Genomic DNA, 49,341 nt, shown 5'->3' on the forward strand with positions numbered 1-49,341 from the left:
ACAATGACTGGACGCTGGTGCGGGTGGAAACCAATCCGGGTCGGTACGGCAGTTCATATCCGGTGAACGGTTTCATATATCCGAAGTTTGCAGAGTAACCCCATCCCGTGTTGCGTCTGTTTTGCTTCAGCAGAAGTTTTGCGTCTTGGATAAGCTCAGGATGGATCGCGCGGTAACGAATATCGACGAATAGGGTATCAGGGCATGTAAAATGGCTCAATAAAGATGCAAGTTTCCAACGAGCACATTTTTGTTCATCGCTAAGATCAAGTGGCGGTTTTTGATCGCAGACCAGATGTAACCGCTTGCGTTCTGGGTGTACGCCAAACAAGGGTGACGGCGAGATATTTGACCCAGCGGGAAATCTGCAGTTTGAACGATTGAAAACGCCTCTGCCGAATTTCGTTCGCTGTCTATTGTTCTTTTTTGACACGGCGCGAAAACTAAGGCATAATTAAGGCAGTTCGAGTCTTCTCTACTTTTAGGAGAGTATTTGGTTATGAGTAAGGGGTTCACTGCGCGCCTTCGGTTGAGAATTGTTTTGGCGCTAGTTTTTTTTGGCATGATATTTGCTAATTCAGCATCAGCCGTGACCATAGCAACTTCAACAAAAAGCGTTGATATTACCTGTTCAGGATCATGTGATTTTTGGGATTTGGCGTTGGATCCCGACGGTTTCAGTGCATCCGCTGGATCTTGGTTATCAAGTGCCGATTACGGAATTCACCATAGCAACAGTAACAGCAACAGATTGTCCCTCGTGAACGCAATTTTGGGCACAGTGTTTTCCACTCAATCGGCATCAAGCGATGCTATCGGTGGCGTGGATGCAGTCAGCGGATACACCGGTGGGGATACCGCAAGCTGGACCGGTTCTGGTCAGTACTATCTGGCATGGAGCGCAAGCGATCCACGCTACATACTGATAAGGAACAACACTGAAAACAACGTCTTCTCGTGGATCGGCAAAGGGTTGAGTGGCGTCGATGCTTTTGGCGCGGTTGCACCTATACCGTTGCCACCTGCGGTGTTGATGTTGTTGGCTGGACTTGGTGGTCTGATTGTAATTGGCAGACGGAAATCACGCCCTGCCTGAAAAATCTGTGAGCATTGGATTTCATTAAACACGGCGCTTCACACCAGAAGCGCCGTGCTTTGTTTCAGTTTGAAATTGCAGCGTCCAACTCTGCCGCCTTCTTTTCGACCTGTTCCACGATGTGATCGATCATCTGATCGTTTGACATCTTGTGGCTGGCTTTTCCCGCCAAATAGACCATGCCAGACCCTGCCCCGCCGCCGGTAAAGCCGACATCGGTCATTAGGGCTTCGCCCGGCCCATTCACCACGCAGCCAATTATCGACAGGCTCATCGGAGTCTTGATGTGTTCCAGTCGATGCTCTAACGCCTCAACCGTTTTGATCACATCAAAGCCCTGACGCGCGCAGGAAGGGCATGAGATGATGTTCACGCCGCGATGGCGCAGGCCCAGAGATTTCAGGATCTCAAAGCCCACCTTCACCTCCTCCACCGGATCGGCAGACAGGCTGACCCGGATCGTGTCGCCAATGCCCATCCACAGCAGATTGCCCAGGCCGATGGCAGACTTTATCGTGCCCGATACCAGCCCGCCAGCCTCGGTGATGCCCAGGTGAATCGGCGCGTCCGTGGCTTCGGCGATGCCTTGATAGGCGGCTGCCGATAGAAAGACGTCACTGGCCTTCACGCTGATCTTGAAATTGTGAAAGTCGTTGTCCTCGAGGATACGGATGTGTTCCAGCCCGCTTTCAACCATCGCCTCGGGGCATGGTTCGGCATATTTCTCAAGCAGGTGTTTTTCCAGACTACCCGCATTCACCCCGATCCGTATCGAGCAATTGTGGTCGCGCGCGGCCTTGATGACCTCCTTCACCCGCTTTTCATCGCCGATGTTCCCGGGATTGATCCGCAGACAAGCGGCACCCGCCTCGGCGGCTTCGATACCACGTTTGTAGTGAAAGTGAATGTCAGCCACGATTGGAACCGGGCTTTCGCGCACGATTTCTTTCAGCGCTTTGGCCGAGGCCTCGTCCGGGACCGACACCCGAACAATATCCGCGCCAGCCTCTGCTGCCGCCTGAACCTGCGCGACCGTCGCTGCCACATCTGTCGTCAGCGTGTTGGTCATGGTTTGCACAGCAATCGGCGCATCTCCACCAACAGGCACATTGCCCACCATGATCTGGCGAGATTTGCGGCGATAGATGTCGCGCCAGGGACGCACGTGATTAAGGGACATGAGGGAGGGTCCAGATCAGCCTGAGTTGCCCCTTAGATAGTTCGCCAACCCAAGGGGAGCAATGGCTAGATCACTCAGCAGGCGCTTCTGCTGGCTTGGTCTGTAATTCCGCGACCAGTTGCTTGAGCGCGCTGTTCTGTTCGGCCTCAAGATCCGCAACTGCAAATTTTTCGGAAACTGCATCTTTCGAGAGCACAACGCCCTTGGTCACCGTGCCGGGTGCGCCAACCGGACCAAAATGTTCACCATTCATCGAGAAATATACGGATCCCGATGCGCCAGCTCGCAATAGCGGAGCCTCTTCGGTCAGGGGCACTTCGAACGTGCTGCCTTGTTCGACGGTACCCAGTGTACCTTCGAAAATGACACTGCCATCAGCGGCCGTTACGCGCATCCACGATGGGTTAACGGCTACGATCTTCAGCGTCGTATCCAGTTGCTCAACCACCTGCGGTAACGCCGGACGCTCGACCGTATGAACTTCAGTCACCTGAATCTGCGGTGGCTCAGGAGCGCGGAAAGTGCCGACTGTACGCGGATCAAGCGTTGAAATCGGGGCATCGCGGGCAACCAGCACCGGTACATCCAGCGCTTGCGGGCGATACAAACGATCCAGCGCTTCTGTGCTTGGTGCATCGACGCTGGCCAATTCGGCCTCCTCGTCCGCCCGCACCTGCGCAGCGTCCAGCGGATCAAGATCAGTCAGTACAACCGGCGCTTGCTCGACCGGGCTGACCTGTACCTGCTGAATTCGGTTCAGAACCGACCAGCCGCCATAGCCAATTCCGCCAATTACGGCCAACAGCACAAGTGTCGAGCCGATGGCCCGCGGTTCGATCTGGCTGACCACGGATTCGCGACCGGGAATATAGGGCGTGTTCGGCGAGACGAAGGGATCACGCCCCATCGACCCGCGAGTGGGCAAACCACCTTGGGCTTTCTTGACTACCGATGCCTCGGCCGACATGCCGTGTGCAACTTCGAATCCGCTCTCCTGACAGAAGCTTGCGAAAGTCTCATCGGGGTTCATCCCCAGATAGCGGGCATAGGAGCGCACATACCCAGCGATGAAGCCGGGTGTGTCAAAAGCATCAGGATCAGCATTTTCAATGGCGGCTATGTAGTTGGCTTTGATCCGAAGTTCGCGCTGTACATCCAGAAGAGATTTGCCCATCGTCGCGCGTTCACCGCGCATAACATCGCCAAGTCGTACCTCATAGTCGTCAAAGCCCTTTGGCCTGACGTCCATGTCTTCTTCGGAATCGCGCTGTGATCTGCGCCCAATCATTCCTGCTGCCCCATCTTTGCCTGTCGCGTGTTGCACGCTAGCGGCGAATCGCCCCTACAACGATTCGTCTAATTCTTTTGTTAGCGTAAGCGTAACACGCAGCAAACTCGTTGCACACTTTAGTGTGACATTACCCGGCAAGTTCGGCGCGATTTAGCGCACAATGTGACCAAAGTTCGTCCATCGCCTGCACCAGACGGTTCATTTCGTCGGGCCCATGCACCGGAGAGGGGGTAAAGCGCAGGCGTTCGGTGCCGCGCGGAACGGTCGGGAAATTGATTGGCTGAACGTAGATTCCATAGTCATCCAGCAATCGGTCGCTGAGGATCTTCGTATGCACGGGATTACCGACGATCACCGGCACGATATGACTGCCATGATCTATCAGCGGCAAGCCCAGCCCTTTGAGCCGCAGCTTAAGAATGCTGGCCTGGGTTTGGTGCTGCTCACGCAATTCCGGTGCGCGCTTGAGATAGGCAACTGAAGCCGCCGCCCCGGCAGCGACCGCAGGTGGCAGGGACGTGGTAAAAATAAAACCGGGCGCGTAAGAGCGGATGGCATCACACATCTTCTCGCTTGCGGCAATGTAGCCCCCCATAACGCCATAGGCCTTGGCCAGCGTTCCATTGATGATGTCGATGCGATGAGCAAGGCGATCCCGCTCAGTCACGCCACCACCACGGGCGCCGTACATACCGACTGCGTGAACTTCATCGATATAGGTCAAAGCTCCGAATTCATCAGCCAGATCACAAATCTGTTCAATCGGACCAAAATCACCATCCATCGAGTAGACTGATTCAAAGGCGATCAGCTTGGGGGCTGCCGGGTCATCGGCCTCGAGCAATTCGCGCAGATGTGCGACATCATTGTGACGGAATATACGCTTGGCCCCACCATTACGGCGCACGCCTTCGATCATCGAGGCGTGGTTCAGCTCGTCTGAATAGATGATCAGGCCAGGAAATAGCTTGGGCAACGTGCTCAGGGTCGCATCATTTGCAATGTAAGCGCTGGTGAACAATAGCGCGGCTTCCTTGCCATGCAGATCGGCCAACTCAGCTTCGAGACGTTTATGATAGACAGTCGTCCCTGATATATTGCGTGTTCCGCCTGAACCCGCACCGGTCGCATCTACCGCCTCATGCATCGCGTCCAGCACCACGGGGTTTTGCCCCATGCCCAGATAATCGTTGCCGCACCACACGGTGATGTTCTGCTGTGATCCGTCCGGGCAAGTCCGCACGGCGTGCGGGAATTGACCCTTACGGCGTTCGATATCAATAAAGGTCCGATAACGTCCTTCGTCATGCAGCCTGGCAATCGCAGTATCGAGCTTAGCAGTATAGTCCAACGGACCCTCCTTGGATGCCCGGGTTTATCATAACCCCGGGCGATATTTTTTGCCACATCACAGACGGGCCGAATATATGGCTTCGCGTTCCCCTGTCCGACCTGCCTACAGCCGAACCGTTGAACCCAACTTTGATTTGCATCAAATACCTACTAAGCGGCTATCCGACAAGTAAAGTTACGGCAACCAGACGCGAGGAAACGACGCAGGCAGATTCACCGATTCTTAAGGCAAAACGGGCTGGACGGCCCCGTTTGCGCTGCTAGGCTCTGCGCCAAATCCAGACCTTTCAGGAGAGACCCATGTCGCTTGACGCTGTACTGAGCCGGATCGATACCGATCTGACAACCTCTATCGATCGCCTGATGGAGTTCCTGCGAATCCCCTCTATTTCCACTGATCCAGCGTTCAAGGAGAACGTCGACAAAGCCGCAGACTGGTTGGTCGATGATTTAAAAAGCATCGGCATCAACGCTGAAAAGCGAGAAACCCCGGGCCATCCTATGGTTGTTGGTCATGTCGGCGAAGGCAACGAAGGCCCTCATGTTCTGTTCTATGGCCATTATGACGTACAACCGGTTGACCCGCTTGAACTGTGGAACCGCGAACCCTTCGATCCTGCATTGGAAGACACCGCACATGGTCAAGTGATCCGCGGTCGTGGGTCTTCCGATGACAAGGGTCAGTTGATGACCTTTGTAGAAGCTTGCCGCGCCTGGAAAGCGGTTCACGGCTCCCTGCCCTGCCGCATCACGTTTTTCTTTGAGGGCGAGGAAGAATCCGGATCGCCATCTCTGGTTCCGTTTCTCGAAGCAAATAAAGCCGAGCTTCAGGCTGATCTGGCGCTGGTCTGTGACACCTCGATGGTCTCGCGAGGTGTCCCGTCAATCGCGTCGCAACTGCGCGGCATGCTCAAGGATGAATTCACCATCATCGGCCCCCGCATCGACCTGCATTCAGGCCATTATGGCGGACCCGGCCTAAACCCGCTGCGAGAGCTATCGCGCATCGTTGCCTCATTCTACGACGAAGACACCGGTCGCGTGGCGGTCGACGGCTTCTACGAAGGCGTGCACGAAGTCCCAGCCGAGCAACTGCGCCAATGGCAGAATTGTGGTTTCGACGAAGCGGAATACCTGAACTCTGTTGGCTACTCCGAACCACACGGCGAAAAGGGGTATTCGACGCTCGAACAACAATGGGCGCGGCCGACGCTGGAAGTGAACGGCTTGTGGGGAGGCTACAACGGCGCTGGCTCCAAAACCGTGATCCCGTCCGAGGCGCATTGCAAGATTACCTGCCGTCTGGTTGGCGATATGGATCCGGATGCGTTGCGCAATCGAATCCGCAAACATGTCGAAGATCGCTTGTCATCGGATGCCAAAGTAGTATGGGATAACGACCTTGAGGGCTCGCCCGCCTCGGTCATGAACCTCAATCGCCCCGAATTCGAAGCCGCGCGCGGCGCGCTTTCGGATGAATGGGACCGCGAGGCCGTCTTCACTGGCATGGGCGGCTCGATCCCTGTCGTTGGTTATTTCAATTCGGTGTTGGGCTTGGATTCCATGCTGGTCGGCTATGCTAATGACGACGACGCCATTCACTCACCGAATGAAAAATACGACGTCAAGAGTTTCCACAAGGGCATCCGCTCGTGGGCGCGCATTCTGGACGCTTTGACCAGGAAATAAGCATGGTGTTTTGCGAGGCTCAGCCTCGCGCTCCGAGTTATTTCCAGCCAGATGAAGTACGGATACCCTGCTTCATCTGGCGATAATTATCTCGGAGAGTCGCGGCATACCTCGACGGGGGCTGAGCACCCATCCTTACATGTGGATCACGCGCCCATAGGCATCCAGCACGCTTTCATGCATCATTTCCGACAGCGTCGGGTGCGGGAAGACAGTGTTCATCAGATCTTCTTCGGTGGTCTCCAACTGGCGGCCCACCACATAGCCCTGGATCAACTCGGTCACTTCAGCACCAATCATGTGCGCGCCCAGCAGTTCACCGGTTTTGGCATCAAACACGGTTTTGATCAGCCCTTCAGGCTCACCCAGTGCGATGGCCTTGCCATTGCCAATGAACGGGAACCGGCCGACCTTAATGTCGTACCCCAACTCTTTGGCCTTGGCTTCGCTGTATCCGACCGAGGCGACTTGAGGCTGACAATAGGTACAGCCAGCGATGCTTTCGGGTTTGACCGGATGTGCGTGCTTACCAGCAATAAGCTCAGCGACCATAACGCCTTCGTGGCTCGCCTTGTGCGCAAGCCACGGCGCGCCAGCGATATCGCCAATCGCATAAAGTCCTTCAACCCCGGTACGGCAGAATTCATCCGTCACAACATGGGTGCGATCAATCTTTACGCCCAAAGCCTCAAGCCCGAGGTTCTCAACATTGCCGACAATACCAACCGCCGAAATCACGGTGTCAAAGTCGTGCTTCTCGACCTTACCTTTCACCTCGATATGCGCGGTTACTTTGCCCTTGGCGCGGTCCAGTTGCTTGACCATTGCTTTTTCCATGATGGTCATGCCTTGCTTGGTGAAGGCCTTTTTTGCAAACGCGCTGATCTCAGCATCTTCGACCGGCAGAACGCGATCCATGACTTCGACAACAGTCGTGTCTGCTCCCAGCGTGTTGTAGAAACTGGCGAATTCGATTCCGATCGCGCCCGAACCGATAACGAGCAATTTCTTGGGCATCCGCGGCGGCTGCAGCGCGTGTTTGTAGGTCCAGACCAGATCGCCATCAGCCTCGAGCCCCGGCAGTTCACGCGCACGGGCGCCAGTGGCCAGAACGATGTTCTTCGCTGTCAGCTCCTCGGTGCCTTTGTCAGTTTTCACGCTGACCTTGCCTTTCGCCGGAATGGTCGCTTCTCCCATCACAACGGCCACTTTGTTTTTCTTCAACAGGTGACCGATGCCGCCGGAAAGCTGCGCCGCAACCCCGCGCGAGCGTTTGACCACGGCGTCCAGATCGTAACCGACCTTGTCAGCTTTCAGGCCAAAATCCTTGGCACGCTCCATCAGATGGAACACTTCCGATGACCGCAACAGCGCCTTTGTTGGGATACAACCCCAGTTCAGGCAGATGCCGCCCAAATGCTCGCGTTCAACGACAGCGGTCTTAAGGCCCAATTGTGCCGCGCGAATAGCGGCCACATAGCCACCGGGGCCAGCCCCGATTACGATCAGATCATAGGATTGTGCAGCCATGTTTCCCTCTCGGCACAGATCGGTTCAAAAACTAGTTTACCGTTAAACTATTTTTTCCAACGCATCAACATAACTTCCCGCGACATATGTGACGCAGGGTAATTTCGCCATTATCAAGCTGAATTCAGCCTATACCCGTGCCGCCGCAAAGGCTAGAACGGAGACTTCGGAACCATTTGTTTTTGATATCCACCATATTTCGAAAGGCGAAACATGGCCAAAATCCTCAAGGACTTATTACTGGCATTTTTGAACGCGACATTGATATTGCTGGCCTTATGCCTCTTCCTAGGGTGGAAACTTTTACAATCCGCAGACCAAATTCGGACCGGATTTGCTGAGAACTTGCAAGCAGTGGCGCCATTACGCGAACAGGCGCAAGGCATTCGAGTAGAGCTGACAGAGCTGCGCAGCGATTTTGCCTCATTTGGCCAGAGAGCACAGCTTGATGAAACCATGCGCCAACAGCTGAGCGCCGCCCTGCAACGCTTGAACAGTTTGGAGGGGAAACTTGAAAATACGCAATCTCGCTTGGCGAACCTTGTCGAACGTCCGGAAGACCTGATCAACTATGCGATCACGACTTCTGCAGACAACATCACCAACCGGATATTGATCATCAAGGGTTGCGAGCCCGCGACCTAGGTCGCGGCCTGCAATTCACGCACTGTTGATCCGTAGCCACCATTGCTCACATATGCGGCTTCGTGATCAGTAGTTGCCCTTTCCAGTGCATCGTTGCGATATGGGAAACGGCCGAATTTTCGGATCACCTCGCGATGCGCGCGCGCATGCAACAGATTGCTGTCACCACTTTCGGGCATCCGCTCAAGCATCATGCGTACACAACGCTCCTGATCGCACAAATTTTCCGAGTGCATCATTGGCAGATAGAAGAACTGCCGCGCGGGTTCATCGATCTTTAGATCCCAGCCCTTGTCGACCGCGCATTTTGCTGCCGCCAGTGCCGCCCTATCGGATGCAAAGGCCTGCTTGCTGCCCCGGAACATATTGCGAGGCAACTGATCCAAAAGGATAATGTAAGCCAGCGCCCCGCTGGGATAGGTCAGCCAGAGCGAAAACTTGCCTTCACACGCGGCTTTCCAGGTTGAAAGAAATTTGTCTCGGATCCGCGCATCCAGCGCTTCATCCTGTAGGTACCACCCCTCGGGGCCGACCTCATCTAACCAAAAACTCAATACTTCTTCAGGACCTGCCATTGCCCTAGACTCCGTAATTGTCCTCCCCAGGACGTAACGTCATTAAAATCACTTTTACAGATTTGTGACAGTAACATATTGCAACACTAAAGTCACAATTCCGGCGCACGGGCGGGTTCTTGTGCATCTTGCTCATCTTGCGCTGCTTCAATAGCAACCTCTTGGGCGACTTCCAACGCAACAGGTGACGAAGTTGGATAGATCGGAGCAATCGCGCCCGTCTCATCCACCGGTGTGTAGACTCGCTGGGTCATCCGATAGGCGGCGTAGGCGGCCATGGCAAACATCAGCGTAGCAATAAACAGAAAGAAACCCTTTGGCCCGACAACGCCAGTGCCCATCAGCCAGCCAGTAATAATCGGCCCGGCGATTGCTCCGAGGCCATTGATGAATACCAGCCCGCCCGAGGCCGCCGACATATCATCATACTCCAGATAATCGTTGGTATAAGCTATCAGCAGGGAATAGAGCGGGCTTGTCATGCCGCCAATAAAGAAGGCCGCAACAAGAAGCATCGTGAATGTTACACCCAGCACCATGCCAATAACAGCACCGACCCCACCTACTGCCGAGACCAATATGATCAATACGCGACGATCCATCCGGTCGGACATCCAGCCCAGCGGAAACTGAAGCAATACCGCTCCAATATAGAACACCGCCACGAAGATCGAAATTTCAACCAGACTCAGACCTACTTGCGCACCATAAACTGCGCTCATCCCGAATTGGGCAGAAAAAATCCCGCCCAACAAGAACATGCCAACGCAGCCCAGCGGAGATGTTTCCATCAACTGGCGCAGGGTCATCGGCTTGGTGGTGTCAAACGCAGGTGTAGGAGAGATCGACAACAAAATGGGTGCAAACGAGATCGAAACCAGAATCGACGCGATGACAAAGGTTTCATACCCGGCGGGGTCACCAACCAGCAGCAAGGCCTGAGCGCTGACCACACCCGCCATCTGCACGATCATATAAAGCGAAAGGGCCTGTCCTCGGTTCTCGTTGTTTGCGGCGTTGTTCAGCCAGCTCTCAGCGGTCACATACACACCCGAGAAACAGAATCCGATCACAACCCGGCCCAGCGACCAGGCAATGGGATCGGCAAGCATCGGGTACATGATCATGACGGCCGAAATAAACGAAGCCAGTGCTGCGAATACGCGCACATGACCGACGCGACGGATCATTTCGGGCGCCAAACGCGAACCGCCGAGAAATCCAACAAAATAGGCGGACATTACAAATGACATTTCGAGGGTAGAAAACCCCTCAATCTCGCCACGCACGCCCAGCAGAGTGCCCTGCAGGCCGTTACCGACCATCAGCAATCCCATACCCAGAAGAAGCGCCCAAGCGCTGGAAAGAACCTGAAGCATTCTGCCAACCCAAATTGCTGATTTGTTTTGTTCGCTTTGCGATCAAATACTATCCGCGTCGCGCCTGTCTACGACATTGTTGCGGCGCGGATGAAACAGATGCGACTAGGGGATCAAAAGAGATGCGTCGCCGTATGAGAAAAAGCGATATTCATCCGCGATGGCGTGATCATAAATTGACTTGACTCGATCCTGTCCCATCAACGCGGAAACCAACATTAACAGTGTGGATTTCGGCAGATGAAAGTTAGTCATCAGCGCATCAGTGACGTGAAACTGAAATCCGGGGTAAATGAATATGTCGGTCTCACCTTCCCACGGCTCGATCTGCCCTGAACGTGCAGCACTTTCGATCAGACGTAAGGCCGTCGTGCCCACAGGAATGATCCGCCCACCCGCTGCTTTGGTTGCGGCGATATCGGCTGCGGCCTGCGCGCTGACACGGCCCCATTCAGCATGCATTTTGTGGGTCGCCACGTCCTCGACCTTAACTGGCAGAAAGGTGCCTGCGCCCACATGCAAAGTGACATGGGTAAACTCGACACCACGTGCTGACAGCGCTTGAAGCAACGCATCGTCGAAATGCAGCGACGCTGTCGGGGCTGCAACAGCACCAGAGTTACGCGCCCATACAGTTTGATAATCGGTCTTATCCTGTTCGTCCGCAGCACGTTTCGCCGCAATATAAGGCGGCAATGGCATCGCGCCAGCCTGCTCCAAGGCTTGGTCGAAATCCTCTCCGGTCAGGTTGAAACGCAGAAAGGCCTGGCCATCGGCAACCCGATCCAGGGTCGCACTTAGGTCATCTGAAAACACGATTTCTTCGCCAGGTTTGACCTTCTTTAGCGGTTTGATCAGTGCAGCCCAGCAGCCGTCGGATTGCGGGTCCAGCAGCGTCGCTTCGATCGCTGCAGACACAGGCCCCTGTGCGCTGCTGCGATGGCGGCGGCCGTTCAGGCGTGCCGGGATGACACGCGTGTCGTTCAAAACCAGCCGGTCCCCAGGGAGCAATATGTCCGGTAGTTCGTGGACACGCTGATCCCGAATGGTATCCTGCTGCGCAAGTAGCAAGCGTGCCGATGAGCGCGGGCTGGCAGGCCGCGTCGCAATCAGGTGTTCAGGCAGATGGAAATCAAAATCGCTGAGTTTCATGGCCGCGCCATACATCGGCCCAACAGATTCGGCCACCGCTCAGATCAACGGTCCTCGCCGCGTGATTGCACAGCCGGATGGGGTTGGTCCGATCGGTCAGGCGTTGCATTTGGGCCATCCGAGACAGTCGGCGCGGGCTCGCGCAACAAGTTTCGCAGGAACAACGGGGCCAGCCCGGACAGCGGATTGACAGAAACCTTTGGATCGCTCAGTGGGCCGGTCAGGGTATAATTGAACGCGAAAATCCCCTCGCCCTTCTTCGACAGAACACTGCCAATCGCATTAACCAGATAAATTGGCGAGATCGCGCCGCGCAGGTTCAGCATTTGAGTCACCGTATCAATGGTGCCCTCGAATGACAGTCCCATAGATGGCCCTACGGCGCTGCCACTTAGAACTTTCACTTCGGTCGGTGTGATGCGCATTTTGCTATCGATGGCTGCAAAGAATATGCCCTGCCCCGCCATCTCGTCCAACAACCCCACCAGACTGATCGCGTTCAACAAGGCCGCCATCGCCGGAGCGTCGGTGATCCGTGTATTCTTGATTTTCAGGTCAACGTCGTAGTTTCCGGGCTCGGCAATCGGGTCGAGTTGCAATTGCATGGACCCGCCACGCGCCTGCGTCAGAACACCAGCCGAACGCAGAACCGCACCCGCATCTTCGGAAGTCAGCCCAACCGCCGTTCGATTATCGCGCGGCGTCACCTGGCCTTTGATCCGCGCGCCACCGTTGACCTGAGCTGCGAATCCGCCCGTCAACCCGCCTGTGGTTTGAAACGAGCCGGTTAACCCGGTCAATGCCACCGTTTTGGTTACCTGTAACCGGTCCAATGTGACGTCGAGTTTCGGCCCGGGTCCAGCTGCCCTACCTCCGCTGCTAGCCCCTTCACCCAAGGTCGATTTACCCAGATTAAGCACACCGCCCAACACACGGATATCCGGTAAAGCCGCCCCTCGCCCGATCAGTTCCGCAGGAACAGCCAACCAGTTGCCCAATTCAAATGAGCTGAAGCGCACGCGGTCAAACCCACCATCTCTGAAAGAGATCGTGGCTGATGTTCGCAGCCCAGCCGCCTCGATACGCAGCTCATCGACGCTGAGTTGCGCGCCTAGCGTCGCTTCGGCTGTTAAGGTGCCGCTACTGTTTGCCCCTTTCCTCCACCCCAACTCGGGGATGGCCAGAGCCACCCCCACCAAGTCAGAGTTTGCGTTCAGAAGTGGCGGTTCACCCGCGCCTATACCCAGTGAAAAGTCAGCCACCCCCTGTCCGGTTAGCATCCCTTTGGGTAAACCAGCATTTATCTGTTCCATCAGGCGCGGAGAGATTTCAATTTGCCCTGTCAGCCCACTACGTTGCGCGGTGTCGCCGCCGATGGGCTGTCGCCAGGTGGCTTTAACTGGTACGACGCCAAACAGGCCCTCGCCCGAAATGGCGACCTGCGTTTGATCCCCTGTCAGATCGAGCTGGTCGGCACTGACTTCAAACCCCGGCACCAGCCTATCACTGTCCAGATCGACCAGTTCCCCCAGAAAATGGAATCGTGTGTCTTCAAGCTTCAAGCCCTTGATCATGGGCAACGACAACGTACCTGAAAGACTGACCTGACCTTCTGCCAGCTCAATGGGAAGATTGGCCTTGGTCAATAATTGCAGCGGTGGCCGATCCAACAAAGACAGGGCAGCCGTCACACTACCCTTGGCCTGCACGCGGGCGATCCCGGGCGTGGATTTCTTGATACGGGTGTCTGGAATGATAAACGAGGTGCCCGAAGCATCAACCGCCCCGCCCTCGTCCGCGATTACGATCCCCTTCTGCGCCGAGACGGTAAACCGACCGTTCAGCAGGCTGGCCTGCCCTTGTGCATCCTGAATGGGCGGAAGCGTCTTGGCGAACCGGACCTTGGTATCTTCGAACTCAAAATCGGCATAGATGTCGGGTTTTTCTCCGGGCCGCAGACGCAGAGCGAAATCCAGATCCGACATTTCGCCCTGATACAAGTTTTCAGTGACCCAGAGACGTGGTTTCGGCGCAAGACGTTCTGGCCAGTATTTCAACAATTGATCAGAACTCATCTGGTCGATCTGTGCGTCAATCTCGGCAACCCAACCTTCGGACAGACCGGCCAATGACCCGCTCAGGCGCGCGCGATGTTCACCATCTTCAATTGACATCTGGCCCAACCGCAGCCGGAACGGGGCCAGTTTCATCTGAAAGTCCACATCGGCCTGCGAAAGGTTCAGCGGTTCAGGGAACAGATCCACGGGATTAATCTCGATCCCGCTCAGGCGAAACTGACCTGACATGCTCTCCAGACCGCCAGCTTCTACGCCCTTAAGAAATGTTATCCCATCTGCCTGCACCGTACCCCAGGCGGAATTGATCGACACCTCGTTGAAGTCCAGCGCCTGCAGCTTTGGATCGTATGTAAAATAGGTCCTCGCCGATTCAAACTTGATCGGCGTTGTTTCTGGTGTCGGCTGCACCGCACCCGTACCGAGGTTCAGTGTGGCAAAGACCGGGCCCAGCGCGCCGTCGGGGTCTACGCTACCACGCAAAGCACCAGAGATGGGCGTGCGCAACACCTGCATCCATGCAAGAGCTGGGCTATGTCCGCCAATATCTTCCGAAGGCAGATCGGTGATCGAAATGCCAAACTGTGCGGCAGGGCTGCCAAGCGAACTGGTATAATTGGCTTCAATCGTGCTCACGTAGTCCCGCCCGGCAAGTACCGAAAAGCTGGTGGCCAGTCGAACCTCGCGCGCGCTGCGGGTCGCCTGAATGCGCCCACCATCCAGCACCCAGGACCGGCCCAGCCGCAGATCCTGATAGTCCAGCGTAATTGCATCCAGTTCAACTGAAGTCAGGGCTGACAAGACTGTCGCCTGGAACACCTCATCCGAAGCCTCGATCAGCTGCGCCAGATTCGGAGCTTGCCCGACCGGCGCACTGCCCGCACCCACCGTCAGAGAAAGGGCTCCGTCCACACCCCTTGTCAAAGCGATCTGCGCGCCTTGCAGGATGATCCGCTTGGGCTGCACATGACCGCGCAGCAGCGGGCGCATAGAAAGACTGGCCCGCAGGTCGGACACTTCGGCGATCTGACGACCGTCCGCGTCACTGATGCGGACATCGGTTAAACGCAATCGAGGACGCCAGCCTTCATGAATAATAAAGCTGACATCGCCGAACCGCACTTTGACGCCGCCCAGAGCCTGATCTAACCGAGTTTCAACCCGATCACGTAGCCAATCCGGCGCGTGCATGCGCTGCCCCACCACCATGAAGCCTGTGACTAGTGCCAGAAGAACAAGAATGAAGACACCGCGCAGTGTCCACAAGCCAGCAGTCCGTCGACGCGACCGACGTCGTGGCTTTTTAACCGAACCGGCGTCATCCTGCTGTTCTTGCTGGACCAATTTACGTCCCACGCCTTTCAACCTGCCGTCCGTGCACTATGATAAGCGCCAGCCTTTAGTTTCCCAGCCGGAGTTTGAATATGCCCGAAGTCTCAGACATCGCACCCGACTTTACTCTGCCCCGCGACGGCGGCGGCGAGGTGTCCCTGTCGGAACAACGTGGCCGTGCCGTCGTTCTGTTTTTCTATCCCCGTGATGATACGCCGGGCTGCACTAAGGAATCCATCGGATTCTCGGAACAGCTTGATGCGTTTCGTGACGCAGGCGCTCACGTCTTCGGCATCTCGCGCGATACCATCGCCAAACACGACAAGTTCGTTGCCAAACACGGGCTGACCACACCGCTGCTGTCCGATGAGGGTCAGACCGTATGCGAAGATTATGGCGTCTGGGTCGAAAAGAACATGTATGGGCGGAAATCGATGGGCATTGAACGTTCAACCTTTCTAATCGATGCCGAGGGCAAAATAGCCCGTATCTGGCGCAAGGTGAAAGTGCCGGGCCATGTGGACGAGGTGCTTGAGGCTGCGCGCGCACTCTGACTCTCTCGACCCGCGCGGGCATCAAGGGTATGACCCGCGCGGACTGCAGCGTTAGGGGGCAAGCGTGTCAAAAACACTGACCGAAATGGCGACTGAGGTTTTGACCACATCGGTCGGACGCGAGAAAACCGCCCTGTCCAAACAATACGCCGCTGCCTGGTTTGCATCCCGGCAGTGCGACGCGCCCAAGATCGAAGTGGGCACCGCCGAGCCACCGATTTACCCTGCGCGGCCTGAAAAGCCCGAACTGTTGTCTCCTCGGGATGTGCCCCGCCGCAGGCCCGGGTCCGAGGCGGGCCGTATCGCGCTGTTACACGCCGTCGCGCATATAGAGTTGAACGCCGTGGACCTGCATTGGGACATCATTGCCCGATTTGGCCATCTGCCGATGCCCATCGGCTTCTATGACGATTGGGTGAAATGTGCCGAAGAAGAATCGCGCCATTTCGAGATGGTCTGCGACTGCCTCGAACAGATGGGCAGCCATTATGGTGCACTGCCCGCCCATGCGGGAATGTGGCGCGCCGCCGAGGACACCGCCGAGGACCTGATGGGCCGCCTTGCCGTGGTCCCGATGGTTCTTGAAGCGCGCGGGCTAGATGTGACTCCTGGCATGATAGACATCTTCCGCAAGGCCAAGGCTGATGACGCCGTTGCCGCGCTTGAAGTAATCTATGCCGAGGAAGTTGGCCATGTTGCCTATGGCTCGAAATGGTTTCACTTTCTGTGCGGGCGCGAGAATGCGGATCCCAAGGATGTGTTTCACGCCCTTGTGCGCCGCTATTTCCACGGAGCGCTGAAACCCCCCTTCAACGAAGAGAAGCGCGCCGAGGCCGGACTGCCCCCTGATTTCTATTGGCCCCTGACCGAAGACCTGCCACCACCCGGAGTTGTATCAGACTGACAGCAAACGCCTGCTATCGGCAAATTCTCGCCGATCACATGCGGTAAAACTCCGTTCATTGCGCTCGATTGGTTAACAAACTTGCCCGAATGCCCCGACCCCTTTATGCAATCGCGTCAAGGAGCGGCTACTCACTCACGACCGGCTCCGAGATATGGGGACAATTGAGGTAGGACGCGTGCGGACACGTCTGGCAATTAAACTACACTCACTGCTTGAGCGGCACTTTCCAGAGCGCCGGGTTTTTCTGAAATCTGACAATGATACACGGTTTATCCGGCTAAGTTCGGAGACCCAGATAGCCGCCGTCGCTGGTGTCGGGGTAATGGTCGCCTGGACCGCCATTGCCACGTCGATCCTGCTGATGGACAGTATTGGGTCTGGCAATTTCCGGGAACAAGCCAAGCGCGATCAAGCAACCTATCAAGAGCGCCTGAATATCCTGTCGGATGAACGTGATACGCGCGCTGCCGAGGCTTTGGCCGCTCATGACAGGTTCAACGCGGCGCTGGAACAGATTTCGGTCATGCAGTCCGAGTTACTGGAATCCGAGAACCGCCGCCGTGAGCTGGAGACCGGAATCGAGGTTATCCAGACCACACTGCGCGCCACGATGAAACAGCGTGAAGACGCCCGAATTGAATTGGCCGAACTGCAACAAAGCGCCGGTGGAGATTCTGCGTATATGGCGGCGTCGGCCAATCCCGCGCAAATGGCATTCATGACCGACGCTCTTGCTAGGACCGCTGCACAGCGCGACCAGATTGCGGCTGACGCACAAGGTGCGCTGCATCAGCGCGATGAGCTGGAACTTGAAATTCGCCTGATGCAGGAACGCAGCGACGAGATTTTCCGCCAGTTGGAAGAGGCCATGGTGATCTCGGTCGAACCCCTCGACAAGATGTTCCGCAACGCGGGCATGCCCACAGATCGTATCCTCGACGAGGTTCGTCGTGGATATAGCGGTATGGGCGGTCCGCTGACCCCTTTATCCCTTAGTACGCGCGGTGAGGAACTGACCCCCGACCAGATCCGCGCAAATATTCTGCTGGAACAGATGGACCAGCTGAACCTCTATCGCATCGCTGCCGAAAAGGCCCCCTTCGCCAGCCCGGTGCGCGCTGCTGTCCGCTATACCAGCGGCTACGGAACCCGCCGCGACCCTAAGACCGGTGGACGCCGCATGCATAACGGCGCTGATTTCGCAGGCCCGCAAGGCACCGATATCTTCGCCACCGCCGATGGCGTGGTCACCCATGCAGGCTGGCAATCGGGTTTCGGTCGGCTGGTCAAGATCAAGCACGCGTTCGGGATTGAGACACTTTACGCTCATAACACCAAGATACGGGTAAAGGTTGGTCAAAGGGTCTCGCGCGGGGATCATATTGCTGATATGGGTAGCACCGGACGGTCGACCGGCACCCACCTGCACTATGAGGTGCGCGTGAACGGAAAACCTGTAAACCCAATGACTTACATCAAGGCTGCGAGAAATGTTTTCTAAGAGCAAAATCAACGAACCCGGATCGAAAGAGACTGAGGCAGCGAAACCGGCCGCTCCGGCCACTCCGGCGGCCCCTGCACCGACTGAAACCAAGGCAAGCACCCCGCCCAAGCCCAAGCCGCCCGCATCGGTCCTGTCCTCGGATCTGCACATCACCGGCAATCTGAAAACCTCAGGCGATATCCAGGTTGAGGGCACCGTCGAAGGCGACATCCGTGCCCACCTGCTGACCATTGGTGAGACGGCCACCATCAAGGGCGAAGTCACCGCAGATGACGTCGTGGTCAATGGCCGTATCGTGGGCCGCGTGCGTGGGCTGAAGGTGCGTCTGACCTCGACCGCACGGGTTGAAGGCGACATTATCCACAAAACCATCGCCATCGAAAGCGGCGCGCATTTCGAAGGTTCGGTCCAGCGTCAGGACGACCCGCTGAACCCGGGCCGCAGTGGCAAATCGGGCGCTAATCCGGCAGCCGAAGTCAAACAGTAAAGACAGACACTTCTGTCCTGCAGAAACGTCGCGATCCTGTTCGCGGCGTTTTTTGTTTCTTGGGGGCTGAGAAAGCTCTACACCAATTGGGAATAATGCGCACAGCAGCATGGAGGCCCGATGGAACTGGCAGATATTGTTGATCTCACCACCTACCCGATAGAGGATCCGGAGTTTCGGGCGACGCTCAGACAGAGCTATCAACGCGATGGTGTGCTGGAGATGCCGAGTTTTGTTAAAGAGAGGGCGATTTCATCCATTCGGGCAGATGGTCTTGCAAACAAAGATAAGGTGTATGCAAAGACCGAGAAGCACACCGTCTACCTTAGCCCGCAGGACCCTGCTTACGACCCTGATCACCCGCGCAACCGGCTGGTTACCTCGTCAAAGGGTTGCCTGACCGATGATCAGATCCCTCAGACCTCTGCCCTTCGTGCGCTATACGATTCCGATGCATTCCGCGCCTTTCTGTGCGACGTGCTGGAAGAAGACGCGCTGTTTGAATACGCCGATCCATTGTCGTCGATAAATCTGCATTTTGCCGAACAAGGGCAAGAGCTGGGATGGCATTTTGACAATTCCTCTTTCGCGATCACTTTGATGGTGCAACCTCCGGAACAGGGCGGGTCATTTGAGTACGTTCGTGATGTGCGCAATGCAGATGCTGGTGAGATGAGCTTTGACGCGGTTGGCGACATCCTCGATGGCCGTACTCAGGTCAATCAGCTCGACGCCGAGGCTGGAACTTTGGTATTCTTCCGTGGCCGGAACTCGATCCACCGGGTTGCTCCAAACGAGGGCGAACAAACCCGTATCCTTGCGGTGCTTGCCTATAACACCGAACCCGGCATTTCCTTGTCCGAAAGCGCACGCCAAACATTCTACGGACGCACCGGATAGTTTTCAGGCGCTGAAGAAGAGCCAGAAAAATTCCCCGCAGACGTTAGTTTCACAAAACGCACTTTTTGAATTAGACTAAAAGCCATTGTTTTCTGGAGGACTTTTCATGTCATCAAAACTCATGGCTGAATTCTTTGGCACCTTCTGGCTTGTGCTTGGCGGCTGCGGCAGCGCGGTTCTTGCTGCAGGTGTTGCTGATGTCGGCATCGGTTGGCTGGGTGTTTCTTTTGCTTTCGGCCTGACGGTGCTAACCATGGCCTATGCGGTCGGTCATATCTCGGGCGGGCATTTCAACCCGGCGGTCAGCCTTGGGCTGATGATCGGCGGGCGGTTCGATGCCAAGGATCTGATTCCCTATTGGATCGCACAGGTAATCGGAGCGATCGCTGCGGCAGCCGTGCTCTATCTGATCGTCAGCGGAGCACCGGGTTTTGAGGGCGTTGGAGGGTTCGCGTCGAACGGGTATGGCGAGGCGTCACCCGAAGGCTATTCGATGATGTCGGCCTTGGTGATCGAAATCGTCATGACTGCGTTTTTCATCGTGATCATTCTCGGCGCAACCTCCAGCGGCGCGCCTGCCGGGTTCGCCCCAATCGCGATTGGTTTGGGGCTGACGCTGATCCACCTGATTTCGATCCCGGTAACCAACACCTCGGTGAACCCTGCCCGGTCAACCGGCGTGGCGTTGTTTGCCGATGGTCCGGCACTGGCGCAGCTATGGCTGTTCTGGGTGGCACCTTTGATCGGCGGCGCGATTGGCGCGCTGATCTGGCGGGCGATGTCGGACGACGATTGACCCGGCCGCATCAAGACCCCCCGGCCCGCAGAAGCGCGCCGGGGGTTTTCTTTTATTCGGTCACAGTAACCTTTTTCATCGCATCCGGTTGGCCGATCACTGCACCATTGGGGCCATCGCCCCGCTTGATCGCATCGACCACGTCCATTCCGTCTGTCACCTGACCAACAACGGTGTACTGACCATTCAGGAACGGGCCGGGCTCGAACATAATGAAGAACTGCGAGTTCGCGCTGTCTGGATCCTGCGCCCGCGCCATGCCGACGACGCCCCGGTCATAGTTGAAGTCCGAGAACTCCGCAGGCAGATCAGGGCGATCCGATCCACCCGTGCCCGCACGACGCATGTCGCCACCGGCACGGCCAAACTCGACATCGCCGGTCTGCGCCATGAATCCGTCGATCACACGATGGAACACAACCCCATCGTACTGACCAGCAGCGGCCAGAGCGGTGATCTGCTCCACATGCTTGGGTGCAATATCCTCGAACAGATCAACGGTGACGGTGCCATTGGCCCCCTCGCCCTCGATCTCAATCTCAAGCCCGGTTGCCAGCGCAGGGCTGGCCAGCAAGGCAAAAACAGCGGCCAGCTTATGCATCGGCGGCCACCTTGACGCTGATCATCCGGTCAGGGCTCGCAGGCGGCTCACCACGCACGATGGCGTCCACATGCTCCATCCCGTCGATGACGCGGCCATAAACGGTGTACTGACCGTTCAGGAAATGGTTGTCCTTGAAGTTGATGAAGAACTGCGAGTTTGCCGAATCCGGGTTGGCCGAACGCGCCGCACCCAGGGTTCCGCGATCATGGGGCAGTTTCGAGAATTCTGCCGGAACATTCGGCAGCGACGATCCACCGGTGCCCGCCATACGAATGTTGAACCCGTCTTCCATGTCGCCATGCTGCACGTCGCCGGTTTGCGCCATGAACCCGTCGATCACCCGGTGGAAGGCGACGTTGTCATACTCGCCACCGCGGGCCAGCTCTTTCATGCGTTCCGCGTGCTGAGGGGCCACGTCGGGCAGCAGCTCGATAACGACATTGCCGTCTTTCAGTTCGATGATGATCGTGTTTTCGGGGTCTTTGATCTCGGCCATCTGGCCCTCCTGTCTTTGAAACTTGCGCAAATACCTATGACGCGGACGCGCGAATGCCAAGTGACGCATTGACCTGAAGGCAAAATGCAGGAAAAGAACCGCCTGAAACTGGACGCAATGGGCAAGGATAGACGCGATGGGCTGGAAAACTCTGGACGATATGGAACTGAACGGCAAACGGGTTCTGGTACGTGTGGATATCAACGTGCCCGTCGCGGATGGTGTGGTCACGGATGACACCCGCATTCAGCGCATCGTGCCAACCGTGCGCGATATCCTCGCCGCAAACGGCAAGCCGATCCTGCTGGCCCATTTCGGTCGGCCGAAAGGCGAACGCGTCGCCGAGATGTCTCTCAGGCAATTGGTCCCGGCGCTCGAGACCGCCTTTGGCACACCGGTTCGGTTCGCCGATGATTGCGTCGGTCCTGAGGCCGAAGCTGCCGCAGCATCGCTGGGTGCAGGCGAGGTACTGCTATTGGAAAACACCCGTTTCCATGCCGAAGAAACCAAGAACAGCTTGCCCCTTGCTGAAGGCATGGCAAAACTGGGCGATGTCTATTGCAACGACGCCTTCTCGGCCGCCCACCGCGCGCACAGCTCGACCGAAGCACTTGCCCGCCTGCTACCGGCCTGCGCCGGTCGTCTGATGCAACAGGAACTCAGCGCGCTTGAGGCTGCCTTGGGTGCACCCAATCGCCCCGTCACTGCCGTTGTCGGTGGCGCGAAAGTGTCAACCAAACTAGACCTGTTAGGCAACCTGATCGAAAAGGTCGATTACCTCGTAATCGGCGGAGGTATGGCCAATACCTTCCTGGTGGCCAAAGGGATCGACGTCGGAAAATCTCTGGCCGAACAAGCCATGACCGACACGGCCACCGAGATATTGAGCAAAGCCGAATCTACAGGCTGCACGATCGTCCTGCCGCGCGACATCGTGGTAGCCGAGGCATTCGAGGCAAACGCACCGCATCAGGTACTGCCCGCGGATCAATGCCCTGCCGACGCCATGATACTGGACGCTGGCCCCGAAAGCGTCGAAGCCGTGGCCAAGGTGCTGGAGAAAAGCCAGACCCTGATCTGGAACGGCCCGCTAGGCGCGTTCGAGCTGACCCCGTTCGACGCCGCCACCAATGCCGCCGCGCTGCAAGCCGCGGCTTTGACCCGAGATGGCAAACTAACCTCAGTCGCGGGTGGAGGTGACACGGTGGCCGCGCTGAACGCATCGGGTGCAGCGGCTGAATTTTCTTATATCTCCACCGCAGGTGGTGCGTTCCTGGAATGGATGGAAGGTAAGGCTCTGCCAGGCGTCGCCGCTCTGGTTCGGTAAGCGCCCAACCCTCAGATTTGACCTTTTTATTCACAGGGGATTCACAAGCCGAATCACCTGTGACATAGTACCGGCAGATGCCCGCTAAGGGCACGTTTTGAGGCAGTTCGTTCTACGGTGGTTTACACGGTGACCCGTTCCTATCGACCCGGTCTTGGGGCATTCGCATTCTACTCGGTCGCCTTTATGTTAGGCGTCTATTTCACCTTTGCCGCCGTGCAGGGGGATTATGGCTTGTTCCGACGTGTGGAAATTGCAGCGGAACGTGACGCGCTGTCCCGCGACCTTACCCTGCTTCAGGATGAGATCGCGCGAATGGAAAATATGACCCGTCGTCTGTCTGATACTTATCTGGACCTTGACCTGCTGGATCAGCAGGCACGATCTATCCTCGGCATGATCCGCGCCGATGAAATTGTCATTCGCTGATCACGCCCAGGCACAGGGGTTTTTTACAGAAAAATCACTCACCCTAATTCATCTTCTAAGATTTTCTGCCACCGAAACGAAGGCACCCTGCCCCCGCGTCACATTTGTACTCGCCAGAACGCGCGAAATGCTTTATGAGATAGTTTAACGCTAAACTATCTGTCCGAGAGGGGGAGATCGCCACGATGGCTGCGCGAAAAACCACAAAGAAACCAAATGTTTCTGCGGAAGAACTTAAAACCTACTACCGCGAGATGCTTCTGATCCGCCGATTCGAAGAGAAGGCAGGTCAACTCTATGGAATGGGTCTGATCGGTGGGTTCTGCCACCTTTATATCGGGCAGGAAGCCGTCGTTGTGGGCCTCGAGGCTGCCGCCAAAGAAGGCGACAAGCGGATTACCTCCTACCGCGATCACGGACACATGCTGGCATGTGGCATGGACCCAGGTGGTGTTATGGCCGAATTGACTGGTCGCGAAGGTGGCCTTTCAAAAGGTAAAGGCGGCTCGATGCACATGTTCTCGAAAGAGAAACACTTCTATGGCGGCCACGGTATCGTCGGCGCTCAGGTGCCATTGGGCGCAGGTCTGGCCTTCGCCGACAAGTACAAGGAAAACGGTGGCGTAACCTTCACCTATTTCGGTGATGGCGCGGCCAACCAGGGCCAGGTTTATGAGACGTTCAACATGGCGGCGATCTGGGATCTGCCGGTTGTCTTTGTGATCGAGAACAACCAATACGCCATGGGCACGTCGCAGACGCGTTCGACCTCAACCAAAGACATCTACCATCGGGGCGAGGCGTTCGGCATCCCCGGCGAGATCGTCAATGGCATGGACGTTCTGGCGGTCAAAGCTGCTGGTGAGAAGGCCGTCGCCCACTGCCGCGCTGGCAAGGGCCCCTACATCCTCGAGGTCAAAACCTACCGCTATCGCGGCCATTCGATGTCCGACCCAGCCAAATACCGCACGCGCGAAGAAGTTCAGAAGGTCCGCGAACAAAGCGACCCGATCGAACACGTGCGCGAGCTGCTGCTAACCGGCAAACATGCGACCGAGGATGATCTGAAGGCGATCGACAAAGAGATCAAGGAGATCGTCAACCAGGCCGCAGAATTCTCAAAAGAAAGCCCCGAGCCGTCTATGGACGAGCTCTGGACAGATATCTACGCCTGAGAGGACGACTAAGACATGGCAACCGAAATTCTCATGCCCGCCCTTTCGCCCACGATGGAAGAGGGCACACTGGCCAAATGGCTTGTTAAGGAAGGCGACACCGTATCCTCGGGCGACATCATGGCCGAGATCGAAACTGACAAAGCGACTATGGAGTTTGAAGCTGTCGATGAAGGCATCGTCGGCAAGATCCTGATCGCGGATGGCACCGAAGGGGTCAAAGTGAACACCCCCATCGCCGTGCTAGTGGAAGAAGGCGAGGACGCCTCCGCGCTGCCCGCGGCTGCTCCCGCAGCTGAAACGGTGACCGAGGCCGCCCCTGCGGCGGTTGAGGTCCCCGCTCCTGCCACTGCCCCAGCTGCGCCGGTGGTCGACCTGTCGCCCGACTGGCCCGCAGATGCAGAGATGAAGTCCGAAACCGTCCGCGAAGCACTCCGCGATGCGATGGCCGAAGAAATGCGCGGTGATGAAGATGTCTATCTGATGGGCGAGGAAGTTGCCGAATATCAGGGCGCGTATAAAATCTCCCAAGGTCTGCTCGATGAGTTCGGTGCCAAGCGTGTCATCGACACTCCGATCACCGAGCACGGTTTTGCAGGCATCGCGGTTGGATCGGCCTTTGGCGGATTGAAACCAATTGTAGAGTTCATGACTTTCAACTTTGCCATGCAGGCGATTGACCAGATCATCAACTCTGCCGCCAAGACGCTTTATATGTCTGGCGGTCAGATGGGTTGTCCCATCGTGTTCCGTGGCCCCAACGGTGCCGCCGCCCGCGTGGCTGCTCAGCACAGCCAGGACTACGCCGCGTGGTACATGCAGGTGCCTGGCCTCAAGGTGGTGATGCCCTATTCCGCAGCCGACGCCAAAGGCCTGCTGAAATCGGCCATCCGTGATCCGAACCCGGTTGTGTTCCTTGAAAACGAAATCCTCTACGGCCGCTCCTTCGACGTGCCGCAAGTGGATGACCTTACCATCCCGCTGGGCAAGGCCCGCATCTGGCGCGAAGGCTCGGACGTGACCATCGTCAGCTTCGGCATCGGCATGCAATATGCGCTGGAAGCCGCCGACAAGCTGGCCGAGGACGGCATCAGCGCCGAGGTGATCGACCTGCGCACTATCCGCCCGATGGACACCGGCGCGATCATCAACTCGGTGATGAAAACCAACCGCCTTGTGACCGTCGAAGAAGGCTGGCCGCAAGGTTCCGTTGGTAGCTACATCAGCTCGGTCGTGATGCAGGAAGCGTTCGATTATCTCGACGCACCGGTCATCACCCTCACCGGCAAAGATGTTCCGATGCCATATGCAGCGAACCTCGAAAAGCTGGCGCTGATCACCACTGATGAGGTGATCACGGCGGTGAAACAGGTGACCTACCGGTAATGGAGATCAGGGGCCGCGATCCAGCAACCGAATGCTACCGTGTCGAGATTGATCTCGATGATCGGACCGTGCGGGCGCTTGTGCCCGAACGGCTTGCGGCGGATATGCGGTTGATCGGCGCGCGCCCCTCGCACCAGACCGCCTATGTCTGGATGGCGGAGAACAAAGATAAAATCGAGGCTGCGATTGCGACGCTCGCACGCGGCACCGGGCGCCCCAAAGCGCCCTTTGACCAAATTACTCTGATTGAGGAGCGCTGAAATGCCCACCGAAATCCTGATGCCTGCCCTGTCCCCGACGATGGAGGAAGGCACACTTGCAAAATGGCTCGTCAAGGAAGGTGACACCGTCTCCTCAGGCGATCTTTTAGCCGAGATTGAAACTGACAAGGCTACGATGGAGTTCGAAGCCGTCGATGAAGGTATTGTCGGCAAGATCCTGATCCCCGAGGGCACCGAAGGCGTCAAGGTCAACACCGCGATCGCAGTCTTGCTTGAAGACGGCGAAAGCGCTGATGATATCGCGACCACGCCAACCGCTGCTCCTGCGGCTGCACCAGCAGCTGCAGCGGGCAACGAGGCTGCCGCACCAGCGGCACCCGAGGCGCCCGCCCCTGCCCCGGCAGCGCCGGCCAAAGCGGATGGCGGTCGTATCTTCGCCTCCCCCCTTGCTCGTCGGATTGCCGCACAAAAAGGCCTGGATCTGGCACAAATCTCAGGTTCTGGTCCTCATGGTCGTATCGTCAAAGCCGATGTGGAAAGCGCCACAGCCGCACCTGCAGCGGCACCAGCGCCTGCTGCTGCGGCCGCCCCAGCCGCCGCTGCGCCTGCAGGCCCATCGGCAGACGCTGTGGCCAAGATGTATGAAGGTCGCGAATACGAAGAGATCAAACTCGACGGCATGCGCAAAACCATCGCGGCGCGTTTGTCTGAGGCGAAGCAGACCATTCCGCATTTCTACCTGCGCCGCGACATCAAGCTGGACGCGCTGCTCAAGTTCCGCAGCCAGTTGAACAAACAGCTCGAAGGCCGGGGTGTGAAGCTCAGCGTCAATGACTTCATCATCAAAGCCGTCGCCAACGCGCTGCAGCGGGTACCCGAATGCAATGCCGTCTGGGCGGGCGACCGGGTTCTGCAACTGAAACCATCGGACGTGGCTGTCGCGGTTGCGATCGAGGGAGGCCTGTTCACACCGGTCCTGCAAGACGCCGACACCAAGTCGCTATCTGCCCTATCGACCGAGATGAAGGATCTTGCAGGCCGCGCCCGCGAACGCAAGCTGGCACCGCATGAATATCAAGGCGGCACCTTCGCGGTCTCGAATCTTGGCATGTTCGGCATCGACAATTTCGACGCCATCGTGAACCCGCCGCATGCTGGTATTCTCGCGGTTGGCACCGGCCTCAAGAAACCTATCGTGGGCGAGGACGGAGAACTGACAGTCGCAACCGTCATGTCAGTCACCATGTCGGTCGATCACCGGGTCATCGACGGCGCGCTTGGCGCTCAGCTGCTGCAAGCCATCGTCGACAATCTGGAAAACCCGATGGTCATGTTGGCCTAAGCCAACCGGAATACGCACAAAAAAGGCCGCCTCGAACCCCGAGGCGGCCTTTTTCGTCTATTCATTCAGATTTACTGGTCTTTCCCCAGCATATGATCCATCGAGATCGACGGCTGATCGCACCCGGCCTCGCCCACGATCTTAGCGGGAATGCCTGCAACCGTCGTGCACGGTGGAACCTCCTGCAGCACCACAGAACCCGCAGCGATACGGCTGCAATGGCCGACCTCGATATTGCCCAGAACCTTGGCACCAGCTCCGATCAGAACTCCATCACCAATTGTGGGATGGCGCTGTTCCTCTTCCTTGCCGGTCCCGCCCAGCGTCACCGAATGCAACATCGAGACATTGTCACCCACAACGGCAGTCTCACCGATCACGATGGAATGCGCATGGTCAATCATGATGCCCTTACCAATCCGCGCGGCGGGATGGATATCGATCCCGAAAATCTCGGATGACCGCATTTGGAAGAAATAGGCCAGATCATGCCGTCCCTTCTTCCAAAGCCAATGGGCCACACGGTAGGCCTGCATCGCCTGATAGCCCTTGAAATACAGAATCGGCTGCAGCAGGCGGTGGCAGGCCGGATCGCGTTCATAGACGGCCATCAGATCGGCGCGCGCGGCTTCAATCACCGAATTGTCATCGGCATAGGCCTCGTCCACGATCTCGCGCAGGACCATCATCGACATCTCGTTCGAGCAGAGTTTGGCCGAGATTCGATAGGAAAGCGCCCGTTCCAGGCTGCGGTGATGCAGTATACAGGCATGCACCAACCCGCCCATCAGCGGCTCTTTTTCAACGGCCGCGTGGGCCTCAGAGGTTATGCGATCCCAAACGGGATCCACTGGCGTCACTTGGCTGCGCGTTTCGAACATGGCTTTTCATCCTTTGCTGCGCTTAGAATAGCCATCTAGTGGCAAAAACGCCAAACGCAAACCCTTGATGCACAGTGCAACAAAAAATGAACTCAGCTAAACTGGAGCAATTCCGGCAACTCATCCACCAGCGCCTTAGCGATCTGGCCACGCAATCCGCAGCTGGCCAAGAAGCTCAATCGATTGTGGAACTGGATCAACAGGCAGTTGGTCGACTTAGCCGAATGGATGCCCTTCAAAATCAGGCGATGGCGAAAGCCCAGCAGGTTCGGCGGAACACCGAAGTTCATCGTCTTCAGGCTGCGCTTGTCCGGATTGAAGAGGACGAGTTTGGCTATTGCGAAGATTGCGGCGAGGAAATTGCCCACGGTCGGCTAAAATTGGACCTTGCCGCATCCAAATGTGTCAGCTGCGCGACTGCTTAATCTGAAACCGGATCAGTTTTAGCAGAACCATCTCGAAACACTGGCAATATTGCAGATCATCGAAACTTGGTTCATCTGCCAGCGGTCGACTGCGTGCAGCCGCCATTAGTGAGCCATTTCCGTAAACCGGATGCAGTGGACCCGTTCTGGCGACGTGCTGATCTGCCAGTTCGGCCGCAGAGATCAAAAGGGTGCTCAACTGATCACGGTCGGCTAGCGGCGCGGCCAGCAAAGCCCGCGCCGCCGCGCTGATATCTCCGTGCAGGACTGGCCGCACGGCTAGCCGACCGAAAGGCGCGCAAACGCCCCGGGTCCGTAGGTGGCCGACACCTGCGCGACCGCGATATCGTAGGGTCCGGCCAACCCATCTTCCGCTTTCATCGCGGCGGAATACTGCCAGATTGGATCGCTGGTGACTGTTTCGCGCAACAAAGCACCCTGGGCGAAGAGACGGATCAGATAGGATTCACTTTCTTCCGCCAGCGGCACATCCAGCGCGCTCCAGTCATCGCCATCAATCCGCGTGCGCCGCACCCACGAGATCTCGTCCCCCGTGCCCGACGCAGAAACCCGCAAATGCACCGGCGCGTAAGGTCTCAGCCCATTGCCATCGAACGCTTCGACCAGATGCTCATAGGCCGGGTCTTCATATCCGCGCGTTGCGGGGCCAATGCGGTAATGCTTTGCCACGCGGCGTTCGGTGCGCAACAATCCGGTCTGATAAACACGTTCATCCAACAGCACAAAGGTGGACCCCTCTGGCCAGACATCCGGCATCAGGGCATCCGTACCCAACTGCCCCCGCAACCGACCCGACAAATTGTAAACGCCAGCCTCCTGCAGGGCCGCATCCGAGAATTGGAACACTTCCCAATTGCCGGGCGTTCCGTCACCGATCGCGGCCAGATTGGCGCCGCTCAGCAATGCCGAGCGGGGGCGGGATTCCAACACGCCATCGATCAGATTGACCCGCAGTACGGCCCCTTCGTCCCAGAGCCCAGCGCCAGCGCGCCGCAGCGGTGTCTCGGTGAACCCAATCACCGCCTGCCCTGCGATCACCTGATGCAGCGTGTAATCCTCGTCCTGAGCAGCCGAATAGACGGCCACGTTGCCGGGCCACGGCTCGGCCGAGATTGCAAGATAAGGTGCATGGGGCGCTTCGGATCCGGTGATCAGCGGCAGGTCCATGAACACCGGTAAGACGGGCACCGGCGCGATAAACGGTTTGGCCGCAGCTACATCGTCCAACACGTCGGACGGCGTATAGACGCCGGGTTCAATCCGTACTGCATCGGCCAATTGCATCTCGGCCTGTTCCAGCCGGTCAATCCGATATAGCGTTCCGTCCCCAGCATCCGGCAAACGCACCACATCGCCAGCCCCGACATGCAGCAGCGAGGGCGGTAGAGCAAAGCGCGCCGTCTCGCGCGAGATGCGGGATTCGCTCAGCCAGCGTTCGACCGTCTGACGCCCCTCAGCGCGGGTCATCGACAGAGGCATTTCGTTGACGGCGACCGAATGGGTTCTGTCATCGGGCAAGACGGCCTCTTCCGCGACGACATCATGGTTGGCATCCGATTGGACGAACCGTAAACGGACACGCCCTGTCATCTCAGCCTCTGCCTCGCGGCGATGTTCCACCGGTCCATCGATATCCGAGCTGATCGCGATTTGCTCGGGATCCAGATCTACAGCCTGACGCCCATCCCGCGTTCTGAACTTCAGCACCCCGTCTCGCTCGATCGCGTCGAACCCATAGCGCAGCATCAGCGGTTGCAAAGCCTGCCGGGCGTTCATCACCTCTTCGACCGCATAGCCGCGCACCACGCCATACAGCTCAGAGACATCGATGGCCGTCATCCCCGCCTTGTGACAGATTTCTGTCACAACCGAGGCCAGTGTCCGCGACCCGGACCGCCCGTTCAGCCAATGCCCGCGCGCGTAGTTGTCTCCGTCAGTCCACTGCGACCTCAGGTTTGGAAAGGTTGGGAAGGGTCGTGCATCCCAGGCCCAGACAAAGGCGTTCGACAGGTCCACCATCGGGCCTTCATAGATGTCCGAGACCGGATTGATCTCAGGATCACCCCAATAGCCAAGTACAGCCCGGAGGTACTGAACCATGATGAAATCGTCTCGCACCCCGTTGGAATAATTCGGCAAATCCGATTCCGACGATTTCGGGTCCAGGAACTTGTTCGGCTGGTTCGTGCCCTTATCGATGGCCGCGCATCCCAGTTCTGTAAACCAGATCGGCTTAGCTCCAGGAACCCAATCCGTAGGGGTCTCCTGCCGGACGCCGTTGATCCGTTCGTGATGTCGGTTCCCCCACCAGTTGCGCACATCCTTGTACCGCCAAACCCATGGCTCGCCATTGGCGTTATCGGTGATCGGGCTTCGTATCTGCGCTTCGGCCTCTTCGGGTGAAGCGTAATACCAATCATACCCCTCACCGCCTTCGATATTGCCACGCAGATAGTCGAGGTCATAGATCGACCCGTTCGACGCCTCAGCGTCCAGATGCGAGGCGCCATCCCGCCAGTCGGACAGCGGCATATAATTGTCGATGCCGACAAAATCGATGTTCTTATCAGCCCAAAGCGGATCAAGGTGAAAATACCGGTCACCGGTGCCATCCTGCGGTTGATACCCGAAATACTCGGTCCAGTCGGCGGCATAGCCGATCTTGGTCTCCGGCCCCAATATCGTACGCACCTCCGCAGCCAATTCCCGCAACTCGGCAACTGCTGCAAAGCCCGACGCACCGCGGATTTGTGTCAGCCCGCGCATCTCGGACCCAATGCAGAAGGACTCCACACCACCCGCGGCCTTGCACAGGGCCGCATAGTGCAAAATGAACCGCCGCAATCCCCATTCACTTGGGCCACGATAGGTCACTTTGCTGCCGCTGGTCGAGAAATGTGACGCTCGCGCAGTACCAAAGAACGCCGCCACTTGGGCATCCGCATCAGCAGTTTGATCCGGTGAGCCCGGCCGTCCCGGAGCCACATTCAACGTGATCCGCCCCCGCCACGGCAAATGCGGCTGATCAAAAGCATCAGACCATGGATCAGGCAGGCCGTTGCCCTCTGATTGCTCCATCAGAATGAACGGATAGAACATGACTCGTTTGCCCGAATTCTTCAGATGCCGGATCGCCTGCACCACCGCCGCATCAGCCGGGGTGCCGCCATAGATCGGGCGCCCATCTTGCCATTTCACTTGCCCTGCCACAGTTCGGGACAGACCCGAAACACTCCAGGGCATGTTTGCGCCCTCAATATTCTTGCGTTCGACCTTGGGGCGGATCTGGCATTCTCCGCAGCGCAAATCATTGCCGAACCACGACACGATCAACGACGCTGCCTCGCACCCCGGCAGCTCTTTGCTCAGCGCGCGGTTCGAGGTCACCAGATCGGACTTGCCCGACGGCGAGTTGACATTCGCCGCCCAACTACGGCCCCGGCCCTTGGTGTAATTGACTTGGGATGAAGCCAGCGCGTACTCGCCTGTTCCCGGCATCAGCGCCACGCCTTTAATGATCCGAGACAGCGCGTCTGCGGCATCCGGCATCTCGTCTTGATCTTGCCGTACCACCTCGAATGAGAATTGCGGTACACGGTTGCCAAAAGGGCCCAGCGCTAGATCCTCGATCACCACATAAGCCGTACCGCGATAGGCGGGCACCGTGCCTGCGCCTTCAACCGCCTCAATCAGCGGGTCGGGCAGTTGCTCATGATCGCCGCGATAAATCCGCATATTCAGCGTTCGGCGCTCGACCTCTTCACCATCGGCCCCGACACGCGTGATATCCGCGACCTGGCCCGCGCCCACAGCAATCGCCAGAGAAACCGAATAGCTGTAGCTATGGGTGGTGGTTGTCGTCGTCACCTCAACGGGCTTGGGCTTACCTTTGCCCCCGCCACCACCACCCGAAGTTTGTGTTGAGGTCGATGTAGAGCGGGTTTCCAGAAAATCCGATGCCCAGATGACCTGTCCGCCGATACGCATCCGGCCATAGACTGTTGCGACGGTCGCACCCTCGCCGGTCTCGGTCAGACGGAAGCGATCCAGACGTCCGGTTTCAACGACCTCACTGCCGCCCCCCATGACTGACTGGCCATCAGCCGGTTGTCAATCACCCGCCCCAGTGTCGCCCCCACCGCACGACCAATCACAGCTGTCGACAGCCCTGCGACCGAGCCCCCGATCGAGCCCCCAATTGCCGCCCCGGCGGCAGACAGAACTATTGTAGCCATCAGAGGTCCTCCAGCGGGAATTCGAAACAGGCGACAACGCGGCGACGCCACGGTTCGCTCAGCGTGTTTTCAACAACACCATGCCCGGTATAGGCGTGGATGAACCGCAACGGGTCATGGGCGCTGACGATGCCCAGATGCTTGGCCACCGCCGCGTCCCGCATCCGAAACAGCAAAACATCCCCCGGAGCCATCTCCTCGGGCGATTTCTCGATGAGATGGCGGCGGGCCGCAGCCCACATTCGTTCCTCGCCCTGCGGTTCTGACCAGTCCATGCTGTAGACCGGCACCGCCTCGGGTTCGTTCCCCATCACCGCGCGCCAAACGCCGCGCAACAGGCCCAGACAATCGGCACCCGCACCCCGCACCGAGGCCTGATGCACGTAGGGCGTACCCAGCCATGTCCGCGCTTCTTCCACGATTTCCTGCTTAGTTCGCATCACCGCCTGCTTCCCCCTCTGTGTTGGCTGCTGCGCTTGGGTACGGCCATGACCCAATCCTCGTGCGGCAGGTCGGGGAAGCCCTGAAAATTCAGCATGTTGTTGAACTTCAGCCGGCAGGTGGTCATGCGCTTGTCACACCCGGCGATCAACTGGACCCGGTCGCCAACCGCCAACCCGCCGCCAATCGACGACCACAGCGTAACGTTGCGCCCATCTCGCGCCGGTTCATCCAGTTTGATTGAGGCCCAAAGACCCTGTGCGGCACCATCAAGCACATCCAGCCTGCCGCGCTCGAACCACCCGGCGTCAGAACTCTCCGCCCCTCGCAACCGCAAAGCCACGCCGTCCAGAGCGACAATTTCAGCCTCAGCGCGATAGCCCGGCGTCTCCAGGGCAAAACGGCACACCTTGTCCCCCAGCACAGCCGTGCAGGGCTTCTGATAAATCCGCCCTAAAGGCCGGTTCAGCAGATCGGTCAACCCGCGCAATTCCGCATGGAACGCCCCGCCTGCGCGCCGCAATTCGCCAATCGAGCCGCGAAACTGCAGCATCCTCTGCTCTGGATCAGCCCAATTGACCAACCAGGCCCGCACCTCGGCCCCGTCAAAGCGGCCCGCCTCGATATCCTCTTCCCGGACCGAGGCATCAGACAGCGCGCCCATGGCCTCGGTATTGTCGATCGACAAACCAGTGGCCTGCTCAATCGCGGCAGCGGTCAGGCCAGTGCTGGCTTTGAACACCAGCCCGTCAAAGCTCAGCTCCCTGTCATGATCAGTGAAGCCGAAGGTGTGCCCGTCGCTGCGCGTAATCGCCCAGCAGCGGCAGGTGGTGGTCAAGCCCGTTTGCAAATGCGCCTGTAGCGCCTGTTTATCGCCGCTCATCAGACCCGCACCTCGACCACCGGCACATTGGGCACGTCGCCCGCCTGAAAGCTGGCGACGCTGGTCTGGATCTTGTCGGTGTCGAACCGCACCGGCACGTCGAACTCGAACCCTGCCGTAATCTCGACCTGTTCGGGCGGTGGTGCTGCAAAGGTCACACGTCCGACCGCCAGATCGACCTCAAAATCCACGCCTTCGCGCTGCGAGTCCTGATCCAGCCCAAGCTTCACAGTCCCCAGCACCGGCTTCAGGATTGGCCGAACATAGTTGAACCCGCCTGAGCTGTAGGTCTTGATCAGCTGAAACACTGTGGTCTCGCCATCCCCGCGCGCAATGACCTGATCGCCCTTGTCGACCTCTACCGTCGCCGCGCCCGACTTGAAATCCGACCAGTCCTTCCAGCGGAATCCAAACATCTGGCCCTGCCGCGCCTCAAAAAAAGAGATCAGCGTCTCGACATCGTCCAGCGACCGCATCCCCAGACCCGCATCATAGCGTCTGCGCGAATGCGCCTAGGGCGTGTTGCGTTCCTCAAACCCATTCGCCAGCGTCACAATATCCGTGCGCCGCTCTGGCCCGCCAACTGAACCGAAACTCAGGCTGGCAGGAAATCTCACCTCATGGAAATTCATCACCTGCTCCCTTTATCTGTTGCGATTGCCACGGCCCAAGGCGCGGCTCATCTGCGCGGCGATCTGACCCTGCGAGCGGCGGAATCCCTGTACATCGGGTGTGGAGATATTCATCACCACATTCACCGCCCGGCCCCCGCCTTGTGTCCGCACGCCCAGCTTGCCATCCGCGCCGCGCGCCAGCGGCATGATCGCCTCGGGACCAGCCTCACCCATTAACCCGGTGCCACCACGCATCGGGAACATGGTCGGGCTGCTGACGATGCCACCATTGGCAAACGGCATCACCCGGCCCTGGGAAAAACTGCCGCCATCGGCAAACGGCAAAATGCCCTGCACCAGACTGCCAACCCCGTTGGCAAGCATCCCGCCAAAGTGATCCGTCACCGGCTTGATTGCCGCCGAATAGGCCGTGCGGATCATAGAATTCTTCAGCACATCCAGCGCCCCCGACAGGTTCATCCCGTCCAGCACCACACCATCAAACGCCTTGCGCAAACCGCCGGACATGCCGCGCTCCAGCGTGGCCACATCCTTTCCAGTCTCTTCAAACGCAGCCTTGATCCGCCGCATCTGACCATCAAACGCTGATGCCATGGTCGCCGCATCGCCCAACGCATCACCCAGCGCCTCTCCCCGCTCCTGCAGGTCGTCAAAACCCTCACGATCCGTCATCACGCTCTCCTTGTTCTTTGTCCGGATAGGCGGCCAGCAAGGCATCCAGGCCCGCCCGGTTCATCGAAGGCATCCCTGCGCCCTGCCCCAGCATCAGCCGCAGCTCGACCGGGGTCAGACGCCAAAACTGATCCGGCGTCAGGCGCAGGCCGAGAAACCCGGCCCGCATCAACACGGGCCAGTCGAACCCGCTCACTCGGGCACCATGAAGGCCCGCGCCAGCAACTCGGCTGCCGCCTTGGCCCCCGCCATCGGCCCGCCCGCAATCTCGGCATGCAATAGTTCATCGCGCGTGACCTGCGCTCCGCCGCCCCGCAACCCGGCGACAAGCAAGGCCAGCACATCGCTGCTGGAATACCCGCCGCCCTCAAACCGCTGCACCAACTCGACCAGAGACCCGGCCTGCAGTTCTTGTTCCAATTCCGCCAAGGCACCCAAAGTCAGCTTGAGCACCCGCTGCTCCCCATCGATGGTCAGCGCCACCTCGCCCGTCCACGGATTGGCCATCAGAGCGCCGTAAAGCTCAGCGCACCGGCACTTGCCATGCTCATCTCATAGGTCGCCTCGCCGTTGTGCGAGCCCGCATATTCGATACTGCTCACCTGAAACGGCCCTTCGACGATGCCAAAATCAGGGATGATCACCTGAAACCCAGGCGTCTCACCGTCAAAGAACAGCTGACGCGCACGCTCATCCGTGCCTTCATCCTTGAATACGCCCGAGCCCGAGATCGAGGCCGATTTGACACCCGCCCCCGACAGCAGCTCACGCCACCCGCCCTGGCTTTCCAGGCTGGTGACATCCACGCTTTCCGCGTTAAAACTGATCCGCGTGGCGCGCAGCCCCGCGATAGTCTCGAACAGGCCCGTGCCGTTCATATCCACTTTGACCAACAAGTCTTTTCCGTTCTGGGCAGCCATATGCTCTCTCCGTTGATTGCTTAGTCGTCTTCCACGCGGGCGCGGAATCTCAGGTCGATCTGGCGGATCGCGCCGCCAGTTCCCGTGCGCCGGGCGCTAGCGCGTTCGAACCACAGCCCCACCAGATGGCCCCGGTCCAATGTCAACGCCGCGCCTTCCAGCGCGTCACACACTGCGCCCGCCAATGTCTTGGCCGCGCCAAAGCCCGCCGCTTCGGACACCACTGAGACCGTGAACCGATGCACCGCGCCTGCGCCCGTCCGGTCCGACGCGTCGCGCACCTCTTCCGGGCCAAGTGTCACGTAGGTCTGCGGCAACACCCCCGAAGGCACCGCGTCATAGATTGCCCCGCCCGACAGGGAGCTGACCTGCGCATCGCCCGCCAATTGCTGAAACACCGCCGCCTGCAAAGCGGCAGAAACGCCATAGCTCATGCCGCCACCTCTTCATCTGCGAAACAGGTCAGGTATTGGCCGCGCCCATCACGCTCGGCCACCGCACGAATGACAAACCGGCGCGTCCCTTCGACAAAGCGCTGATCCGGTGTGGGCCGCATTTGGGACCCCTCGGGCGCGCCCCGCACGACGATCCGGTACCCTACCCGCGACACCGAAGCGCCACCGACCGCGCGTTCCGCCCCACTGCGCGCCGTGACTTCCGCCCAAAGCGAGCCCAGCACGGCCCACGTTTCGGTGTATCCCCCCGAACCATCAGCACTCCGTACCGGCGCCTCAAGCACCAGTTTGCGGTTCAATCGCGGCGTGCTCATTGCGTCACCCCTGCACCGAAGCGCACTGTGCGGTAACGCTGGATCAGACTTGTCACACCAAACGGCATGCACCCCGCACCCAGCGCCGTCTCATCGCGATATTCGTAGTAATGCGCCGCCAACAGCAGCACCGCTTGCCCCAAATCCGCGGGCAGCCCGCCCCAATCCGCAGCCATCCCGACAGTGAAGGCAATCTTCACCGAGCCGCCGGTTTGCACCTTTGGCAAGCAGGATCCAACCGGACGCAGCCAAGGGCGCTGCGTGTCGCGCTCTAAACGGTAAGCCGCCGAGGGCGCAACCGTCTCGGTCCCTGCTGCATCTGTCAACGTGACCGCAGCAACCGAGACCACCGGGGCCACCGGAAGCACTTCACCTGCAGTGTCACGCCAGCCGTTCAGGCTCCATGAAAATTCCCGTTGGATCAGCACCTTACCAGTGCGCGCCTCTATCGCCGCAATGGCTGCGCGCAGAAAACCCTGCAGCACTTCGTCCTGCACATTGCCCTCGGCAAACCCCGTACCCAGCCGCAGATGCGCCTTGAACTGATCCACCGGCAGCGCCACATCCGCGATGGCGGTTTCTTCGATCAACATCATCCATTCACTCCGCAATCTCGGACCCCTCCGGGGCCGTATCCTTGGAAAATGACGGGCACGCGCCGCCCCACGTTGCTCGGACGGAGGGGAGCAGCTAGACAACGCGGGGGATCTCACCCCGGCCCGCGCCCGCCGCCCGAGGGGCCATAAAGCCCCCCGGATTCAGCCCGCATTAGGCGGTGCCGAATTTCACCAGCTTGATCGCAGCAAAATCGCTCACGTCCCCGCCGACACGCTTGGTTGCGTAGAACAGGACATGCGGCTTGGCGCTGAACGGATCGCGCAGCACGCGCAGATCAGGACGCTCGGCGATGGTGTAGCCCGACTGGAAGTCACCAAAAGCAATCGAATAGCTGTCGGTCGCTGCATCCGGCATATCCTCGGCAATCAGCACAGGATACCCCATCAGACGCGCGGGCTCGCCGGCAGCCAGACCATCCGACCACAGGAAGCGGCCATCGCTGTCCTTCAGTTTGCGGATCAGACCAGCAGTTTTCGAGTTCATCACGAATGTGCCGTTCACCCGGTACTGCGCGCCCAGCGCGTAGACCACGTCCACAATGGCATCCGCATCAACGCCGCCATCAATGCCCGACGCGACATAACCCAAGCTGTCCCAGCCCCAGCTGCCGTTCTCCATCGTGCGGTGGGTCAGGATACCCTTGGGCTTGTCCACACCATCGCCATTGATGAACGCAGCCGCCTCGGCGCGTGCAAACTTGTCGGCTATACGACCGGCCAACCAGCCTTCGACATCGAACGCACTGTCATCCAACAGGCGCTGCGACGCCTTGGGCAGCGCGCTCAGTTCGTGCAGCGGGATCGAAATCCGATCAATCGATGGGGTCGAGGTCTCAGCCGTGGCCGAGTTCTCATCAGCCCAACCCGCGCCCACATCGGTGTGGTCGATCAGCACGTCGAAAGAGTTCGCCTCGACATTCACCACCGACGCTATCGAGCGGATCGAAGCCGTCGAATTCAGCACCGATTTGATCATCTCAGCCGTCTGCGGATCGACCAGATAGCCACCATCGCTGTTGACCGCCGTCGAAAGCGACTTGGCCTCAATCTCCAGCCCGCGCAGCCCGTCATCCTCGCCCGAACGCACATAGGCGTCGAATGCCTTTTGATGCGGGGCACCGTCCTCGATCGAGGCAGCAAGATGCGGACGCGCCGCGATGGTTGATTTACGATCCAGCATAGTCAGTCGCTCTTCTGTCTGTTGCAGTTTGGTTTTAACTTCAACCTTCAGGCCCTTGAATTCATTCACGAAGCCAGCCATCGCCTGCTTCACCTCCTGAACCAGGGGCGCACCCTCTCCGGTCAAGGCCGGGGTCTTGGTCTTGCTCATCAGCATGTCCTGTTTTTGGGTGGGTTTGAGGCGCGTTAGGTCCGCGCCAGCTCCTGCCGGGCATCATCGAACACCTCGGCAATACTGCGCCAGGTGCTTTCAACGTCAGGCTCAAAACCCTTCGCCGCCACCCGCGCACTGGGCAGCATCGGGAATGTCACCAAGGACACCTCCCACAGCTCCAGTTCGGTCAGGACCCGCTGGCCCTTGTCATTTTTCACGGCCCGCTTGGTGCGATAGCCAATCGACAGGCCGTCCATCGCACCCGCCCGGATCAATTCGGCCGCCTCTCGGCCCTTTTGCGTGCTCTCCAGCAGACGTCCCTTGACCCAAAGGCCCCGGTCGTCCTCGCGCACCTCGTCCCAGACACCGATGGGCTGCGCCGGATCGTGTTGCCACAGCATCTTGACCCGCTGACCCGCCTTGGCGAGACCGTCAAGCGAACCGCGATACGCCCCGCGCTGCACCACATCGCTGCCCTGATCGACCTGACCAAACAGGCTTGCATAGCCCTCGATCACCGCGTCGTCAGTCACCGACAGGCCATCTCCGAACCGTGCGAATTTACGCTCTAATACCATGAACTTCTCCATGTAACATACTGGACTTATGGCGTTACCACCAAGATCGATTGAAAGGCCTGCGCTAGGATTACGGCGACTACGCCGTAGACTGTCAGCCACAGGCGTTTCTCCAGCCGCTCCATCATCTCTTCAATCTGATCCAGCCGCCTGCACAAATGCGCGTGCTGAATCTCGGCCACCCGCTCGTGCGCGGCCAGACGCAGGCCCGGTGCACACTCAAACGGAGGATACCCGTCAGACATCCGCACGCTCCGGCAGGCCCAGCAAGGCACGCTTCTCGGCATCGCTCAGAAAGTCCGCCCTGTTGACCCGTGCCCATTGCGCATCCCGTTCCGCCGACAGCGCAGGCACCTGATCCAGATCCGGCTTCAGCATCAATTCCTCACCCGAGAACCCCGCTAGCCACTCCGAAACCGCCGCCACCCGCGTCACCAGGGGCAGAACGGTCAGGCGGTAAAACGCCCGATTGGCCTCCTGATAGTTCGAATAGGTCGCGTCGCCCTGTATCCCCAGCAACATCGGCGGGACACCGAAGGCCAACGCGATCTCGCGGGCGGCGGCTTCCTTGGTCTTTTGAAACTCCATGTCGGACGGCGAAAATCCCATCGGCTTCCAATCCAGCCCGCCTTCCAGAACCATCGGACGCCCCGCATTCCGCGCCCCGCGATAGTTCTGCTCGATCTCATCCGACAAACGCCGAAACTGATCCTCGGCCATCGCCCCATGGGCATCACCCTTCCAAATCAGCGCCCCCGAAGGCCGCGCCGCATTGTCCAGCAGCGATTTCGACCAGCGAGACGCACTGTTATGCACATCAATCGCCATCGCCGCCGCCTGCATGGGCGAGAATCCATAATGATCATCCTGCGGGTGGAACGATTTGATATGACAGATATTTTCCGCCGCAAACCGGTGCTTCTTGCCGCCCACTGCGTAATCATACGCCTTGGGCCAGCCATCCGCCCCCGGCACCACGCTCATCCGGTCGGATCGCAAGACATGCAGTTCAACCGGCAGCCCCTCATCAGCCTGAACCGCCTCGATATAGGCATTGCCCGACAGCAACAACTGCCCAAACAGAGCTTCCATCAACTCCGCCCGCCCCTGCGCCGCATTGGGACGACGCATCAGCGAAAGGATCGGATGCACATCATAGCGCTGCGCCTGATCCTGCAGCACCAGAGGCAAGGCCGCCGCCGCCTCGGCGATCAGCTTGACCGATCGAAACCCCACCGGGTTCCCCGAAAACCCCGTCCGCGTCAGCGACACCGCATCCCGAGGGCTCCACGCCACGCGCCCGCCTGTCTGCCACGCCACCACAGGCCCCGCCGCGCTCGCCTTCGCCTCGGGCGCTGCCTCAGCCGATCCACGACGCAAGAAATCGAATACCATCTGTGCTCCTTTCTGCCGCCGCTCTGTCCGGCTTGTTGAAAGGAGTTATGACGGAGAGAAGTTTAGGGCTTGGGAATGGGGCGTACTGGGGTTGGGCAACACCTGCACCACTTAGATTATCCCATCAGAACCGATGGTTTTGCCCGTGAAAAAATCGTGTGGGCATCTATCAGCTAGCTTTGTCCAAGGACTTGACCACTGACAGCCACAATGCAAGCGTGTGTCGGTCTTCCATCTGTATCATGCGTTGATGAAGCTCTCGCTCCCTTTTGCCCATGCGCTGATGAAGCGTTCGTTCCAACCAATCGTCATGATCGGAACGCGCATCGTGGATAGCCCTCCCAAAAGCCTTAATCGCGTCTTCCTCGCGATCCAGTTGAGATAACACGATACCTCTTTCGAGTCGGATTACAGACCTCCTTGCCCGTTCCCGCGAAAAAGTATCCATCCATGCTCCGACTGTAATCGAAATAGTGCAGAACCGAAGCTTCTTCTCGCCTACATAGCGGTCATTGAGACATGCTCCGGCAGTCAGACTGGCAGTCACTCCGCTCAGCCAAATGCAAAGAAAAGCCCCGATGACGATGATCCGGACCCGAACTTTTCTGCTCGCAGGCTTCGACTTGTTCTGTTGCCCCATAACGCGTACTATCAATTTGATTAGAAATAGAAAACATAGACAGGAATATTCGCTAAAATTCGACTACTTTCAACGTCGCCTCCCGTAACGACGATCCGTTTTTCGTCAGCTCCAAGAACCCAGCGCAACAAATCCTCGGCAAAACTTCAATTGAGCGCAAGGTACTTTGGTACTATCATGAGCACTAGCACATTGTCCGGATCAAGATATCAGTCAGATAGGGCTCAGAGCGATTGAACGATTTCTAACGCTGAAGCATAGACCCGTTTACAAACTTCTCACCCTAGGCTGCCGATCCCCCCCCGCAGCCCCCACAATCAACTCATGCAGCGCCCAGACCAGCGCATCGCCCTGGTCGGGCGAACCCTGCCTCTAGATCCAGCATTGCAAATTTAAGGTTTAGCGGCTTGCTGGACATTTAACCCAATTCCTTTGCAATCGTCGCCAAGTTCTTGTGATTTCGTGCCATGGCAATTGTCTGCGTTTCACATGCCCCCACGTGTGCTTCAAATTGAAGAGGCCACCCGATGAATGAAAACGAACCTGCACCTTCCGGACACTCCGATACGAACTATAGTTGGACCAAGGAACCTACTGCCGCTGACAAGCACGTCTATGAGGTGTTTGCCTCCAACGTAGTCGTTCTTGTGCAGCTGCTTGATGACTACAAAACAATGATGTCGCCGGATTTCCACGCAAGGCTGTTTTCTTCGCTGCTGACGCTGTCCCGGCTGCTCGGCGAATACGAGGATAATTGGAGTCAAAAGTACCCAATGTCGAGAACCTGATTGCGCCAGTAATCTATCAACCCTCAAAGCGCTCACAAACTCCGCACCCTCGGCCGCCGATACGCCCCTGCAGACCACACCACCGGCTCACGCAGCGCCCAGATCAGCTCGCCGAGGCAGTAGGGTGAGTCCTGCCACTTAAACCCGCGCGCGCTAATCTAACATATCTTAGCTTCCAGCGCGTCCAGCCAGATCATGGGTCAACTGATCACCTCTCTGTCCAATTTTTTGAATGGATTTATCGCGGAAAGCGTTAAAGCCTTGGGATAGGGGTCTAGAGAGCACCAAAAATACCCAAAGTTGATCTCTACTGGGCGCTTCGCAAGCAAATCGCAATCGATCGGGAAGAAACCAAACCCGGTACGCAAGTTTATCAACACAAAGATTCAAGAACTTTTGCTGGTGAGACACTCTGGCCTTACCAAACTAGAACCTTTGCTTCGTTGTTGGATAACATCGGCTTCGCCGCTTTAACCTTCTTGAGATCCGCGATAAGTTCCGGAAAAAGAGCCTTAATTTCCGCTAAGTCCTTGTGACCAAGCTGATCGCCAATAAATAAGCTCTCTGCGACAATCCCATTTGCAAGAACCATTTGATGTTCTTGCAGCAAAATGTGGTGGTAAGTGATTTCGTTGTCGGAACAATCCACAGTGATTCCGGGCAATCCGATCAACGCCTTGGCCGGAACCAAGACTTCTTGTTCACCAAAAAACAGTTCTGCCTGATGACCTTTTATCAACAACCGATGTTGCTGAGATACCTGCAAAGCCCTCTCGTTTTCTAAAGCACCATTCTCTATGATTACTGGCCTAAGCGATGGATTTCGATGGAACATATATCGCGTGACTACTCGACTTCCTTTCCAAAGAATTGGCATTTTGTTGCCGGAAGCGGTTACAACACTGTTCCCCGGTACCAAAGACTCAACCGGCACTTCGCCCTTAGGTGTTTGGATTAGGGTGCCACTTACGAAACAAGGCGGATTACTGGGATCAAGGTCGTTTTCCGTTATTTTCCAGTTACCTGTTCGCATCGGGCCTGTCGGGTTTGCCGTATCGTAAGCATACACCTGCCCCCCAACCTGAATAAACTCGCCAGATTCACCTGTGCCACGATAGTTCCCCTGGCCAAGATAGGTGTATGGTTGGAATGTTTGACCACCGTCGAAAGAAATGGTCGACCCATCAATAATGGCAGGTACCGTGGTGTCCTGTACGATCAGGTCTCCCTGACCGGTTTCATTAACAGTGTGCGCTAATATATCGAACGGCACCAAATTCTCCTTTCGACGTCGATCGCAGAACGGGCGGTGCCATTGTATTCAATAATCTGTATTTCTAAAGATGTAACTCCTGATTCACTTTCAACTTTAAGTCATTGAGCGCGGATTGCCGGAAGCAAGAATACTGATGCGATTACAATGCCCTCACCCTAGGCCGTCGATACACCCCCGCGGGCCCCACAACCAGCTCGTGCAACGCCCAGACCAGCGCGTCGACCCGGTCAGGCGAGCCCTGCCCCTCGAACCCCCGCGCGGTCATCTGGCACATCTGCTCCTCCAGCGCGTCCAGCCCGGCCACATGGCGCACCCGCCCCTGCTCGTACAGCGCCGCCACAGGCTCGGCCCGTGCGAACTTGCCGCGAGACGCCCGCACCGCACGATATGGCACTAGAGGGTCCACCTGCCGCACGACCTCTTCCACCAGTTGCCCGCCCTGATTGACCTCGGCCACCAGCCGTTCGGCCCCAAACTCATCCATCGCGTCAATCGCCGCCTGCGCCCAACCCGCCGGACCAACGCCCTGAACCGTCCGGTCGGCCAGCACAAGGGCGCGCCACTCCTCGGGCGGCCCCTGAACCTGCGCGCCGACGACCACGATCCCGCAGGCATCCGCATCCGACCCCGCCGTCACCGCCGGGTCCAGTGCCACCACGATGCGATCCAACGCGGGCACCTGCGCACAACGCGCCGCCTCCAGCATCGAACCCGTCCACAACGCCCCCTCGGCATCCGACAGCAACACCCCGTCCAACTCCTGCCGCCCCAGCCGCGTGCCTGCATAGCGCGCGCGTACCTCTTCCAAAAAGGAACCCGCCAGATTGGCTCGGTTCGCCTCGGTCGGTGCGTGGGTTTGCACCGTAGAAGGCGATGCCAGAAGCTCCTTCAAAACCGTCACATTGCGCGGCGTGGTGGTCACACAGACCCGCGGCCGCTCGCCTAACCGCAAAGCAAATTGCAGCATATCCCAAGTCTCCCCCGCCTTTTTCCATTTGGCCAGCTCGTCCACCCAGGCCGCATCGAACTGAGGACCCCTCAGCCGCTCAGGATCATGCGCCGAATACGCCTGCGCCTCGGCCCCGTTTGGCCAGACCAGCTTGCGTTCCGACGCCTTCCAGACAGGCCGCCGATCCGGAGGCGAGCATTGCAAAATCCCGCTATCGCCAAAGATCATCACATCACGCACCTGATCAAAGGTCTCCCCGACCAAGGCAACACGACAGGCTTCACCCTTGTCCAATGGCAATGACCCCTCGACCATCGACCGAACCCACTCGGCCCCGGCCCGCGTCTTGCCCGCCCCGCGCCCGCCCATGATCACCCATGACCGCCAGTCGCCCTCGGGCGGCAACTGATGCGGCAGAGCCCAGAACTCGAACAGAAAAGGGAGGGCACACAGCCCCCCCTCCCCGATCTCACTCAGAAATCTGTCCTGCACCGCAGCAGGCGCGGAGGCGAGCCAGCCTGCACCCGATCTCAGATCGTGCCCGATCAAGGTCGAGCGCATAGCCCCCTTGGGCAATTCCGGCTTGTCTGTGATGTTGTTCGACAAAGCTTGTCTCCACTTTCTGGCAACTGCGGATCAGCCCCTCTAGCTGACCCAGTTGCTTGCCTGTTCCGGCAAGGTCTGCATCCTCCCCGGCACCGATCTGTTTTCGCAGTTCTTCCGCTGCCTGGCGCAGATCGCGAATGGACCTCTCAAGCGACACCAACAAGTCAGCCGTCTGAGAAATCCGCTTCTCCGGGGTAATCAAAGTCATGTTTGCGTCTTGACCTCATGCGTAAGTTTTTCCGCACGAGAGAAACGAAAAACGGCCACCGGGTCACCCCGGGGCCGTTGCCCACTTCTTCTAGCATGACACAACCTATACGAGAAACCGCACGCAAAGTCAAGGCTTCATGCAACAGCCGCAACACCCAACGTACTATAAATATTACTTTTTCTTAAACTCTAGCCAAGAACTGGTCCGCCATTCCAGCGTCATCTCAGGCCGATCACTCTATGACACTTGGTAATAACGGCATCAATTCGTAACCTATATGCATCGCGTATCATCTATGGGGCATCGAAACGATGACAGTCGCATTAGATCAAAAGCGTTTCGCTGCCATTTTGGTCATGGATGTCGTTGGGTATTCGCAACTAATTGAGGCGGATGAACTGGGAACCGTGCGAGCGGTGCGGAGTCTACGAAATCGGATCATCCTCCCTGCATTAGAGGCATCGGGAGGGAGATTGGTCAAGACAATGGGCGACGGGTTCCTGGCTGAATTTGGTACAGCAGATGCAGCTATGACTTCGGCGCTCGAGATTCAAAATGCCTGCGTTGAACAAGCACGCGCGGTGCCAGTAGATCGGCGACTATTCCTGCGCATAGGCGCCCATATCGGCAACGTCATTATCGAAGGTGAAGACATCCTCGGCGATGGTGTCAATATCGCTGCCCGCCTCGAAGGACTAGCACACCCAAGTGGCATCGCGGCTTCTTCCGAATTCGCGCATGCCCTACAGAAAGGTCTTGTTGCTCATCTGGATCAGGATGGGCAACACACCGTTAAGAATATCTCGCGCTCACTGACGGTATGGCGTTGGGCAGCGGATCGTGAATTGCAGCATACCGAGCCCAATCAATCTTTTTCCCCGCCAACGGTTGCTGTCCTTGCGTTTCTGGATCACGCTCCTGATCCCGACCAGTCATTCTTTGCCGAAGGTCTCGCCGAAGACATCATCTCTGCTCTGCAACATATGGGCCGCCTCCCTGTTATCGCCAGCGCGTCGAGCCTTATTATCGATCCCGCTCTTTCGCCTCAGGATGCGGCGCGCGTTCTAGGCGCCCGATATTTGGTCAAAGGAACGGTTCGGCGCGCTGGCAAGCGCATTCGGGTTACAGTTGAGCTGATCGAGGGTGACACTGGACATTCACTTTGGTCCGAAAAGTATGACCGTGATTTCAAGGATCTTTTCGGAATCCAAGACGATATCACTTTGCGCGTTGTCACCGCGCTCGATGTGGAACTGGTCGAGGGTGAGATTGACCGCCTGCGCCAGCAGAGACCACGCCACTTGGGCGCTTGGGAACTCTATCTGCGTGGCATGGCAAATCTGCGCAACGCGGCGCTGCAGGACCTCAAAGAAGCGCAAAGGGACTTTTGTGCCGCCATCGATATTGAGCCGGACTATGGCGAGGCCTGGGCGGCTCTAGGTTGGGCCTACCTAAAAGAGTATGGCTTTGGCTTGTCAAAGAACCGTGACACCGCACTCGAAAATGGGTTCGACGCTGCGCGAAAGGCTCTGTCTCTTTCTAAAAAATCACCATTTGCCCATTACGTTATGTCCACAGCCTATGTCTGGCGCGGAGAAAAAGAACTCAGCCTTAATGAGCTTGAGCATGCAATTCGGCTGAATCCCTATTTCACCCGCGCAAGAGTCGCATATCACAACCGAAAGGAATTGGCCGATCCTTCACAGGGATTGGAAGCCGCCGAAGAGATTCGAAAGGCGCTAGCTCTTTCACCGCGTGAACCTGACCGCGCATTTTATTTCTGGTCCATCGCACGCATCAACCTAGTGGCAGGTGAAGCGTTTGATGCACTTGACTGGGCCGATCGCGCTGTCAGCACACGCCCGACCGACGCCAATATGGTGTTTCGTCGTGCGATCTGCCTTGCAGCGCTTGACCGGGTGGACGACGCATCAAAAGCTTTGGTCACGTGCGAGCAGCTTTCACCTGGAAGTGTCGCGCGCCTTAGTAAATGGTGTCCGTATGAGGACGAACGGGACGACATCCTTTTTTCTGGCCTGGTGCGCCACGGGTTAATCGATCGCAGTTAAACCAGTGTTTTACTGTCTCATCTCCGTAATGTTTGCTTGACAATCGTTCTTCCAACCCGCATGTGCCCCTCAAACAGCGCTACCGCGTGAGCATGTGGGCGACACCGCCCCCCAACAGCGCCCGATTCACCCATAGTTCCCCATCACGCAGGGTTCTTGACGCGACAACCAGATGCTGCAGGAAACGCCTGCGCGTCCTGAGGTTTCGCACAACCCCTGCCGGTCGCGGATGCGGCCCATCACGACTTGCCCGATGGCCATTGCCTCGGGCTGTAAAGGATAGTTATTTGTTTGACTTCGACATGCTGGGCCTCGCGCCCGCTCTGAATGATGCGCTCAAACGCGCCAACTTCACTCAACCGACCCCAATCCAGAACCAGGCGATCCCGCTGGCGCTGAACGGTCACGATATCCTCGGCCTTGCGCAGACCGGTACAGGTAAAACACTGGCCTTCGGTCTGCCGCTGATTGACCACCTGCTGGCTCAGCCCGGTAAACCTGCGCCAAAAACCGCCAAGGCGTTGATCCTTGCGCCCACACGCGAGCTGGTTAATCAGATCGCCGACAGCCTGCGCAACCTGACCAAAAAGACCAAATTGCGCGTTGCCACCGTGGTCGGAGGCCAATCGATCAACAAGCAAATCATGTTCCTGTCTCGCGGCACCGATATTCTTGTCGCCACTCCCGGTCGCCTGATTGACCTGATGGATCGCGGCGCGGTCGATCTGGGTTCGGTCCGTCATCTGGTGCTGGACGAGGCGGATCAGATGCTCGACATGGGCTTCATTCACGCTCTGCGCCGCATCGCGCCGGAACTGGGCACGCCGCGCCAGACCATGTTGTTCTCGGCAACGATGCCGAAGCAGATGGAAGAGCTCAGCCAGGCCTATCTGACAAACCCGCAACGGGTGCAGGTTTCGCCTCCCGGCAAAGCGGCAGACAAGATCACGCAGTCGATCCACTTTGTTGAAAAGCCTGCAAAACCCGCCAAACTTCGCGAGATCCTGTCGGCAGATATGGACGCCCTAACGTTGGTCTTCTCTCGCACCAAGCACGGGGCCGAAAAACTGATGAAAGGCCTCGTTGCCGATGGTTTTAACGCAGCCTCAATCCACGGCAACAAAAGTCAGGGCCAGCGTGATCGCGCGATCAAGGCCTTCCGCGCGGGCGAGATTAACGTTCTCGTCGCGACAGACGTCGCTGCGCGCGGCATCGACATTCCGGGCGTGGCTTACGTGATCAACTACGACCTGCCCGAAGTGCCCGACAACTATGTCCACCGCATCGGTCGTACCGCCCGTGCAGGACGCGAGGGCGAGGCCATTGCCTTCTGCTCGGCGGAAGACGTCGACCTGCTGCGTCAGATTCAGAAGCTGATGAAGATCGAAATCCCGGTCGCCAGCGGTGAGATGCCCGAAGCAATCGCACCCAAGAAATCCCCACGCCGTCCGAACAATCGTCGTCGTGGCCCGAAACCTCAGCACTCCGGCGCACCGAAGCCGGGCGGTCAGAAACGCCGCCGTCCACGTCGCGCCAAGGCGGCCTAAACAAGAAACGGCCCGGTCGAATGAC

The 49,341-nt window shown here is 58.0% G+C and carries 50 protein-coding genes and 2 pseudogenes (1 of these 52 only partly in view); 20 read left to right on the forward strand and 32 right to left on the reverse strand.

Annotated features, from left to right (window positions below; translation table 11 throughout):
• Positions 1–98, forward strand: the end of a protein-coding gene (locus ACR0JR_RS04250) for a CHAP domain-containing protein (RefSeq protein WP_480455123.1). It extends 511 nt beyond the left edge of the window; 98 of the gene's 609 nt are visible here — the last part of the coding sequence; the start codon falls outside the window, past its left edge; it ends in the stop codon at positions 96–98.
• A gap of 401 nt (positions 99–499) precedes the next feature.
• Positions 500–1,096, forward strand: a complete 597-nt coding sequence (locus ACR0JR_RS04255) for a hypothetical protein (RefSeq protein WP_480455125.1) — start codon at positions 500–502, stop codon at positions 1,094–1,096.
• Positions 1,097–1,160: 64 nt separating this feature from the next.
• Here the strand turns inward: ACR0JR_RS04255 and ispG are convergent, their stop codons facing one another.
• The 3 genes from ispG to hemA form a co-directional block, all read right to left on the reverse strand.
• The gene (gene ispG, locus ACR0JR_RS04260) at positions 1,161–2,276 is read right to left on the reverse strand and encodes a flavodoxin-dependent (E)-4-hydroxy-3-methylbut-2-enyl-diphosphate synthase (protein ID WP_170472183.1); all 1,116 of its coding nucleotides are present in this window, start codon (positions 2,274–2,276) and stop codon (positions 1,161–1,163) included.
• Positions 2,277–2,346: 70 nt separating this feature from the next.
• A complete protein-coding gene (locus ACR0JR_RS04265; protein ID WP_480455193.1) occupies positions 2,347–3,564 on the reverse strand; it encodes a helix-turn-helix domain-containing protein in 1,218 nt (405 codons plus the stop codon).
• Between the two features lie 130 nt (positions 3,565–3,694).
• Positions 3,695–4,918 (reverse strand): 5-aminolevulinate synthase, encoded by a 1,224-nt coding sequence (hemA, locus tag ACR0JR_RS04270; RefSeq protein ID WP_480455127.1) that lies wholly within the window; start codon positions 4,916–4,918, stop codon positions 3,695–3,697.
• Positions 4,919–5,220: 302 nt separating this feature from the next.
• Between hemA and ACR0JR_RS04275 the strand changes: the two genes are divergently transcribed.
• The gene (locus tag ACR0JR_RS04275) at positions 5,221–6,609 is read left to right on the forward strand and encodes a dipeptidase (RefSeq protein ID WP_480455129.1); all 1,389 of its coding nucleotides are present in this window, start codon (positions 5,221–5,223) and stop codon (positions 6,607–6,609) included.
• 135 nt (positions 6,610–6,744) lie between these two features.
• On the opposite strand, the gene lpdA is transcribed toward ACR0JR_RS04275, so the two are convergent.
• Positions 6,745–8,139, reverse strand: a complete 1,395-nt coding sequence (gene lpdA / locus ACR0JR_RS04280) for a dihydrolipoyl dehydrogenase (protein WP_170540526.1) — start codon at positions 8,137–8,139, stop codon at positions 6,745–6,747.
• Between the two features lie 354 nt (positions 8,140–8,493).
• Between lpdA and ACR0JR_RS04285 the strand changes: the two genes are divergently transcribed.
• The gene (locus tag ACR0JR_RS04285; protein ID WP_480455131.1) at positions 8,494–8,784 is read left to right on the forward strand and encodes a hypothetical protein; all 291 of its coding nucleotides are present in this window, start codon (positions 8,494–8,496) and stop codon (positions 8,782–8,784) included.
• Here the strand turns inward: ACR0JR_RS04285 and ACR0JR_RS04290 are convergent.
• The 4 genes from ACR0JR_RS04290 to ACR0JR_RS04305 form a co-directional block, all read right to left on the reverse strand.
• The gene (locus tag ACR0JR_RS04290; RefSeq protein ID WP_010442137.1) at positions 8,781–9,359 is read right to left on the reverse strand and encodes a DUF924 family protein; all 579 of its coding nucleotides are present in this window, start codon (positions 9,357–9,359) and stop codon (positions 8,781–8,783) included. The genes ACR0JR_RS04285 and ACR0JR_RS04290 overlap by 4 nt on opposite strands.
• A gap of 92 nt (positions 9,360–9,451) precedes the next feature.
• The gene (locus ACR0JR_RS04295) at positions 9,452–10,738 is read right to left on the reverse strand and encodes an MFS transporter (RefSeq protein ID WP_170472195.1); all 1,287 of its coding nucleotides are present in this window, start codon (positions 10,736–10,738) and stop codon (positions 9,452–9,454) included.
• Between the two features lie 105 nt (positions 10,739–10,843).
• Positions 10,844–11,890: a tRNA preQ1(34) S-adenosylmethionine ribosyltransferase-isomerase QueA gene (gene queA / locus ACR0JR_RS04300; RefSeq protein ID WP_480455133.1), complete on the reverse strand. Its 1,047-nt coding sequence runs from the start codon at positions 11,888–11,890 to the stop codon at positions 10,844–10,846.
• Between the two features lie 44 nt (positions 11,891–11,934).
• On the reverse strand, positions 11,935–15,321 hold the full coding sequence (locus ACR0JR_RS04305; protein WP_480455135.1) for a YhdP family protein: 3,387 nt from the start codon (positions 15,319–15,321) through the stop codon (positions 11,935–11,937).
• A gap of 68 nt (positions 15,322–15,389) precedes the next feature.
• On the opposite strand from ACR0JR_RS04305, the gene ACR0JR_RS04310 reads away from it, so the two are divergent.
• From ACR0JR_RS04310 to aqpZ, 6 genes are all read left to right on the forward strand, one after another.
• Complete coding sequence (locus ACR0JR_RS04310) at positions 15,390–15,851, forward strand: peroxiredoxin (protein WP_480455137.1); 462 nt, start codon at positions 15,390–15,392, stop codon at positions 15,849–15,851.
• A gap of 85 nt (positions 15,852–15,936) precedes the next feature.
• On the forward strand, positions 15,937–16,755 hold the full coding sequence (locus ACR0JR_RS04315; RefSeq protein ID WP_480455194.1) for a ferritin-like domain-containing protein: 819 nt from the start codon (positions 15,937–15,939) through the stop codon (positions 16,753–16,755).
• Positions 16,756–16,933: 178 nt separating this feature from the next.
• Positions 16,934–18,259: a DUF5930 domain-containing protein gene (locus ACR0JR_RS04320; protein ID WP_480455195.1), complete on the forward strand. Its 1,326-nt coding sequence runs from the start codon at positions 16,934–16,936 to the stop codon at positions 18,257–18,259.
• Positions 18,249–18,749, forward strand: coding sequence for a bactofilin family protein (locus ACR0JR_RS04325; RefSeq protein WP_480455139.1), 501 nt, complete (start codon positions 18,249–18,251; stop codon positions 18,747–18,749). The genes ACR0JR_RS04320 and ACR0JR_RS04325 overlap by 11 nt, the downstream gene beginning before the upstream one ends.
• A gap of 120 nt (positions 18,750–18,869) precedes the next feature.
• The gene (locus ACR0JR_RS04330) at positions 18,870–19,649 is read left to right on the forward strand and encodes a HalD/BesD family halogenase (RefSeq protein ID WP_480455140.1); all 780 of its coding nucleotides are present in this window, start codon (positions 18,870–18,872) and stop codon (positions 19,647–19,649) included.
• A 106-nt stretch (positions 19,650–19,755) separates the two neighbouring features.
• Entirely contained in the window at positions 19,756–20,445 is a 690-nt protein-coding gene (gene aqpZ / locus ACR0JR_RS04335) for an aquaporin Z (RefSeq protein ID WP_170396526.1), read from the forward strand.
• A 52-nt stretch (positions 20,446–20,497) separates the two neighbouring features.
• On the opposite strand, the gene ACR0JR_RS04340 is transcribed toward aqpZ, so the two are convergent.
• On the reverse strand, positions 20,498–21,046 hold the full coding sequence (locus tag ACR0JR_RS04340) for a peptidylprolyl isomerase (RefSeq protein ID WP_480455141.1): 549 nt from the start codon (positions 21,044–21,046) through the stop codon (positions 20,498–20,500).
• The gene (locus ACR0JR_RS04345; RefSeq protein WP_170693612.1) at positions 21,039–21,545 is read right to left on the reverse strand and encodes a peptidylprolyl isomerase; all 507 of its coding nucleotides are present in this window, start codon (positions 21,543–21,545) and stop codon (positions 21,039–21,041) included. Before ACR0JR_RS04345 ends, ACR0JR_RS04340 begins: the two co-directional genes overlap by 8 nt.
• A gap of 136 nt (positions 21,546–21,681) precedes the next feature.
• Between ACR0JR_RS04345 and ACR0JR_RS04350 the strand changes: the two genes are divergently transcribed.
• From ACR0JR_RS04350 to ACR0JR_RS04375, 6 genes are all read left to right on the forward strand, one after another.
• Entirely contained in the window at positions 21,682–22,872 is a 1,191-nt protein-coding gene (locus ACR0JR_RS04350; protein WP_480455142.1) for a phosphoglycerate kinase, read from the forward strand.
• Between the two features lie 129 nt (positions 22,873–23,001).
• Entirely contained in the window at positions 23,002–23,301 is a 300-nt protein-coding gene (locus ACR0JR_RS04355; RefSeq protein ID WP_170540555.1) for a septum formation initiator family protein, read from the forward strand.
• Between the two features lie 185 nt (positions 23,302–23,486).
• Positions 23,487–24,476 carry a pyruvate dehydrogenase (acetyl-transferring) E1 component subunit alpha gene (gene pdhA / locus ACR0JR_RS04360; protein ID WP_170773212.1) on the forward strand — a complete coding sequence of 330 codons (990 nt, stop codon included), beginning with the start codon at positions 23,487–23,489 and terminating at the stop codon, positions 24,474–24,476.
• A gap of 15 nt (positions 24,477–24,491) precedes the next feature.
• Entirely contained in the window at positions 24,492–25,862 is a 1,371-nt protein-coding gene (locus ACR0JR_RS04365; protein ID WP_480455143.1) for a pyruvate dehydrogenase complex E1 component subunit beta, read from the forward strand.
• Positions 25,862–26,122 carry a hypothetical protein gene (locus ACR0JR_RS04370; protein ID WP_010442121.1) on the forward strand — a complete coding sequence of 87 codons (261 nt, stop codon included), beginning with the start codon at positions 25,862–25,864 and terminating at the stop codon, positions 26,120–26,122. Before ACR0JR_RS04365 ends, ACR0JR_RS04370 begins: the two co-directional genes overlap by 1 nt.
• A gap of 1 nt (position 26,123) precedes the next feature.
• The gene (locus ACR0JR_RS04375; RefSeq protein ID WP_480455145.1) at positions 26,124–27,425 is read left to right on the forward strand and encodes a pyruvate dehydrogenase complex dihydrolipoamide acetyltransferase; all 1,302 of its coding nucleotides are present in this window, start codon (positions 26,124–26,126) and stop codon (positions 27,423–27,425) included.
• 71 nt (positions 27,426–27,496) lie between these two features.
• Here ACR0JR_RS04375 and cysE read toward each other — a convergent pair whose 3' ends face one another.
• Both cysE and ACR0JR_RS04385 read right to left on the reverse strand, forming a co-directional pair.
• A complete protein-coding gene (cysE, locus tag ACR0JR_RS04380) occupies positions 27,497–28,306 on the reverse strand; it encodes a serine O-acetyltransferase (protein WP_480455146.1) in 810 nt (269 codons plus the stop codon).
• A 92-nt stretch (positions 28,307–28,398) separates the two neighbouring features.
• Positions 28,399–28,674 (reverse strand): hypothetical protein, encoded by a 276-nt coding sequence (locus ACR0JR_RS04385; protein WP_480455196.1) that lies wholly within the window; start codon positions 28,672–28,674, stop codon positions 28,399–28,401.
• Here ACR0JR_RS04385 and ACR0JR_RS04390 point away from each other — a divergent pair.
• A complete protein-coding gene (locus tag ACR0JR_RS04390; protein WP_310793658.1) occupies positions 28,666–28,731 on the forward strand; it encodes a hypothetical protein in 66 nt (21 codons plus the stop codon). The two genes, ACR0JR_RS04385 and ACR0JR_RS04390, sit on opposite strands and share 9 nt — an antisense overlap.
• Here the strand turns inward: ACR0JR_RS04390 and ACR0JR_RS04395 are convergent.
• The 17 genes and pseudogenes from ACR0JR_RS04395 to ACR0JR_RS04475 form a co-directional block, all read right to left on the reverse strand.
• Positions 28,712–29,008: a DUF7742 family protein gene (locus ACR0JR_RS04395; protein ID WP_480455147.1), complete on the reverse strand. Its 297-nt coding sequence runs from the start codon at positions 29,006–29,008 to the stop codon at positions 28,712–28,714. The two genes, ACR0JR_RS04390 and ACR0JR_RS04395, sit on opposite strands and share 20 nt — an antisense overlap.
• Positions 29,009–29,010: 2 nt before the next feature.
• Positions 29,011–32,987 (reverse strand): annotated as a pseudogene (locus ACR0JR_RS04400) (baseplate multidomain protein megatron).
• A complete protein-coding gene (locus ACR0JR_RS04405; RefSeq protein ID WP_480455148.1) occupies positions 32,987–33,427 on the reverse strand; it encodes an NlpC/P60 family protein in 441 nt (146 codons plus the stop codon). Before ACR0JR_RS04405 ends, ACR0JR_RS04400 begins: the two are co-directional and overlap by 1 nt.
• Positions 33,427–34,311 (reverse strand): DUF2163 domain-containing protein, encoded by an 885-nt coding sequence (locus ACR0JR_RS04410; RefSeq protein WP_480455150.1) that lies wholly within the window; start codon positions 34,309–34,311, stop codon positions 33,427–33,429. Before ACR0JR_RS04410 ends, ACR0JR_RS04405 begins: the two co-directional genes overlap by 1 nt.
• Positions 34,311–34,943, reverse strand: a pseudogene (locus ACR0JR_RS04415) (phage distal tail protein, Rcc01695 family). The gene ACR0JR_RS04410 and the pseudogene ACR0JR_RS04415 overlap by 1 nt, the downstream one beginning before the upstream one ends.
• Positions 34,944–34,955: 12 nt before the next feature.
• A complete protein-coding gene (locus tag ACR0JR_RS04420; protein ID WP_480455151.1) occupies positions 34,956–35,618 on the reverse strand; it encodes a phage tail tape measure protein in 663 nt (220 codons plus the stop codon).
• On the reverse strand, positions 35,605–35,814 hold the full coding sequence (locus ACR0JR_RS04425; RefSeq protein ID WP_480455153.1) for a rcc01693 family protein: 210 nt from the start codon (positions 35,812–35,814) through the stop codon (positions 35,605–35,607). Before ACR0JR_RS04425 ends, ACR0JR_RS04420 begins: the two co-directional genes overlap by 14 nt.
• Positions 35,811–36,125, reverse strand: coding sequence for a gene transfer agent family protein (locus ACR0JR_RS04430; protein WP_480455154.1), 315 nt, complete (start codon positions 36,123–36,125; stop codon positions 35,811–35,813). Before ACR0JR_RS04430 ends, ACR0JR_RS04425 begins: the two co-directional genes overlap by 4 nt.
• On the reverse strand, positions 36,125–36,538 hold the full coding sequence (locus tag ACR0JR_RS04435; protein WP_170374021.1) for a phage major tail protein, TP901-1 family: 414 nt from the start codon (positions 36,536–36,538) through the stop codon (positions 36,125–36,127). The genes ACR0JR_RS04430 and ACR0JR_RS04435 overlap by 1 nt, the downstream gene beginning before the upstream one ends.
• Before the next feature lie 20 nt (positions 36,539–36,558).
• Positions 36,559–36,972 (reverse strand): DUF3168 domain-containing protein, encoded by a 414-nt coding sequence (locus ACR0JR_RS04440; protein ID WP_480455155.1) that lies wholly within the window; start codon positions 36,970–36,972, stop codon positions 36,559–36,561.
• The gene (locus ACR0JR_RS04445) at positions 36,969–37,307 is read right to left on the reverse strand and encodes a phage head closure protein (protein ID WP_480455156.1); all 339 of its coding nucleotides are present in this window, start codon (positions 37,305–37,307) and stop codon (positions 36,969–36,971) included. Before ACR0JR_RS04445 ends, ACR0JR_RS04440 begins: the two co-directional genes overlap by 4 nt.
• Complete coding sequence (locus ACR0JR_RS04450) at positions 37,304–37,903, reverse strand: head-tail connector protein (protein WP_480455157.1); 600 nt, start codon at positions 37,901–37,903, stop codon at positions 37,304–37,306. Before ACR0JR_RS04450 ends, ACR0JR_RS04445 begins: the two co-directional genes overlap by 4 nt.
• A 172-nt stretch (positions 37,904–38,075) precedes the next feature.
• Positions 38,076–39,254: a phage major capsid protein gene (locus ACR0JR_RS04455; protein WP_480455158.1), complete on the reverse strand. Its 1,179-nt coding sequence runs from the start codon at positions 39,252–39,254 to the stop codon at positions 38,076–38,078.
• A 35-nt stretch (positions 39,255–39,289) separates the two neighbouring features.
• Positions 39,290–39,835, reverse strand: coding sequence for an HK97 family phage prohead protease (locus ACR0JR_RS04460; RefSeq protein ID WP_480455160.1), 546 nt, complete (start codon positions 39,833–39,835; stop codon positions 39,290–39,292).
• Between the two features lie 26 nt (positions 39,836–39,861).
• Positions 39,862–40,080, reverse strand: coding sequence for a GTA head formation protein, RCAP_rcc01685 family (locus tag ACR0JR_RS04465; protein WP_170489631.1), 219 nt, complete (start codon positions 40,078–40,080; stop codon positions 39,862–39,864).
• Positions 40,073–41,230: a phage portal protein gene (locus ACR0JR_RS04470; RefSeq protein ID WP_480455161.1), complete on the reverse strand. Its 1,158-nt coding sequence runs from the start codon at positions 41,228–41,230 to the stop codon at positions 40,073–40,075. The genes ACR0JR_RS04465 and ACR0JR_RS04470 overlap by 8 nt, the downstream gene beginning before the upstream one ends.
• Before the next feature lie 169 nt (positions 41,231–41,399).
• Positions 41,400–41,870, reverse strand: coding sequence for a hypothetical protein (locus ACR0JR_RS04475; RefSeq protein WP_480455162.1), 471 nt, complete (start codon positions 41,868–41,870; stop codon positions 41,400–41,402).
• Between the two features lie 527 nt (positions 41,871–42,397).
• Between ACR0JR_RS04475 and ACR0JR_RS04480 the strand changes: the two genes are divergently transcribed.
• Complete coding sequence (locus tag ACR0JR_RS04480) at positions 42,398–42,658, forward strand: hypothetical protein (RefSeq protein WP_480455164.1); 261 nt, start codon at positions 42,398–42,400, stop codon at positions 42,656–42,658.
• Positions 42,659–43,076: 418 nt separating this feature from the next.
• On the opposite strand, the gene ACR0JR_RS04485 is transcribed toward ACR0JR_RS04480, so the two are convergent.
• The 3 genes from ACR0JR_RS04485 to ACR0JR_RS04495 all read right to left on the reverse strand — a co-directional run bounded on the left by ACR0JR_RS04485 (position 43,077) and on the right by ACR0JR_RS04495 (position 45,697).
• Positions 43,077–43,931 (reverse strand): Hint domain-containing protein, encoded by an 855-nt coding sequence (locus tag ACR0JR_RS04485; protein WP_480455165.1) that lies wholly within the window; start codon positions 43,929–43,931, stop codon positions 43,077–43,079.
• Between the two features lie 142 nt (positions 43,932–44,073).
• On the reverse strand, positions 44,074–45,444 hold the full coding sequence (locus ACR0JR_RS04490; RefSeq protein WP_480455166.1) for a DNA-packaging protein: 1,371 nt from the start codon (positions 45,442–45,444) through the stop codon (positions 44,074–44,076).
• Positions 45,353–45,697 (reverse strand): hypothetical protein, encoded by a 345-nt coding sequence (locus ACR0JR_RS04495; RefSeq protein ID WP_170779893.1) that lies wholly within the window; start codon positions 45,695–45,697, stop codon positions 45,353–45,355. Before ACR0JR_RS04495 ends, ACR0JR_RS04490 begins: the two co-directional genes overlap by 92 nt.
• Before the next feature lie 314 nt (positions 45,698–46,011).
• Between ACR0JR_RS04495 and ACR0JR_RS04500 the strand changes: the two genes are divergently transcribed.
• On the forward strand, positions 46,012–47,769 hold the full coding sequence (locus tag ACR0JR_RS04500; RefSeq protein ID WP_480455167.1) for an adenylate/guanylate cyclase domain-containing protein: 1,758 nt from the start codon (positions 46,012–46,014) through the stop codon (positions 47,767–47,769).
• A gap of 287 nt (positions 47,770–48,056) precedes the next feature.
• A complete protein-coding gene (locus ACR0JR_RS04505) occupies positions 48,057–49,316 on the forward strand; it encodes a DEAD/DEAH box helicase (RefSeq protein ID WP_480455168.1) in 1,260 nt (419 codons plus the stop codon).
• The last annotated feature ends 25 nt before the right edge of the window (positions 49,317–49,341 follow it).

It is taken from the genome of Ruegeria sp. AA3 (assembly GCF_056542905.1).

Coding starts and splice junctions, on each gene's coding strand:
- ACR0JR_RS04255 (WP_480455125.1), top strand. CDS start 500: ATGAGTAAGGGGTTCACTGCGCGCCTTCGGTTGAGAATTGTTTTGGCG.
- ispG (WP_170472183.1), bottom strand. CDS start 2,276: ATGTCCCTTAATCACGTGCGTCCCTGGCGCGACATCTATCGCCGCAAA.
- ACR0JR_RS04265 (WP_480455193.1), bottom strand. CDS start 3,564: ATGATTGGGCGCAGATCACAGCGCGATTCCGAAGAAGACATGGACGTC.
- ACR0JR_RS04275 (WP_480455129.1), top strand. CDS start 5,221: ATGTCGCTTGACGCTGTACTGAGCCGGATCGATACCGATCTGACAACC.
- lpdA (WP_170540526.1), bottom strand. CDS start 8,139: ATGGCTGCACAATCCTATGATCTGATCGTAATCGGGGCTGGCCCCGGT.
- ACR0JR_RS04290 (WP_010442137.1), bottom strand. CDS start 9,359: ATGGCAGGTCCTGAAGAAGTATTGAGTTTTTGGTTAGATGAGGTCGGC.
- ACR0JR_RS04295 (WP_170472195.1), bottom strand. CDS start 10,738: ATGCTTCAGGTTCTTTCCAGCGCTTGGGCGCTTCTTCTGGGTATGGGA.
- queA (WP_480455133.1), bottom strand. CDS start 11,890: ATGAAACTCAGCGATTTTGATTTCCATCTGCCTGAACACCTGATTGCG.
- ACR0JR_RS04310 (WP_480455137.1), top strand. CDS start 15,390: ATGCCCGAAGTCTCAGACATCGCACCCGACTTTACTCTGCCCCGCGAC.
- ACR0JR_RS04315 (WP_480455194.1), top strand. CDS start 15,937: ATGGCGACTGAGGTTTTGACCACATCGGTCGGACGCGAGAAAACCGCC.
- ACR0JR_RS04325 (WP_480455139.1), top strand. CDS start 18,249: ATGTTTTCTAAGAGCAAAATCAACGAACCCGGATCGAAAGAGACTGAG.
- ACR0JR_RS04330 (WP_480455140.1), top strand. CDS start 18,870: ATGGAACTGGCAGATATTGTTGATCTCACCACCTACCCGATAGAGGAT.
- aqpZ (WP_170396526.1), top strand. CDS start 19,756: ATGTCATCAAAACTCATGGCTGAATTCTTTGGCACCTTCTGGCTTGTG.
- ACR0JR_RS04340 (WP_480455141.1), bottom strand. CDS start 21,046: ATGCATAAGCTGGCCGCTGTTTTTGCCTTGCTGGCCAGCCCTGCGCTG.
- ACR0JR_RS04345 (WP_170693612.1), bottom strand. CDS start 21,545: ATGGCCGAGATCAAAGACCCCGAAAACACGATCATCATCGAACTGAAA.
- ACR0JR_RS04350 (WP_480455142.1), top strand. CDS start 21,682: ATGGGCTGGAAAACTCTGGACGATATGGAACTGAACGGCAAACGGGTT.
- pdhA (WP_170773212.1), top strand. CDS start 23,487: ATGGCTGCGCGAAAAACCACAAAGAAACCAAATGTTTCTGCGGAAGAA.
- ACR0JR_RS04365 (WP_480455143.1), top strand. CDS start 24,492: ATGGCAACCGAAATTCTCATGCCCGCCCTTTCGCCCACGATGGAAGAG.
- ACR0JR_RS04370 (WP_010442121.1), top strand. CDS start 25,862: ATGGAGATCAGGGGCCGCGATCCAGCAACCGAATGCTACCGTGTCGAG.
- ACR0JR_RS04375 (WP_480455145.1), top strand. CDS start 26,124: ATGCCCACCGAAATCCTGATGCCTGCCCTGTCCCCGACGATGGAGGAA.
- cysE (WP_480455146.1), bottom strand. CDS start 28,306: ATGTTCGAAACGCGCAGCCAAGTGACGCCAGTGGATCCCGTTTGGGAT.
- ACR0JR_RS04405 (WP_480455148.1), bottom strand. CDS start 33,427: ATGCGAACTAAGCAGGAAATCGTGGAAGAAGCGCGGACATGGCTGGGT.
- ACR0JR_RS04410 (WP_480455150.1), bottom strand. CDS start 34,311: ATGAGCGGCGATAAACAGGCGCTACAGGCGCATTTGCAAACGGGCTTG.
- ACR0JR_RS04420 (WP_480455151.1), bottom strand. CDS start 35,618: ATGACGGATCGTGAGGGTTTTGACGACCTGCAGGAGCGGGGAGAGGCG.
- ACR0JR_RS04430 (WP_480455154.1), bottom strand. CDS start 36,125: ATGGCCAATCCGTGGACGGGCGAGGTGGCGCTGACCATCGATGGGGAG.
- ACR0JR_RS04435 (WP_170374021.1), bottom strand. CDS start 36,538: ATGGCTGCCCAGAACGGAAAAGACTTGTTGGTCAAAGTGGATATGAAC.
- ACR0JR_RS04440 (WP_480455155.1), bottom strand. CDS start 36,972: ATGAGCTATGGCGTTTCTGCCGCTTTGCAGGCGGCGGTGTTTCAGCAA.
- ACR0JR_RS04445 (WP_480455156.1), bottom strand. CDS start 37,307: ATGAGCACGCCGCGATTGAACCGCAAACTGGTGCTTGAGGCGCCGGTA.
- ACR0JR_RS04450 (WP_480455157.1), bottom strand. CDS start 37,903: ATGATGTTGATCGAAGAAACCGCCATCGCGGATGTGGCGCTGCCGGTG.
- ACR0JR_RS04455 (WP_480455158.1), bottom strand. CDS start 39,254: ATGAGCAAGACCAAGACCCCGGCCTTGACCGGAGAGGGTGCGCCCCTG.
- ACR0JR_RS04460 (WP_480455160.1), bottom strand. CDS start 39,835: ATGGTATTAGAGCGTAAATTCGCACGGTTCGGAGATGGCCTGTCGGTG.
- ACR0JR_RS04465 (WP_170489631.1), bottom strand. CDS start 40,080: ATGTCTGACGGGTATCCTCCGTTTGAGTGTGCACCGGGCCTGCGTCTG.
- ACR0JR_RS04470 (WP_480455161.1), bottom strand. CDS start 41,230: ATGGTATTCGATTTCTTGCGTCGTGGATCGGCTGAGGCAGCGCCCGAG.
- ACR0JR_RS04475 (WP_480455162.1), bottom strand. CDS start 41,870: ATGGGGCAACAGAACAAGTCGAAGCCTGCGAGCAGAAAAGTTCGGGTC.
- ACR0JR_RS04480 (WP_480455164.1), top strand. CDS start 42,398: ATGAATGAAAACGAACCTGCACCTTCCGGACACTCCGATACGAACTAT.
- ACR0JR_RS04490 (WP_480455166.1), bottom strand. CDS start 45,444: ATGCGCTCGACCTTGATCGGGCACGATCTGAGATCGGGTGCAGGCTGG.
- ACR0JR_RS04495 (WP_170779893.1), bottom strand. CDS start 45,697: ATGACTTTGATTACCCCGGAGAAGCGGATTTCTCAGACGGCTGACTTG.
- ACR0JR_RS04500 (WP_480455167.1), top strand. CDS start 46,012: ATGACAGTCGCATTAGATCAAAAGCGTTTCGCTGCCATTTTGGTCATG.